This window comes from Acidovorax sp. Root275, assembly GCF_001428965.1.
In the GTDB taxonomy this organism is placed as follows: Bacteria; Pseudomonadota; Gammaproteobacteria; order Burkholderiales; family Burkholderiaceae_C; genus Acidovorax; species Acidovorax radicis.
The window spans coordinates 847238-904908 of record NZ_LMJH01000008.1 but is presented as its reverse complement, the minus strand read 5'-3'; the positions used below and the strand labels follow the sequence as shown (position 1 = coordinate 904908).

Here is a 57671-nt window from a genome sequence, read left to right as displayed (position 1 = left end):
CATGGCCTTGCTGGAGCAGGCCGTGCGGGACGACCCCACCAACACGCGCAACGTGTTCTACCTGGCCCAGAGCTGCCGCGATGCGGGGCAGATCGAGCCCAGCCTGCAGTGGTACCAGCGCCGGGTGGATATGGGAGGCTGGGACGAAGAGCGCTGGTATGCACTGTTCCAGATCGCCGTGCTGCACGAACGTAACCAGGCCCCTGTTGCCACCGTGCGCGAGGCCTATCTGGCCGCCTACGCGGCCCGCCCCCAGCGGGCCGAGCCCCTGTGTGAACTGGCCCGCTACTACCGTGAACGTGCCGAACATGCGCTGGCCACCGTGTTTGCCCTGCAGGCTTCGCAGATACCTCAGCCTCCCGACATTCTTTTTGTAGACACGCAGGTGTACGCCTGGCGTGCACTGGACGAGCTGGCCGTGAGCGCCTTCTATACCCCCCACCGTGACCTGGGTCGCGCCGCTCTGCAACGTCTGCTGGCCGAGCGCCACTACCCGGCAGCCCAGGCCCAGCGCATTGAGGCCAACCAGGCGTTCTACGGCCTTTGACCACCCCTGCGGCACAGGCTAGGCGGGCTGCGACAATGCTGCCCATGCAGAAACAGCTCCCCGCTTCCCCCTGGCTTCACGAGGCCATCGCCCGCATCGAAGCGGACTACCAACGCAGCGCGGACACCCACCTGATCCCGCTGCGCCTGCCCGTTTTTGCCACGCACGGCATTGACCTGTACCTCAAGGACGAATCCACCCACCCCACGGGCAGTCTCAAGCACCGGCTGGCGCGGTCACTTTTTTTGTATGCGCTGTGCAATGGCTGGGTGCACGAGGGCTCGACCATCGTCGAGTCATCCAGCGGCTCCACCGCCGTGAGCGAGGCCTACTTTGCGCGCCTGCTCGGCCTGCCCTTTGTGGCCGTGATGCCGCGCAGCACCTCGCCCGAGAAAGTGGCGCAGATCGAGTTCCACGGCGGGCGCTGCCACTTTGTGGACAGCGCGGGCGCGGTGTACGAAGCCGCCCGCACCATTGCGGCGGAGACAGGCGGCCACTACATGGACCAGTTCACCTATGCCGAGCGCGCCACCGACTGGCGCGGCAACAACAACATCGCCGAGAGCATGTTCACGCAGATGGCGCGCGAGCCGCACCCGGTGCCGCGCTGGATCGTGGTGGGCGCGGGCACGGGGGGTACCAGCGCCACGATTGGCCGCTATGTGCGCTACCAGCGGCACACCACCGAGGTGTGTGTGGCCGACCCGGCAGGCTCGGTGTTCAGCGCCTACCACCGCACGGGGGATGCCGCACTGACGGCGCCCGGCTCGCGCATCGAAGGCATCGGCCGCCCACGTGTGGAACCGAGCTTCATCCGCACGCTGGTGGACCGCATGGTGGATGTGGCCGATGTGGAATCCATCGCCGCAATGCGTGCGCTGTCGCAGCTGCTGGGGCGGCGCGTGGGGCCGTCTACCGGCACCAACTTCGTCGCCATGCTCACGCTGGCCAGCGAGATGAGAGAGCGGGGCGAGCGTGGCTCGATCCTGTCGCTGCTGTGCGATGCAGGGGAGCGGTATCTGCCCACGTATTTCGATACCGAGTGGGTGGACCGCTCTTTCGGAGATTGCTCGGCAGCCCAGCAAAAAATCGACGCCCTCATCGGCTGACGCCCGCAAAGCGCCCCGTGCCACCCGTCCCGCCACCAGTCCCTGCTGCGCCCTCGCCTGCGGGCACCTTTGCCACACGCCGCCAGTGGCTGGCCATGCAGGTACCACTGGGCATGGGAGGCCTGGGCGGCATGGCACTGACGCTGCTGCCCCAGGCCGCCCGTGCCCTGCCCGCACGCGCACTGACCTTTCCGCGCGACCATGGCAGCCACTCGGAGCTGCGCACCGAGTGGTGGTACATCACGGGCCATGTGCAGGCGCAGGGCAGGCCGTGGGGATTTCAGCTCACGTTCTTTCGCTCGCGGGTAGATGCCACGCAAAACCTGCAGTCTGCGTTTGCAGCCAAGCAACTGCTGTTCGCACACGCAGCCATCACCGATGTGCAAGGCCAGCGCCTGCTGCATGACCAGCGCATCGCGCGCGCAGGTTTTGGCGTGGCGCAGGCCAGCGAGGCCGACACCTCCATACGGTTGCAGGACTGGACGCTCGCGCGGAGCAATACGGCGCACAGCAAGCCAGACTTTCCGCTCAGCCGGTACACCGCCCAGATTGCGGGCAGCGAATTCGGCATGGACCTCCAATTCGACAGCACCCAACCGGTGCTGCTGCAGGGCCAGCAAGGCTTGTCGCGCAAGGGGCCCGATGCTGCACAGGCCAGCTATTACTACAGCCAACCGCAACTCACCGTGGCCGGCACCCTGACAGTGGAGGGCAAGCGCATGGGCGTGAGCCCCGGCAGTGGTCGCGCGTGGATGGACCACGAATGGAGCGAGGCCCTGCTGCACCCCGAAGCCCTGGGCTGGGACTGGATCGGCATGAACCTGCGCGATGGCAGTGCGCTCACGGCGTTCCGCTTGCGCCGTGCAGATGGCTCGGCCCTGTGGGCCGGGGGTTCGTTGCGAACACCGGGCCAGCCGGTGCAGGTATTTGACGCGCAGGCCGTGGTGTTCACGCCCCAACGCATCTGGGCCAGCCCGCAGAGCGGGGCACGCTACCCGGTGCAGTGGTGGGTGCAGACGCCCGCAGGCGCCTTTGAGGTGCGCGCCTTGCTGGACAACCAGGAGCTGGACAGCAGTGGATCCACCGGGGCGATCTACTGGGAGGGTCTGTCCGACTTGATGGACAGCGCAGGGCAGCCCGTAGGCCGGGGCTACCTGGAGATGACCGGATATGCAAAACCGCTGCGCCTGTAAAGGCTGCAGCGGTTATTGATTGGGGGGTTGAGGCCGCCCGGTATAAGCGGCCACAACGTCAGTGTTTGGCTGGGCCATCGGCACGGCGCTGTGCCAGCCAGGCGATGATCTCACCCATGATGCCGCGGCGAAAAGCCAGTACGCAGACCACAAAGATCAGGCCCGTGACCATGGTGACTGACTCACCCAGCGTCTTGAACCACTCCACACTCGTCAGCGCGGCTAGCAGGTTGCCGAACTCGCCAATCTTGTTTTCGAGCAGCACCACCACGGCCGAGCCGATGAGCGGCCCCGATAGGGTGCCCAGGCCCCCGACCAACGTCATCAGGATGACCTGGCCCGAGGCGGTCCAGTGCACGTCCGACAGCGTGGCAAAGCCCAGCACCAGGGTCTTGAGCGAACCCGCCAGCCCCGCCAGCGCGGCCGACAGCACGAAGGCGAGCAGCTTGAAGCGGTGGGTGTCATAGCCCAGCGAGATGGCACGGGGTTCGTTTTCCTTGATGCCCTTGAGCACCTGGCCAAACGGTGAATGGATGGTGCGCACGATGACGAGGAATGCCAGCACCACGATGACCAGCGCCACGTAGTACATGACCAGATCGCTTTGCAGATCAATCAGGCCAAAGAGCTTGCCGCGTGGCACGCCTTGGAGGCCATCTTCACCCCCGGTGAAGGGCGCCTGCAGACAGACAAAGAACAGCATCTGCGCCAGCGCGAGCGTGATCATTGAAAAATAGATGCCCTGGCGACGGATGGCCAGCCAGCCGAACAGCAGGCCCAGCAAGGCTCCGCCCAGCGTTCCCAGCAGCAGTCCCACTTCGGGCGTGAGCCCCCAGACCTTGATGACATGCCCGGCCACATAGGCCGCCCCCCCCAGGAAGGCAGCGTGCCCGAAAGACAGCAGGCCGGTGTAGCCCAACAGCAGGTTGAACGCCGAAGCAAACAGTGCAAAGCACATGAGCTTCATCACAAAGATGGGATAGGCGCCAAGGAATGGCGCGGCAATCAGGGCCAGCAGCAGCAGCCCATAACCGATGGAGGCAGTGTTCTTGAGATTCATGCTGGCGGCCCCTTATTTTTCTTTGCCGAACAGGCCGGCGGGGCGGATGAGGAGAACGATGACCATGATGACAAACACCACGGTGGACGATGCTTCGGGATAGAAGACCTTGGTGAAGCCTTCGATGACGCCCAGCCCCAATCCCGTCAGGATGGAGCCCATGATGGAACCCATGCCACCAATCACCACCACGGCAAACACCACGATGATGAGGTTCTGGCCCATCAGCGGCGTGACCTGGTAGACCGGGGCCGCGAGCACACCGGCAAAGGCCGCCAGCGCTGCGCCAAAGGCATAGGTCAGTGTCACCATCACCGGCACGTTGATGCCGAAGGCTTCCACCAGGCGGGGGTTCTCAGTGCCGGCGCGCAGGTAGGCGCCGAGCTTGGTTTTTTCAATCACATACCAGGTGGCAAGACACACCACCACCGAGGCCACCACCACCCAGGCCCGGTAGTTGGGCAGGATCATGAAACCGAGATTGGTAGCACCTTCCAGCAGTTCTGGCGTGTCGTAGCCCAGGCCCGATACACCGTAGATGGAACGGAACACGCCTTCAATCAGCAGCGTGAGGCCCAGTGTGAGCAACAGGCCATAAAGATGATCGAGCTTGTAGATCCAGCGCAGCAACAGGCGCTCGATCAACACCCCGAACAAGCCCACCACCAGCGGAGCCAACACCAGCATCCACCAGTAGTTGATGCCGAAGTAGTTCATGGCCATCCAGGTCATCAGGGCCCCCGTCATGAACAGCGCCCCATGGGCAAAGTTGATGACGTTGAGCAGGCCGAAGATCACGGCAAGTCCGAGGCTGAGAATGGCATAGAACGAGCCATTGACCAGCCCCAGAAGGAGCTGGCTCAGCAGGCCCGGCAATGAGACACCAAAGATTTCCATGGGAGGCAGCGGCAGGTGGTGGTGATCGGGTCAGGTCAGGGGGGAAGAAGGCATCTGGTACACGCCATCAGGCTGCTGCGGCAAGCCCCAGGGGATAGACCCTGGGGCTTGCCGGTACCTTGTCAGCGGGCTATTTCCAGAGCGCGCATTTGCTCTCGGCCTTGGTGGTGAACACCGAGTCGCCGGGCAGCTTCTTGACGAGCTTGTAATAGTCCCAGGGCTTGGTGGACTCGGCGGGCTTCTTCACTTCCATCAGGTACATGTCATGCACATAGCGGCCATCGGCGCGCAACTGGCCCGATGCAAAGAAGTCGTTCATCTTCATGCCACGCCATGTGGTCATGACCTTGTCGGCGTCCACACTCTTGGCTGCTTCCACGGCCTTGAGGTAGTTCATCGTGGCGGAGTAGTCAGCCGCCTGGATTTCGGTGGGCATGCGCTTGGTCTTTTCGAAGAAGCGCGCCGCAAACTTGCGCGTGTCGTCGTTCAGATCCCAATACCAGCTGGTGGTGAACTGCAGGCCTTCGGTATTGCGCAGGCCCAGGCTGTGCACGTCGCTGATGAAGATCAGCAGGCCCGCGAGCTTCATGCTCTTGCCAATGCCGAACTCCTTGGCGGCCTTGATGGCATTGATGGTGTCGCCCCCTGCATTGGCCAGGCCCAGGATCTGTGCCTTGGAATTCTGTGCCTGCAGCAGGAAGGATGAAAAGTCGGACGCATTGAGCGGATGGCGCACGGTGCCCACCACGGTGCCTCCCTTGGCCTTGACCACCGTGCTGGTGTCGGCTTCCAGTGCATGACCAAACGCATAGTCCGCCGTGAGGAAGTACCAGGACTTGCCGCCGGTATCCACAATGGCAGAACCTGTGCCCTTGGCCAACGCCACGGTGTCATACGCATAGTGCACGGTGTAGGGTGTGCACTGGTCATTGGTCAGCGCCGAGCTGGCAGCACCGTTGTTGATGTACACGCGCTTCTTCTCGGCAGCCACCTTGGCCGACGCGAGGGCTGTGCCGGAGTTGGTGCCGCCAAACAGCATGGTCAGGCCCTGGGTGTCGATCCACTCGCGGGCCTTGGAGGCTGCGATGTCGGCCTTGTTCTGGTGGTCAGCCGTCAGCAACTCGATGGGCATGCCCAGCACCTTGCCGCCAAAATCGTCAATCGCCATCTGGATGGCCACCGCACCGTTCTTGCCCTCCACATCGGCGTACAGGCTGGACATGTCGGTAATGAACCCGATCTTGACCTTGTCTTGCGCATGCGCGGCCGAGGTGGCCAGGCCGGCGGCGCCCAGCATCAGTGCCAGCACTTTGAGTTTGTTCTTCATGGATTGTCTCCTGTGGGTGTGGTTGAAGAAAACGGGAAGCAAGACTTCTGGGCGCGTTCAAACGCCCAGAAGTTCGGTGAGCACGGGCATCTTTTCTTCCAGCTCCGACGCACCGAATTTCTCCACGATGCGGCCATGCTCCATGACATAGAAGCGGTCTGCCAGCGGCGCGGCAAAGCGGAAGTTCTGCTCGACCATGACCACGGTGTAGCCCTTCTCGCGCAGCATGGTGATCATGCGGGCCAGGGCCTGCACGATGACGGGCGCCAGGCCTTCGGAAATCTCGTCGAGCAATAGCAGCTTGGCGCCAGTGCGCAGAATGCGGGCCACGGCCAGCATCTGCTGCTCGCCCCCAGAAAGGCGTGTGCCCTGGCTGTTCTTGCGTTCGGCCAGGTTCGGGAACATGGCGTAGATCTCCTGCACCGACATGCCGGGCGTGCCGGTCTTCAGTGCCGGGGGCAGGAGCAGGTTTTCTTCGCAAGAAAGGCTGGAGAAGATGCCGCGCTCTTCCGGGCAGTAGCCCACCCCCAAGTGCGCGATGCGGTGGGTGGGCATGTTCACCGTTTCCACGCCGTGGATCTTGACCGACCCCTTGCGTGCACCGGTCAGACCCATGATGGCGCGCATGGTGGTGGTGCGGCCGGCACCATTGCGACCGAGCAGCGTGACCACCTCGCCGGGCTGCACGACGATGTTCACGCCATGCAGCACGTGCGATTCACCGTACCAGGCTTCGAGGTTCTTGATTTCGAGGGCGGGAGCGGCAGCCATCAATGCGCTCCCTGGAGTTGACCGTCGGTGGTGCCCATGTAGGCTTCCATCACTTGCGGGTTGTTCGAGACTTCTTCGTAGGGCCCTTCGGCCAGCACGGCGCCACGCTGCAGCACGGTAATGCGGTCTGCAATGGTCGAGACAACTTTCATGTTGTGCTCGACCATCAAAATGGTGCGACCGATAGAGACCTTCTTGATCAGTTGCGTGACGCGATCCACGTCTTCATGGCCCATGCCTTGCGTGGGCTCATCGAGCAGCATCAGCTCGGGCTCCATGGACAGCGTGGTGGCGATCTCCAGCGCGCGCTTGCGGCCGTAGGGGAGATTCACGGTCACTTCGTCGGCCAGGTCTGCAAGCCCGACCTCGGTCAGCAACTGCATGGCACGGTCGTCCAGCTGGCGCAGGGTGCGCTCGCTGCGCCAGAAGTGAAATGAGGTGCCAAGCTTGCGCTGCAGGCCCAGGCGCACGTTCTCCATCAGCGTGAGGTGGGGGAACACCGCCGAGATCTGGAACGAGCGGATCACGCCACGGCGGGCGATCTGCGCAGGCTGCTCGCGCGTGATGTCGTGCCCGTTGAAACGAATGGTGCCCGAGGTGGGCGTGAGAAACTTGGTCAGCAGGTTGAAGCACGTGGTCTTGCCTGCGCCGTTGGGACCAATCAGCGCATGGATGGAGCCCCGGCGGACCGCCAGGTTCACATCGCTGACGGCAGTGAAGCCCTTGAACTCTTTGGTCAGGCTGTGGGTTTCAAGAATGACGTCGCTCATTGCGCCTGGGTCGCTCCGTTGGGTGCTGAGGAAAAAAGCCTTGGCCGACAAGGTCTTCGTGCGTGCGTTGGGATCGCAGTGCATCGTATGCCCCCCTACCCTGCAGTAGATACTGGGACTAATGCCTATGTATAAACGCCTACGCTCCCGATACGGCGAGGCATGCCTGCGCGCCCCAGCCAGCCATGCACAGCCACTGCATCGCCCGTCCCCCATGGCTTTGTCCGGCTGCACCTGCGCGACGCAGTCTGCGATTTGCCCGTAGACACACGCCACCGCGACGGGCAAAACACTGACTTTTTTCTGACACCCGCCCTGCCGGTTGCACCATTTGGTGCCCCCTTGCGCAGGACCTGCGAAACCACCGTCGGAAAACACCTGCCGGACGGGGGCCGATTCCCATGCCTTGGGCCTGCACACGGGTGCACCTCTACACTGCCCCCATGGCTTCTCCCCCCACCCAACCCACGCGCGGCGCCCCCCGCTCCCTGACCGGGCTGCTACCTTTTCTGCGACCGTACCGCACGCGCATCGCCTTGTCGGTAGTGTTCCTGGTGCTCGCGGCCCTCGCCACCCTGGCGTTTCCCCTCGCCCTGCGCAACCTGGTGGATGGTGGCCTGGTGAACGCCGACAAGGGCGCGCAGACCATGGCACTGCGCAATCACTTCGAGGCGCTGTTCGCAGTGGCGGTGGCACTCGGGGTGTTCTCCGCCGCGCGTTTTTACATGGTGAGCTGGCTGGGCGAACGGGTGACCGCCGACTTGCGCAATGCTGTGTACGGCCATGTGCTGCAGCAAAGCCCACAGTTCTTTGAAACCACCCAGACCGGCGAAGTGCTGTCACGCCTGACCGCCGACACCACGCTGGTACAGACCGTGGTGGGCTCATCCCTGTCGATGGGACTGCGCAATGCCGTCATGGGCGCGGGTGCGCTGGCAGTGCTGGTGTGGACTAACCCCTACGTGATGTCGATCGTGCTGGTGGCCGTGGTGCTGGTGGTGCTGCCGACCATGTGGATCGGACGGCGCGTACGCCGCCTGTCGCGCGACAGCCAGGACCGGGTTGCCGATTCGAGCGCCATCGCAGCCGAGGTGCTCAACGCCGTGCCGGTGGTGCAAAGCTACACCGCCGAAACCCGCGAGACCAGCCGCTTCATGCATGCCACCGAGAACGCGTTCCTGGTCGCCGTCAAGCGCTCCCGGGCTCGCGCTCTGCTGGTGGCCTTCATCATCATCGCGAACGCTGCACTGCTGCTCTGGGGGCTGTACCGGGGTACGGAGGCGGTGCTTGCGGGCAAGATGACCGCCGGACATCTGGGGCAGACGGTGGTGTACGTGATCCTGCTGGCCGGTGCCGTGGCCGTGCTGGGCGAGGTCTATGGCGACCTGCTGCGCGCAGCAGGCGCCACGGAGCGGCTGATGGAGTTGCTGGCGAGCCGATCGCCCGTGGCGGACCCGGCCCTGCCGCAAGACCTGCCTCTGTCTGACCGGGGCCTGGAGGTGGAATTTGAAAACGTTCTGTTTCACTATCCCTCCCGCCCTGACCAGCCCGCCCTGCAGGACTTTTCACTGCGCCTGGCACCGGGCGAAACCGTGGCGCTGGTGGGCGCCAGCGGTGCCGGCAAGACCACCGTGTTCCAGCTGCTGCAACGCTTCTACGACGTAGACACCGGTGCGGACGGTCGGGACCAGGGTGCCATCCGCCTCAACGGTGTGGACATCCGCCAACTGCGGCTGGAAACCCTGCGCTCGCACACGGGCACCGTGCAGCAGGACGCCGTGATCTTCTCCGCCTCGGCCATGGACAACATCCGATACGGGCGCCCTCAGGCCACGGACGAAGAAGTCATGGCGGCCACACGCGCTGCATTTGCGCACGACTTCCTCATGGCACTGCCCGAGGGCTATGGCACTTTCCTGGGAGAACGGGGTGTGCGGCTGTCCGGTGGCCAGCGCCAGCGCATTGCCATCGCCCGGGCGATGCTCAAAAACCCGCCCCTGCTGCTGCTGGACGAAGCCACGAGTGCGCTGGACGCCGAAAGCGAACGCATGGTGCAGGCGGCGCTGGACACCGCCATGCAACGCCATACGGGACGCCGCACCACGCTGGTCATTGCCCACCGGCTGGCCACTGTGCAGAACGCGGACCGCATTGTGGTGCTGGAACATGGGCGCATCGTGGAGCAAGGCACCCACACGGCCCTGCTGGCGCAAGGCGGCGTCTACGCCCGCTTGGCGGCCCTGCAGTTCACGGTGTAGGTTCCCACAAGCGGCATTGCCATCGCCAGGGGCTTCAAGGGACTTTGGTCCGCACTACATTCGGCGCAAGTCAATTGATATTAAATTGATAGCAACAACTATTTACCAGACAAGCGCCAGGCAGCAAAAAGACTGATATTTTTGGTGGTACCAAAGGCCGGACAGCTACTGGAGGGTTTCCTTGGCGGCGGCGGGCAGCGGCAAGGGCATGACGGCGATGCCCTCCTCCAGCAACTCCATCGCTTCGCCCGGAGTGGCCTGTCCTCGAATCGCGCGCTCCTGAACTTCGCCGTGGTGCATGCGCCGCGCCTCCTGCGCAAAATGCGCGCCCACATCCTCGGTATTTGCCACGATCTTGCGGGCCAGCTCCAGCCAGGCGGCCTGCAGCACAGGGGAAAGGGCCGGAGAGGTTCCGACCTGAAGGGTGCCGCCATCGGATGAAGCTGACGGCCCGGGCTCAACCGATGCGGAAGACGGCGCGCGCGCACCCAGGTTCAAACGGGGGGCGCTCAAGCGCTTTTCAATGTGATCGTCGGCACACAGCGGACATTGCACCAAACCGCGCTGCTTCTGGCTCTGAAAGTCGTCTTCCGACGCGAACCAGCCTTCAAAGACATGGCCCAGCTGGCATTGGAGATCAAGGACCTTCATGGCAATACCAAGATGCGCAGGCCATCAACCGTGGCGGCGCAGCAGGTAACGATAGACAAAACCCGGAAAGGCCAGCGTGAGAAACAGCGTCCCGGTGATCGCATAGAACTCCCAGCCTTGCGGCGCAATCTGCCCGGCCCTACGCTCCAGCAGCAGCGCCAGGCCACCCACCAGAAAGTACAGCAGGATGAGCTCGGCAAGACGGCCCACCAGCGGCTTGCGCGGGGCCGCAGCCACAGGCCCCACCGCTAACCAGCGGTGGTTTACAAATGGCAGGTTGGCAGCGATGAAGGCTGCCACAATGACCAGCCAGACGGACCCGGTAAGCGACACAGGAGCAGCAGAAAGCGGATAAGGCTCAGGTTGCCAACGCACGCACAACAGCGTCAGCGCAGAGGGCCATCAGGCCACCGGGCAAAAGGCCCAGCACCAGAAGGAGCGCGCCATTGAGGGTCAGCACGACACGCACATCCACTGGTGCGGAGACGCTCGAAGCCGTCAGCGGTGCATCGAAGTACATGACCTTGACGACCCGCAGGTAGTAGAACGCGCCAATCAACGACATGATCACTGCGAACACCGCCATCGCGATGTAAAGGCTCTGGCCTGAGGCCACCAACGCCTGCAGCACGGCCAGCTTGGCGTAGAAACCCACCAGCGGAGGAATACCAGCCATGGAGAACAGGCACACGGCCATCACGCCAGCGTAGAGCGGGCTGCGCTGGTTGAGGCCGGCAAAGTCTGAAATCTCTTCGCTCTCGAAGCCTTCACGGGCCAGCAGCAAAATCACGCCGAAGGCCGCCAGGGTGGTGAGCACATAGGTCACCACGTAGAACATCGAGGCGCTGTAGGCATTCTCCACAGCGGTGGCATCCACATTGCCATTCACCACACCCGACATCAGGCCCAGCAGCACAAAGCCCATCTGTGAAATCGTGGAGTACGCCAGCATGCGCTTCAGATTGGTCTGCGCAATGGCCGCAAGGTTGCCCACGAGCAGCGAACCAATGGCCAGCACCGCCAGCATCTGTTGCCAGTCGATCGCGAGGGGCAGCAAGCCGTCCACCAGCAGGCGGATGGTGATGGCAAATGCTGCCAGCTTGGGCGCGCCACCGATCATGAGCGTGACCGCCGTGGGAGCGCCCTGGTACACGTCGGGGATCCACATGTGGAAAGGCACCACACCCAGCTTGAAAGCCAGGCCAGCCACCACGAAGACGAGGCCGAACACCAGCACCTGATGGCGGATCTGGCCCGAATTGACCGCCTTGAACACCTGGCCGATATCGAGCGAGCCTGTGGCGCCATAGATCATGGACAGGCCGTACAGCAGGAAACCGCTAGCCATGGCGCCGAGCACGAAATACTTCATGGCCGCTTCGGTGGCCGTGGCGTTGTCGCGGCGCAGGGCCACGAGCGCGTAGCTTGACAGCGTCAGCAGCTCCAGGCCCAGATAGATCACGAGAAAGTTGTTGCCCGAGATCATGATGAACATGCCCAGCAGCGCGAACATCGAAAGCGTGAACATTTCACCACCGCGCAGCATGCCGCGATCCGCCGCATAGGGGCGCCCGTAAACCAACGTGATCATCATGGCCACGGTGGCAAAACACTTGAGCCAGTTGCCCATGGCGTCGCTGACCACCATGTTGCCAAAACCGTAGAAGGTATTGCCACTGCTGGCATACATCGCCTGCAGACCTGCCACCACGGCCAGCGTCAGCAGGGTCAGTATGTAGGTAGCAGTGCGGCGGGCGCTGTGCACGCCCAGATCGACCAGCGCAATCACGCAGGCCATGGTCAACAGCACGATTTCGGGGTAAATCGCGAGCCAGCTGATGTTGTCAATCATCTTCTTGAATCTCTTAGTTCAGCTTGGACAGCGCAACGTGCTTAAGCAGCTCCGCCACCGAGGTGTCCATCACGTCCGTGAACGGACGGGGATACAGGCCCATGGCCAGCACGGCGATGCCCAGCAGGGCGAGCACCAGGAATTCACGGCTGTCGATGTCCGTCAGGCCCTTGACGTTGTCATTGCCCACAGGCCCCAGGTACACGCGCTTGAACATCCACAGCGTGTAGGCGGCCCCAAAGATCAGCGCGGTGGCGGCAGCCAGTCCGATCCAGAAGTTGGCCTTGACGGCGCCAAGGATCACCATCCACTCGCCCACAAAACCGGCAGTGCCCGGCAGGCCGCAATTGGCCATCGCAAACAGCAGTGCAAACGCCGTGAAGTTGGGCATGGTGTTGACCACGCCACCATAGGCAGCGATCTCGCGGGAGTGCACGCGGTCGTAGAGCACGCCGATGGAAAGGAACATCGCACCCGAGACGAAGCCGTGGGCAATCATCTGCACCAGGCCGCCGGAGACGCCCAGGTCGTTGAAGATGAAGAAACCCAGGGTCACAAAGCCCATGTGCGCCACGGACGAGTACGCCACCAGCTTTTTCATGTCCTTCTGGACCATGGCCACGAGGCCCACGTAGATCACGGCGATCAGCGACAGCGCGATCATCAGCCAAGCCCATTCGCGCGAGGCGTCGGGGGCGATAGGCATCGAGAAGCGCAGGAAGCCGTAGGCGCCGAGCTTCAGCATGATGGCCGCCAGCACGGCGGAGCCGCCAGTGGGCGCCTCCACGTGCACGTCGGGCAGCCAGGTGTGCACCGGCCACATGGGCACCTTCACGGCAAAAGCCGCAAAGAAGGCAAAGAACAACAGAGTCTGCGCCGTGCGGCTCAGAGGCAACTGGTGCCACGTGGCAATGTCAAAGCTGCCGCCCGACTGGTTGTACAAGAAAATCAGCGCGATCAGCATGAGCAGCGAGCCGAGCAGCGTGTACAGGAAGAACTTGAACGCCGCGTAGATCTTGTTGGGACCGCCCCAGATACCGATGATCAGGTACATCGGAATCAGCGTGGCTTCGAAGAACACGTAGAACAGCATGCCGTCCAACGCCGTGAACACGCCAACCATGAGGCCCGACAGGATCAGGAACGCCCCCATGTACTGGTTGACGCGCTCGGTGATGGACTCCCACGAAGCCACAACCACGATGACCGTGATGAACGCCGTCAGCGGCACGAACCAGAACGAGATGCCGTCCACACCCAGGTGGTAATGGACATTGAAACGCTCGATCCAGGCAGCCTTCTCGACAAACTGCATCGCCGCCGTGCCCAACTGGAAGCCGTCGTACAGGGGCAGTGTCACCAGGAAGCCAATCACAGCCCCCACCAACGCCAGCCAGCGCACCGCGCGGGCATGCTCATCCCGCCCAATGGCCAGCAGCAGCACACCGAAGGCAATCGGTGTCCAGATTGCAAGACTCAACAGACCCATTTGTTGTTTTCCTTATTTGATGAGCTGCAAGAGAGCGTCGCCCCAGACAAACCAGGTCATCAGTGCGAAGACACCCAGGATCATCACCAGCGCGTAGTGGAAGATAAAGCCCGACTGCATCCAGCGCACGATGCCGGAAACCCCTCGTACCGCCTTCCATGACCCATTCACGAGAGCGCCGTCGATGATGGCTTGGTCGCCAACCTTCCACAGGCCAACCCCCAGAGCGCGTGCACCACGGGCCAGGATGTTCTCGTTGATCCAGTCGAGGTAGTACTTGTTTTCGAACAGCGTGTAGATCGGCATGCAGGTGCGCTTGATCGCAGCAGGCAAGGCCGGGTTCACCATGTACATGTAGTACGACAGGGCCACGCCAGCCGCTGCCAGCCAGAACGGCGCGGTCTGAAGCCCGTGCAGGGCCATCGCCACCGGGCCGTGGAAGATCTCCGCCAGCTTGGCCATCGCAGGGTGTTTGACCGCATCGACAAAGATCACGCCCTTGAAAAAGTCGCCGAACAGCATGGGCTGGATGAACATGAAACCCACTACCACCGATGGAATGGCCAGCAGCACCAGGGGCACCGTTACCACCCATGGAGACTCGTGCGGCTCATGGTGATCGTCATGGCCGTGGCCATGGTCGTCATGGTGCGCATCATGGTGTGCGTCGGGGTTCTGGTCGAACCGTTCCTTGCCGTGGAAGACCAGGAAGTACATGCGGAACGAGTAGAACGCCGTAATGAACACGCCTGCGAGCACGGCAAAGTGTGCAAAACCGGCTGCGGGCAGGTGGCTGAAATGCACCGCCTCGATGATGCTGTCCTTGGAGTAGAAACCCGCGAACAGGGGCGTGCCGATCAGTGCGAGCGAACCCAGCAGCGACGTGATCCAGGTGATGGGCATGTACTTGCGCACGCCCCCCATCCAGCGGATGTCCTGGTTGTGGTGCATACCCATGATGACCGAACCTGCCCCCAGGAACAGCAGCGCCTTGAAGAACGCGTGGGTCATCAGGTGGAACACGGCCACCGAGTAGGCCGATGCCCCCAAGGCCACGGTCATGTAGCCAAGCTGCGAGAGAGTGGAATAAGCCACCACACGCTTGATGTCGTTCTGGATGATGCCCAGGAAGCCCATGAACAGCGCCGTGATGGAACCGATGATCAGGATGAAATTGAGCGCGGTGTCCGACAGCTCGAACAACGGCGACATGCGCGACACCATGAAGATGCCGGCCGTCACCATGGTGGCCGCGTGAATCAGCGCCGAGATCGGGGTCGGGCCTTCCATCGAGTCAGGCAGCCACACGTGCAGCGGGAACTGCGCGGACTTGCCCATCGCGCCGATGAACAGGCAGATGCAGATGACGGTGATCAGCATCCAGTCGGTGCCCGGGAACGGCAGACCGCCCAGTTCGCCAGCCTTGGCGAAGATCTCGCTGTAGTTGAGCGTGCCGGTGTAGGCCGCGATCAGGCCGATGCCCAGGATGAAGCCGAAGTCGCCCACGCGGTTGACCAGGAACGCCTTCATGTTGGCGAAGATCGCCGTCGGCTTGTTGAACCAGAAGCCGATCAGCAGGTAGGACACCAGGCCCACGGCTTCCCAGCCGAAGAACAGCTGCAGCAGGTTGTTGCTCATGACGAGCATGAGCATGGAGAACGTGAACAGGGAGATGTAGGCAAAGAAACGGTTGTAGCCGTCGTCTTCCTCCATGTAGCCGATGGTGTAGATGTGCACCATCAGCGACACGAAGGTCACGACCACCATCATCATGGCGGTGAGGCTGTCGATCAGGAAACCGACCTCCATCTTGAGGCCGCCCACCACCATCCAGGTGTAGAGCGTCTCGTTGAAGCGGGCACCGTCCAGCGCCACGCTCTTGAGCGTCATCGCAGACAGCACGAACGCGACCAGCACGCCCAGGATGGTGAGGGTGTGGGAAAGTCGTCGACCGATCCAGTTACCACCGAAGGTCGTGCCGAAAATACCGGCCAGCAATGCGCCCGCCAGCGGTGCCAGCGGCACGGCCAGGAGCGTTGAAGCAGAGAGGGTTTGACTCATTCTTGAGAACCTTGGGAATGCTGGCGACCCATCAACCCTTGAGGGTGTTGAGGTCTTCCGCGTTGATGCTGGACTTGTTGCGGAACAGGAGCACCAGAATGGCCAGACCGATGGCCGACTCGGCAGCTGCCACTGTCAGGATGAAGAACACGAACACTTGGCCATGCATGTCGCCCAGGTAGTGCGAGAACGCCACGAAGTTCATGTTGACCGCCAGCAGCATCAACTCGATCGCCATCAGCAGCACAATCAGGTTTTTGCGGTTCAGGAAAATGCCGATCACGGCCAGCGCGAACAGCATCGCGCCCAGCGAGAGGAAATGGCCCAAAGTCAGCGTCATGCTTTTTTCTCCTCGGCAGCGGTCTCAGTAGGTGCTTCGTCCGCCGCCTTCTGGGTCGCGGCAACTTTCACCACTTCCAGACGGTCCGCAGCGCGCACACGGATCTGCAAGGAAGGATTGATGGCCTTGCTATCCTTGCGCTGGCGCAGAGTCAGAGCGATGGCAGCGATCATGGCCACCAGCAGGATCACGGCTGCGATTTCCACCGGATAGAGATATTCGGTGTAGAGCAGCTTGCCCAGTGCCTTGGTGTTTGAGTACTGCACCACGTGACCTGCAGCATCCACTGCCGTAGCGACGGCCTTTGGCTCGTCCATGCCACGGAAACCGCCCATCAGCACAGCGGCCATTTCCAGCGCAATCAAGGCACCCACAGTAGCAGCGAGGGGAAAGTGCTTCCAGAAACCCTTGCGCACCGTATCGATGTGGATGTCCAACATCATCACGACGAACAGGAAGAGCACCATCACTGCGCCCAAGTACACCAATACAAGGGCAATAGCCAGAAACTCGGCTTTGAGCAACAACCAAACTGCGGCCGCCTGTGAGAACGCGAGGATGAGATAGAGCACGGCATGCACAGGATTGCGCGCGGTGATGACCCGGAAGGCTGCAAACAGCAGCACCACCGAGAAGAGATAGAAGAAACCAGTCTTGGCGTCCATGAATCGGGTCTTTATAGAAAGTCTGGCAAAGAGGCTGAACCAGGCACCGCTCAGCGGTACTTGGCATCTGCAGCCTTGGCTGCCGCGATTTCACCTTCGTACCGGTCACCCACGGCCAGGAGCATGTCCTTCGTGAAATACAGATCGCCACGCTTCTCGCCGTGGTACTCAAAGATGTGTGTCTCCACGATGGAATCCACCGGGCAGCTTTCCTCGCAGAAACCGCAAAAGATGCACTTGGTCAGATCAATGTCATAGCGCGTGGTGCGGCGGGAGCCATCGGCACGCACGTCCGATTCAATCGTGATCGCCATGGCGGGGCAAACCGCCTCGCACAGCTTGCAGGCGATGCAGCGCTCTTCACCATTGTCGTAACGGCGCAGGGCATGCAGGCCGCGAAAGCGCGGCGACAAGGGTGTCTTCTCTTCGGGAAACTGCACGGTCACCTTGCGGCGAAAGGCGTAGCGGCCCGTCAGGGCCATGCCCTTGAGCAGCTCCACGAGCATGAAGCTCTTGAAGAAATCCTTGAACGAGAAAGGTGCAGCAGCAGCAACAGCAGTCATGTGTGTCCCCGCTTATTTCCAGATGTTCCACGGCGAGAGCAACCACCCGCCGACGATGAGCAGCCACACCAGGGTGACCGGAATGAAGATCTTCCAGCCCAGACGCATGATCTGGTCATAGCGAAAGCGCGGGAAGGTGGCGCGGATCCAGATGAACATGGACACCACGACGAAAGTCTTGATACCCAGCCAGATCCAGCCTGGCACCCAGTTGAACAGCACGCTGTCAATGGGCGACAGCCAGCCGCCCAGGAACATCAGCGCCGCCAGGATGGACACCAGCCACATGCTGGCGTATTCGGCCAGGAAAAACACGGCGAAACCCATGCCCGAGTACTCGACCATGTGGCCGGCCACGATTTCGGCTTCACCCTCAACCACGTCGAAGGGGTGGCGGTTGGTTTCAGCCACGCCGGAGATCAGGTACACCAGAAAGATGGGCAGCAGCGGCAGCCAGTTCCAGGACAGGAATACCAGGCCCTTGTCTGCGGCCATGCCGCGGGACTGGGACATCACGATTTCGGTCAGGTTCATGCTGCCCGAGACCATGATCACCACCAGGAAGCAGAAGCCCATGGCGATTTCGTAGCTCACCATCTGCGCCGAGGCGCGCAGTGCGCCCAAAAAGGCGTACTTGGAGTTCGATGCCCAGCCGGCGATGATCACGCCATAGACTTCGATGGAGGTAATCGCCATCACCAAGAGCAAACCGGCATTGACGTTGGCCAGCGCGACATCGGGACCGAAGGGGATCGCGACCCATGCGGCAAGCGCCGGCATGATCGCCATGATGGGACCCAATACAAACAGACCCTTGCTGGCCGCCGTAGGCTGGATGATTTCCTTGGTCAGCAGCTTCAGAGCGTCTGCAATCGGTTGCAGCAAGCCGAGTGGACCAACCCGGTTGGGACCATGGCGCACCTGCATGAAGCCGAGCAGCTTGCGCTCCCACAGCGTGAGGTAGGCCACTGCACCCATCAGAGGAGCCAAAATGCAGACGATCTTGATCAAAATCCAGAGCACGGGCCAGACAACGCCGGTCCACCAGCCAAAGGAAAGCAGGTTCAGGCCCGCGTTGTAGATCGCGTCGATCATGCGGCGACTCCTTCACGTGCCGTGCGCGCATCGGCGGTGAGCTGCAGAGACGTGGAACGGCGCACGAGGCCGTCGAGTTGATAGATGGAAGCGACCACAGGCTCGCCCGCGGTTTCCGTGGCTGCTGCGGCCGCAGCAGGCACCGCAGTCACCAGGTTCGACAGCTGTTCAGCAGGCACGTGCGTGACGGTACCGGCCGCGGCGTTGGTGGCGCGTGCCAGCACGTCTTGCGAGGTCTCGAAGTCGAAACCGGACACACCCAGCAGGTTGGCCAGCACGCGCAGGACCTTCCACGCAGGGCGGGTATCGCCCAGAGGGCGCACCACCGCATGGAAGCTCTGCAGGCGGCCTTCGGCGTTGATGAAGCTGCCGGAGGTTTCGGTGAAGGGAGCAATTGGCAACAGAACGTCACTGAACTCCAGGTTGGCCTTGAAGGGGCTCAAGGTCACCACCATCTCTGCACCAGACAGCGCAGCAGCAGCGTTGGCACCTGCCGCCGAGTCATGGACCGGCTCGGTGTTGAGCAGCACAGCCGCCTTCAGTCCACCCGAGAGCATCTGACCCGCATTCAATCCACCGTTCACAGGATGAGCACCCGCAAACTGCGCGCCCACCGTGTTGGCGGCTTCCGTAAGGTAGCCCACCGAGGCACCCGTGTGCTCGCCGATCCAGTTGGCCAACGACAGCAATTGCGTGGCCTGCGCATGGTGCGCTGCGGCGTTGCCCAGCAGCACGGCTTTGCGCTCACCGCCGAGCAGCGCGCGGGCGATGGCCTGGGTGGCGTCGTCGTGGGCTCCAGCGCCCTGAGGAGCGGTCACGCCCTTTTCCTGTGCCACTGCAGAGGCGATGCCGCCGAGTGTCTGCACCCATTCGCTGGCGCTTTGCGCAACGAACGACGACACAGGCATGGCCCAGTCGTGGGCCACAGAGCCCACAGCCGTGACCTGGCAGCCATGGCGGGCAGCCTGTCGGATGCGCTGCGCGAACAGCGGATGGTCCTTGCGCAGGTTGGAGCCTACCACCAGCACGCGTTGCAGCGTGGACAGGGAAGCGATGGACGTACCGAGCCAACGGATGCCTTCGGGTGCAGCGAACTCGGCATTGCGCAGGCGGTAGTCGATGTTGTCGCTGCCAATGCCGCGCACCAGCGCACTGGCCAGGTACAGCTCTTCGACCGTGCTGTGCGGGCTCACCAGAGCGCCGATGCTCTTGGCACCGTGGTCGTTCTTGATGTTCTTGAGGCCATTGGCCACGTACTCGAGCGCAGTCTGCCAGTCGACTTCCTTCCACACCCCGCCCTGCTTGAGCATGGGCTGGGTCAGGCGCTCGTCGCTGTTGAGCGATTCGTAGGAGAAACGGTCACGGTCGGCGATCCAGCATTCGTTGACGGCTTCGTTCTCCAGCGGCACGACACGCATGACCTTGTGGTTCTTGACCTGAACGATCAGGTTGGCGCCGGTGGAGTCGTGCGGGCTGACCGAGCGGCGGCGCGACAGCTCCCAGGTGCGGGCGCTGTAGCGGAACGGCTTGCTGGTCAAGGCACCCACGGGGCAGATGTCGATCATGTTGCCCGAAAGCTCTGAATCTACCGTATCACCAGTCACCGTGGTGATTTCGGAATGCTCGCCGCGATGGATCATGCCCAACTCCATCACCCCAGCCACCTCCTGGCCAAAGCGCACGCAGCGGGTGCAGTGAATGCAGCGACTCATTTCCTGCATGGAAATCAGCGGCCCCACATCCTTGACGGGCACCACGCGCTTTTCTTCCTCATAGCGCGAGGAAGATCCGCCATAGCCGACGGCCAGATCCTGCAGCTGGCACTCGCCACCCTGGTCACAGATGGGGCAGTCCAACGGGTGATTGATCAGCAAAAATTCCATGACCGACTGCTGGGCCTTGATGGCCTTGTCGCTCTTGGTGCGCACGATCATGCCCTGCGTCACCGGCGTGGCGCAGGCGGGCATGGGCTTGGGTGCCTTTTCCACATCCACCAGGCACATGCGGCAGTTGGCGGCAATCGAAAGCTTCTTGTGGTAGCAGAAATGTGGAATGTAGGTGCCCGCCTTCTCGGCTGCATGCATCACCATGCAGCCTTCGGCGACTTCCACTTTCTGACCGTCCAGTTCAATTTCAACCATATGTCTTCTCGCGATCAGGCGGAGGTCGCAGCCTGGGAGGCGTTGTTCCGGATCAGTGCTTCAAACTCGGGACGGAAATGCTTGATCATGGCGCGCACCGGCATCGCGGCAGCGTCGCCCAGCGCGCAGATCGTCCGGCCCTGGATGTTGTCTGCCACCGAATTAAGCAGGTCCAGGTCGCCCGTGCGGCCCTGGTTGTGCTGGATGCGGTCGATCACGCGCCACATCCAGCCGGTGCCTTCGCGGCAGGGCGTGCACTGGCCACAGGATTCGTGCGAATAGAAGTACGACAGGCGCAGCAGGCTCTCGACCATGCTGCGGGAGTCGTCCATCACGATCACGGCGCCCGAACCCAGCATGGAGCCGGCCTTGGCGATGGAGTCGTAGTCCAGCGTGCATTCCATGATGATGGAAGCTGGCAGCACCGGAGAGGACGAGCCACCAGGGATCACCGCCTTGAGCTGGCGCCCCTTGCGCACGCCACCGGCCAGTTCGAGCAACTTGGCGAAGGGCGTGCCCATCGGCACTTCGTAGTTGCCAGGCTTTTCCACGTCGCCCGAGACCGAGAAGATCTTGGTGCCGCCGTTGTTGGGCTTGCCACACTCCAGGTACGCCGCACCGCCATTGCGGATGATCCACGGCACGGCCGCGAAGGTCTCGGTGTTGTTGATTGTGGTGGGCTTGCCGTACAAACCGAAGCTTGCGGGGAACGGTGGCTTGAAGCGCGGCTGGCCCTTCTTGCCTTCCAGCGACTCGAGCAGCGCGGTCTCTTCGCCACAGATGTAGGCGCCGAAACCGTGCGCTGCATGCAGCTGGAAGCTGAAGTTGCTGCCCAGGATCTTGTCGCCCAGATAGCCGGCAGCGCGCGCCTCTTCGAGCGCTTCTTCGAAGCGGTCGTAGGTCTGGAAGATTTCGCCGTGGATGTAGTTGTAGCCCACGGAGATGCCCATCGCGTAGGCCGCAATGATCATGCCTTCGATGACGATGTGCGGGTTGAACTGCAGGATGTCGCGGTCCTTGCAGGTGCCAGGCTCGCCTTCGTCCGAGTTGCACACCAGGTACTTCTGGCCAGGGAACGAGCGGGGCATGAAGCTCCACTTGAGGCCCGTCGGAAAGCCCGCGCCGCCGCGGCCGCGCAGACCCGATTCCTTGACGGTGGCAATGACCTGGTCCTGCGTCAGCGGCTCGCTGCCGTCGGTACCCAGGATCTTGCGCAGCGCGGCGTAGCCGCCGCGCGCTTCGTAGTCCTTGATGCTCCAGTTCGTGCCGTCCAGGCCCGCATAGATCTGCGGGTTGATGTGGCGGTCGTGGAAGCAGGTCTGGACGCCGGTGGCCTGGAACTGCGAGAGGATCTGTGCTGCGGTGGTCATGCTTGCCCTTCCGCAGCCTTGAGGCCATCGACCAGCTGGTCGAGCTTGTCGTTGTCCATGAAGCTGCACATGGTGCGGTCGTTGACCAGCATCACGGGCGCGTCGGCGCAGGCACCCAGGCACTCGCACTGCTGCAGCGTGAACAGGCCGTCCGGCGTGGTCCCGCCCATAGTCACGCCGAGCTTCTTCTCGAGGTGGTGCAACGCCTTCTGGCCGTCGCGCAGCTGGCAAGGCAGGTTCGTACACACGTTGAGCTTGTACTTGCCGGTAGGCTGCTGGTTGTACATGTTGTAGAACGTGGTGACTTCGTGCACCGCGATCTGGGCCATGCCCAGGTATTCGGCGATCACGGCCTCGCTCTCGACGCTGACCCAGCCCTGCTCCTGCTGCACGATGGACAGGCAGGCCATCACGGCAGACTGCGCTTGCTCGGGCGGGTACTTGGCCACTTCGCGCGCAAAGCGCGCCAGCGTGGCTTCGGTGATCTTGGTATTGCTGCTGCTCATCGGTCGATCTCCCCGAACACGATATCCATGGTGCCGATGATGGCCACGGCGTCGGCGATCATGTGGCCGCGCGCCATTTCATCGAGAGTGGCCAGGTGCGCAAAGCCGGGCGCACGGATCTTCAGGCGGTAGGGCTTGTTGGCGCCGTCGCTGACCAGGTAGATGCCGAACTCGCCCTTGGGATGCTCGACGGCAGCGTAGGCCTCGCCTTCTGGCACGTGGAAACCTTCGGTGAAGAGCTTGAAATGGTGGATCAGCTCCTCCATGTTCGACTTCATGGATTCACGATCGGGCGCAGCCACCTTGTGGTTGTCGGTAATGACAGGACCCGGATTGGCGCGCAGCCAGTTCACGCACTGCTTGATGATGCGGTTGGACTCGCGCATCTCCTGCACGCGCACGAGGTAGCGGTCATAGCAATCACCCGTCTTGCCGACTGGCACGTCGAAGTCCATGCGATCGTAGACGTCGTAGGGCTGCGTCTTGCGCAGGTCCCATGCAATGCCGGAGCCCCGCAGCATGGGGCCGGTCATGCCCAGATTCAGTGCACGCTCGGGGGGCACCACGCCGATGCCCACGGTGCGCTGCTTCCAGATACGGTTGTCAGTGAGCAGGGTTTCGTACTCGTCCACACAGGCCGGGAAGCGCTGCGTAAAGTCGTCGATAAAGTCGAGCATGGAACCTTGGCGGTTCTGGTTCATGGCCTCGAGGGCCTTGGCGTTCTTGATCTTGCTGACCTTGTACTGCGGCATGGAATCCGGCAGGTCGCGGTAGACGCCACCCGGACGGAAGTACGCCGCGTGCATGCGCGCGCCGGAGACGGCTTCGTACATGTCGAACAGGTCTTCACGCTCGCGGAAGGTGTAGATCAGGATGGTGGAGCTACCGCAATCGTTGCCGTGCGAACCAAGCCACATCAGGTGGTTCAGCAGGCGCGTGATTTCGGAGAACATCACACGGATGTACTGGGCGCGGATAGGCACTTCCAGGCCCAGCAGCTTTTCGATGGCCAGGCAGTAGGCGTGCTCGTTGCACATCATGGACACGTAGTCCAGACGGTCCATGTAGGGCAGCGACTGGATGTAGGTCTTGTGCTCGGCCAGCTTCTCCGTGGCACGGTGCAGGAGGCCGATGTGCGGGTCAGCGCGTTGGACGACTTCGCCATCGAGCTCGAGCACCAGACGCAACACGCCGTGCGCGGCAGGGTGCTGCGGCCCGAAGTTGAGGGAATAGTTTTTGATTTCAGCCATGGTGGATCACGTGGGACGCAGGGCGCCTTAGTGCAGGCCTCCGTACTTGTCTTCGCGGATGATGCGCGGCGTGATCTCGCGCGGCTCGATCGACACCGGCTCGTAGACCACCCGGCGCTGCTCTGCGTCGTAGCGCATCTCGACATGGCCGGACAGCGGGAAGTCCTTGCGGAAGGGATGGCCGATGAAGCCGTAGTCGGTCAGGATGCGGCGCAGGTCGTTGTGACCGTCGAACACGATGCCAAACAAGTCAAACGCCTCACGCTCATACCAGTTGGCCGAGTTCCACAGATCAGCAACCGAAGCCACCACCGGGAAGTCGTCGTCGGCACAGAACACCTTGACGCGCACACGCTGATTCAGACTCACGGACAACAGGTGCGACACCACGCAATAGCGCGCCCCCTCGTTCACCGCATCGGCATATGCAGAATAGTCCACTCCGCACAAATCAATCAGTTGTTCGAAACGACAACCCTCTGCATCGCGCAGCAAGCGCATGGCCTCCAGGTAGTCGGCCGCAGAAACCACCAAGGTGACCTCATCCAAAGCCACCGTGATCTGGCGCACCTTTGCACCCAGCGCCGCAGCAATGTTGTCTTTGAGTTTTTCGGGGCGAATGGTAACAGCAGTCATCATCAACCCTTCAGACGCGCGCAATGGTATTGGTACGACGAATCTTCTGCTGCAGCTGAATGATCCCGTAGATCAGCGCCTCCGCCGTGGGAGGGCAGCCTGGGACATACACATCCACAGGCACGATACGGTCACAGCCGCGCACCACAGAGTAGCTGTAATGGTAATAACCACCACCATTGGCACACGAGCCCATAGACAGAACCCAACGTGGTTCGGACATCTGGTCGTACACCTTGCGCAGCGCGGGTGCCATCTTGTTGCACAGCGTGCCAGCAACAATCATCAGATCCGACTGACGAGGACTGGCACGAAACACCTCCGCACCAAAGCGCCCGATGTCATAGCGCGCTGCAGCAGCATGCATCATTTCAACGGCACAGCACGCTAGGCCAAATGTCATCGGCCACAGGGAACCGGTCTTGGCCCAATTCACCACGGAGTCATAGCTCGTGGTGATGAAGCCTTCCTTCATCACGCCTTCAATCATTGCATCATCCTTGTTGAGGCTCGCTCACTCCCAATCCAGGGCACCCTTTTTCCACTCGTAGGCAAAACCCACAACCAGGATGGCCAGGAAAATCACGACCGCCACAAAACCAGCGATCCCAACCTCATGCAGCGTCACCGCCCACGGGAAAAGAAACGCGATTTCGAGATCGAACAGAATGAAGAGAATGGCCACGAGGTAGTAGCGCACATCAAACTTCATGCGCGCATCCTCGAAGGCTTCAAAGCCACATTCGTAGGGAGAGTTCTTTGCGGCATCCGGGCGGTTGGGGCCCAGTATGTAGCCGAGCGCAAGGGGGACAACGCCTACGGCGATGCCGACCAAGATGAACAAAAGGACGGGGAGGTACTGATCGAGGTTCATCTTGAGGATGTGCTCACCGCTGTGGCCTTGCCCGTCAGGACCCAAGCCGGGTCATGCAGGCAGGCCTTTGTTTTGGTGCCGTCGGCGAGACTCGAACTCGCACAGCTTTCGCCACTACCCCCTCAAGATAGCGTGTCTACCAATTTCACCACGACGGCTGATTTTTGCATCTGGATGGCATGAGGAACCTTGCGGTTTTGGCTTTCCAGACAATCCAGAATTCTACTCCGGAAAAACCCTGCTTCGGCTTCCGGAACCCAATTTAGTGCAGATTATTTGGTGGGGATCTGAGCAGCACCCGATGCAGGCACCGCAGGTGCTACTGAGGCGTCCGACGCCGATCCGGCGGGTACGGCTGCGGCCGGAGTTTCCAACACACTACCCGAACTGGTAGGACGCGCATTGCCAAAGTAAGCCAAGGCCAGCGTTGCCACAAAAAATACCGCAGCCAGTACCGCCGTGGTGCGCGACAGGAAGTTGGCACTGCCGCTGGCACCAAACAAACTCCCGGAACTGCCACTGCCAAACGCCGCCCCCATGTCAGCACCCTTGCCGTGCTGAATCAGGATCAAGCCAATCATCCCCAAAGCCGTCAGCATCTGTACAGCCAAAACCACATTCACGATCACGTTCATTCTCTGTTCACTCCTGATTGAATAGTTTGAAGGGCCGTCTCAAGAGGCGGCCGCAATAATTTGTAGGAAATCGGACACCTTCAACGATGCGCCCCCGACAAGGCCGCCATCGATGTCCGGCTGGGCAAGCAGTTGGGCCGCATTGGCCGCATTCATGCTGCCGCCGTAAAGCAGGCGGATCCGATCAGCATGCTCGCTGGCCGCTGAAAGTTGAGAGCGCAGCACAGCATGCACTTCCTGCGCCTGCTCGGGCGACGCGGTACGGCCAGTGCCAATGGCCCAGACCGGCTCGTACGCCACCACCACTTCGCTGATGCAGTGCCCATTGAGGTGAATCACCGCTGCCAACTGGCGCTTGACCACAGCCTCGGTCTGACCTGTTTCACGCTCCTGCAGCGTTTCACCCACACAGACGATGGGTGTGATGCCCGCCGCCAATGCGCGCTGCGCCTTCTCGGCGACCACCACATCAGTCTCACCATGGTATTGGCGGCGCTCTGAATGCCCCACCAACACGTAGCGCACACCCAAGTCCTTCAACATGGAGGCCGACACCTCACCGGTGTATGCCCCGACCTCGTGCGGCGATACATCCTGGGCAGCCACAGCCACCACAGATCCAGCCGTGGAAGCCTGCACCTGCGCTATGTAAGGCGCCGGCACAGCAACGGCCACATCACAAACCGCGTCAGCCAACCCCGCCATGATGCCTTTCAGCAAAGCATCGTTGGCAACCAGGCTGCCGTTCATCTTCCAGTTGCCTGCGATGAGTTTTTTCTTGCTTTTCATGATCACCACGTCAAAACAATTTTGCCAATGTGTTGGTTCGACTCCATCAGCGCATGGGCCTTGGCAGCCTCTGCCACCACTAACGTGCTGTGGATGACTGGCCGCACACGCCCCGCCACCAGCAGAGGCCACACATGCTCTCGCAGTGCACGAGCAATGGCCCCCTTGAACGCCACAGAGCGCGGGCGCAAGGTAGACCCAGTGATCGTCAACCGTCTGCGCAGCACCAGCCCCGCGTTGAAATCGCTCTTGACCCCACCCTGCACCGCAATGATGACAAGGCGGCCATCTTCAGCCAGACACTCCACCTCGCGTGCTACATAGTCCCCGGCAACCATATCCAGCACCACATCCACGCCTTTGCCTTGCGTGATGCGCTTGGTTTCTGCCACAAAGTCCTGCGACTTGTAGTGGATGGCATGGTGGGCACCCAACTGCAAACATGCGGCGCATTTCTCGTCGCTGCCAGCCGTCGCAATGACCGTCGCGCCAAAAGCGCGTGCCAGTTGCACAGCAGTCACACCAATACCGCTGGTGCCACCTTGCACAAGCAGGCTTTCTCCCGCCTGCAAGCGCCCCCGGTCGAACACGTTGCTCCATACGGTAAAGAACGTCTCCGGCAGCGAGGCCGCCTCCACGTCGCTGAAGCCCTCAGGCACCGGCAAACACTGCAAGACCGGCGCCACACACCACTCAGCATAGCCACCACCCGCCACCAGAGCACAAACGCGGTCACCTACCCGAATGCCCGCCTCGGCCATGGCCAAAGCGTCACCCGACTCCACCACCCCCGCAACCTCCAGGCCCGGTAGATCCGAGGTGCCCGGCGGTGGGGCATAGTGCCCCATCCGCTGGAGCACATCGGGGCGGTTGATGCCACTGGCAGCAACGCGAATCAGCAACTCACCAATGCCCGGTTGCGGCACGGGCCGCTCACCCAGGCGCAATACTTCAGGCCCACCAAAGGATGTGATCTCGACTGCGCGCATGTTGCGACTCCTCGGAGAATTTGGTATTTGAGTGATTTTGGCCGCTTGCGCTTTATCTAAAAGCGCAAGCAGCTACAAAATCAATAGCAAATAACCCAATCAGCCGACGATCTGCCCGGAACCGTTTTCCGAAGGCTGCGATTGCTGTTGCTGATCCGCTGGCTGACGACCACCGTCACGGCTGTGGTCGCGGCGTGGCTCACGATCACCGCGCTCGGCAGGCGCAGGGCGATCACTACCGCCGGCGGGGCGCTCGGCCAGCACCTTCATCGACAGCTTGACGCGGCCCTTTTCATCGGTCTCCATGACCTTCACCTTCACGATCTGGCCCTCGGTGAGGTAGTCACCCACACGCTCAACGCGCTCGTGGGCGATCTGGCTGATGTGCAGCAGGCCGTCCTTGCCGGGGAGCAGGTTGATCAATGCACCGAAGTCCAGGATTTTCGTCACAGGGCCTTCGTAGATCTTGCCGATCTCGACTTCAGCTGTGATCTGCTCGATGCGCTTCTTGGCTTCGTCGGCCTTGGCCGCATCGGTCGCGGCGATGGTGATCGTGCCGTCTTCCTCGATGTTGATCTGGCAGCCAGTTTCTTCGGTCAGCGCACGGATCACGGCGCCGCCCTTGCCGATCACGTCACGGATCTTCTCGGGGTTGATCTTCATCGTGTAGAGCTTGGGCGCGAAGTTCGACACCTCGGTCTTGGCTTCGCCCATGGCCTCTTGCATCTTGCCCAGAATGTGCATGCGCGCTTCCTTGGCCTGGGCCAGTGCCACTTGCATGATTTCCTTGGTGATGCCCTGGATCTTGATGTCCATCTGCAGGGCCGTGATACCGCCCGTGGTACCCGCCACCTTGAAGTCCATGTCACCCAGGTGATCTTCATCGCCCAGGATGTCGGTCAGCACGGCGAAACGGTTGGCGTCCTTGATCAGCCCCATCGCAATACCGGCCACGTGGGCCTTCATGGGCACGCCGGCATCCATCAGCGACAGGCAGCCGCCGCACACCGAAGCCATGGACGAGGAACCATTGGACTCAGTGATTTCCGACACCACACGCATGGTGTAGGGGAATTCTTCCTTGGTCGGCAGCACAGCAACCAGCGCGCGCTTGGCCAGACGACCGTGGCCGATTTCGCGGCGCTTGGTCGAGCCCATGCGGCCCACTTCGCCGGTGGCGAAGGGAGGCATGTTGTAGTGCATCATGAAGCGGTCTTCGTACTCGCCAGCCAGCGCATCGATGCGCTGTGCATCACGCTCGGTGCCCAGCGTGGTCACGACCAGCGCCTGGGTTTCGCCGCGCGTGAACAACGAAGAACCGTGGGCACGGGGCAGCACGCTGCCGCGGATCTCAATGGGGCGCACGGTGCGTGTATCACGGCCATCGATGCGGGGCTCGCCGGCCAGGATCTGGCTGCGCACGATGCCGGCTTCGATGTCGAACAACATGCCTTCAACCTTGACAGCGTCGAATTCGACACCATCGGCCTTCAGCGCAGCCATCACCGCCGCGTAGGCTTCGCGGCAAGCTTGGGTACGGGCTTGCTTGTTACGGATCTGGTAGGCAGCGCGCAGCTTGTCGTCGGCCAGTGCCACCACCTTGGCGATGAGGGCTTCGTCCTTGGCGGGGGCTTCCCACTGCCACACGGGCTTGCCGGCTTCACGCACCAGTTCGTGGATGGCGTTGATGGCCACATTGCCTTGCTCATGGCCAAACACCACGGCGCCGAGCATGATTTCTTCAGACAGCTGCTGGGCTTCGGATTCGACCATCAGTACAGCAGCTTCGGTACCAGCCACCACCAGATCCATCTGCGAGTTCTTGCGCGCAGTCTGGCCGGGGTTCAGCACGTATTCGCCGTTGATGTAGCCCACGCGTGCGGCACCAATGGGGCCGTTGAACGGGATGCCGGAGATGGCCAGGGCTGCGCTGGTGGCGATCAAAGCAGCGATGTCAGCGTCCACTTCGGGGTTCAGCGACACCGTGTGGATCACCACGTGCACTTCATTGAAGAAACCTTCGGGGAACAGCGGACGGATCGGACGGTCGATCAGGCGGCTGGTCAGGGTTTCGTGCTCGCTGGGCTTGGCTTCGCGCTTGAAGAAGCTGCCGGGGATCTTGCCAGCGGCGTACGTCTTCTCGATGTAGTCCACGGTCAGGGGAAAGAAATCCTGGCCAGGCTTGGCACCCTTGGACGCCACCACGGTGGCCAGCACCACAGTGTCGTCAATGTTCACCAGCACAGCGCCGGAGGCCTGGCGGGCGATTTCGCCCGTTTCCATGATGACGGTCTTATCACCCCATTGGAAGGTCTTGGTGACTTTGTTGAAAATGCTCATGTTCAGCTCCTGTTTTGATAGCTGGTAGCGCACTACCAGATTGTTCTGGAGGGCAATTCAGAACACGATGCCATTCCAGTGGAACTGCCTGCCAGCGCGTGACAACAGCCCCATTGGAATGACACAGCTTCGCTCTGTTTTGCGGCTCCGAAGTAAAAAACGCCTGAGCTAGCGGACTAACCCAGGCGTTTTCGCATGCAATGAAAATTACTTGCGCAGACCCAGCTTGGCGATCAGCGCGGTGTAACGGTCAGCGTCCTTGGCCTTCAGATAGTCCAGCAGCTTGCGACGACGGCTCACCATGCGCAGCAGGCCACGGCGACCATGGTGGTCCTTGGCATGCGTCTTGAAGTGGGGGGTCAGTTCGTTGATGCGGGCGGTCAGCAGGGCCACTTGCACTTCTGGGCTACCAGTGTCATTGGCAGCACGGGCGTTCGCCTTGACGACTTCGGCCTTGATGGAGGATGCGATCATTGTTTTTCCTTGAATGAGGCCCGCAAAGCTAGCTGGGCCGTGATTTTTACTTGCGCCAGCAGCTGGAACGGCCACAGGCGTGCGTCTTGCACCATGCAAAACCCTTCGATTATAGCCCAGCAGCATTTGAACCTTGCCAAGCGCCACCTGATCCTGAAACACTACGGCTTATTCAATCGCCTCAAACCGGAAACCCATGATGCAAACCAAGGCCTCCCCACCCCACACTCCTGTCCACATCCTGCGCCAGGGCATACGCGCCTTGCTGGCCGCAAGCATCGCGCTAGGAATGCTCACGGGCACAAGCTCCACACAGGCCAAGCGCCCAATAAGCAATGACACACCCGCATCAAAAACTTCTCCCAAGAAGAAAAACGTGAACAAGGTCACGTATCAACGCAGCACCTCCGAAGAGACAGCAGCCGAACGTGATCGCCGCATGCTCCGGGAGTGCCGAGGCTTACACAATGCGGGAGCCTGCAGAGGCTACACGAGCAAGTGACAGACAAAAGTCCAGCCTCTCGTCGGTGTGTGGGTGCCACTTGTCACCTCACGCAACTCCCACACATCTTATCTTCGTAGGATCACGCCATGCGAGCATCAAAACTACTCCCCCTACCCCGCTGGCACCTGCGCGCTCGACCAAGCCATGGCTTTACGGCGATCGAATTGATGGTTGTTGTAGCCATCGTGGCCATCTTGGCAGCTTTGGCCGGACCCAGCTTTCGAGATTTGATGGACGGTTTCCGTGTGAGAGGCGCAACCGAAGAGATCACCAATAGCATTTATTTTGCTCGTTCTGAGGCGATCAAGCGAGGAGGTCTCGTTTCTGTCAGAAAAAACTGCGCCACAACACCTGTTGAAGAATGGCAATGTGGGTGGATTGTTTTTACAGATGCTAATGACGATGGGACTCTGAATGGAACCGATGTGATTTTGCAGACATTTCCAGCCCTATCCAATGTCACTGTTAATCATATTGCAGGCGGCGCGTTCTACAAGGTGGATCGCTGGGGCCAAATCGGAGGACTTGGGGCCGCCAGCTTCAACGTAGTGCCAGAACCGCTGGGCGTGGCATCAAGGCATGCGACGGCTTTATGCATCACGTCAGGCGGCCGAATCAAGACAACGAAAGGAACGGTCTCATGTCCGTGAAAAACAATCAACAACGCGGCGTCAGTCTGATTGAATCGCTCGTCGCCATTGTCGTTACAGCACTGGGTATATTGGGAATTTTGGGCGTGCAACTTCGCACACTTGCAGATACACAGACAGGTGTACGACGCGCTCAAGCCATTCGACTGATTGAAGACTTGAGCGAGCACACCAAAGTAAACCCAAATGCACTAGGAAATTTTAACAGTTATTTAATGAACTGGGGTGCTACACCTACGGCGCCCGTTGATTGCAAAAGCCTTCCTTGCAACTCCCAACAATTGGCGCTCTATGACGTCTCCAGATGGCGTCAAGATGTTATCAGTGCACTACCAAATGCAGATGTCAATATCTTCACTGTGCCTGATGAAACTGTTGCCAACAACAATCGACAATTAGGAGTCATGGTCAGTTGGCGCGAAAATGAAAAAGACACAGGAACCGCCACAATTTTTAAAATAACAAATACTGAAACTGGTAGCGTTTCTTGTCCAGCAAATAGCATTTGTCATCTTCAATACATTCAATTAACAGCGCGCTGTGCACCGTACACCATGGGTGGGCCTACCATGATGCAGACTTTTTGCCCTGGAGTTTGAAATATGAAAAACTTTTATCCTCCAAAGTATTTACCTACAAATTCCCAACGGGGTGCCACATTGGTTGAGTTGTTGGTTGGAATCACCATTGGCCTGATGACTATTGCCGTTGCAGCTGGCGCACTGATGATTTCGCGTGGAGTTTCTGGCACTGTCAGTGACGCCAGCCAAATTCAGCAACAAGCATCTTACATTTTTCGAATTATTGGACAACAACTGCGGCAAGCAGGCTCGATGCGCTTAGATTTGGCTGCCAATAAGGGGCCAGCCGATCCCATCGATGCAGCAGATGTGGTGGCATTCACTCCCGATGAAACACTTCACTCGGTAACCGCTTCTACACCACCGATTTCGGGAAAAGATTCACCAACCGGTTCGGAATACAAGCTGTCAGTAGCTTACCAGAATTACGCAGAACCCAGCTTCACTTCCGCCTCCAATGTGTCATTCTTTCGCGATTGCCTGGCCAATGCGCCCACGTTACCAGTAGCGCCACTTGAACAAAATGTTATCCAAAGTCAGTTTGTCGTGCAGAGCAACGAATTTCGATGCGCGGGAACTGGCATCGGATCCCAGGCCCTTGCTCGCAATGTCGCAGACCTCCAAGTCAATTACCTCCGCCAAACAGATAGCAATACAGGTATACCAAAGATACAAACTGTCAATGCGGCCGCAATTGGTGCGGCCTGGAACACTGTCTATGGTGCTGACATATGTGTCGTACTCTATGGTGACGAGCCTATTGATATGCCCGCCGGGAGCTCTTATACCGGTTGCGATGGCGCTGCAGTCAATATGAGCGGTACGGGCAGCCTTCCTACCAATCGAAAAAACCGTCTCCACCTGACTTTCCGCACAACGTACCAGCTGCGAAGTCAAGGGCTCACAGGTTGATTTACGGATAAAATCATCATGCAAAGCATGTCAAAAAAATCTACCCAATATCAACGCGGTATTTCATTGTTCGTTGTAATTGTTATCGTCATGCTGTCAGCTTTGCTGGCGCTATGGGGATCTCGAACGTCTCTTTTCAACGAAATGATTGTTGGTAACGATGCAGACTATCAACGCGCATTTGAGGCCGCTCAAGCACTCATACAAGATGCGGAATTTGATATCCGAGGTGAACGACCTGATGGAACCGCTTGCGCCCCCAATGCGGGGAAACCCGAGATATGCAGAGTTCCAGACTCCGTAGTAAACAAAGTATGGATTCCTACCGAGGACAAGGAAATTGGGGATATTCTGAGCGAATTAGATTCTGCTACAACAAAATGCATCAAAGGTATATGCTTGAAGCGAACAGGCAATCAGGATTTTTGGAATGACGCTGCCACCTTGACGACATTGATGGCAGATGGGATTGGCGCCCGGTATGGGCAATTCACGGGCGCTGAAGCCGGGACAAAAAGCAACCCGATTCTAAAGCTAAACCAACCAGGAGACGACGCTGCAAAAGGTGGTTGGTATTGGATTGAAATCCTCCCGTATGACAATAATGCGGGAAATACAGGCCTTATCACCAACGGATCTAACAGCCTAGCACTAAATCTTTTGCCAAGTGTTGCATACCGAATCACGGCTGTAGCTAGAGGGCTAAAACCAAGTACACAAGTTGTATTGCAGTCAACTTTTGTTCGTCAGAAGATGAAGAACTGATCGGAGAATCCCATGAAAAATTCACCACTATTCAAAAAAACTGCCATCGCCGCATTGATTGCCGCCGTTTGCACCCCCCAAGTTACATTGGCTGCCCCTCTGGATTTTTCAACCCTACCCCCTGGTTTGGTCTCCATACCCCCAACCCCCAATGTCGTCCTGTCTGTGGATGATTCCGGCAGTATGGATGAAGTAGTGGGAGGGGGAGATACAAAAACCAAAATGTTCCGCCTGAAAGAGGCTCTAGCAACTGTGTTCAACGATAAGCTCCTCCTGCCTGACGGGAAAATTCGCTTGTCATGGCAGGCAATGCACAACAATGGCGGTTCGCCAGGGGCCGGTAGCCTTGCGGTAGGTGCCGTGAACTCAATGAAAGTTCTCGATGATGCACATCGAACCAATTTTCTGAGCTTTGCCAGCACGCTGACATCAAACAACGGCACACCGTCCCACAAAATGATGAAGCAAGCTTATACCTACATGAAAGTAGGTAAGAGCATTAGCAGCCCCTGGGCATACACGCCCGGCGTGAAGGAAGAGCCCTATTTGGGCTGCCGCCGCTCATACCATATCTTTATGACTGACGGTGGTTGGAACGGCTACGCTGCAAGTGAATTGCCAGGTGAAGCAGATAATGCAAATTATGCACTTCCTGACGGACAGACCTACGATACGGCATCTGATCAGACCAATGTGTACCGTGGGGCGCAAGGGGATCTTTTGGCAGATTGGGCCATGAGAATGTGGCGTGAGGATCTACAAACAGGAATTGATAACTTAGTTAAACCAAGTACCACCGACGGCGTCCCAGCCACGGAGACCTTTGGTTCAACAACCCTGCAGCGATACTGGAATCCAAAGCACAATCCTGCAACATGGCAGCATCTCGTAAATTATACGATCGGATATGGCACCGGCGCTTATTCATGGCCGAACGCTCCAAAATGGTCGATGGTAGATGACGACAATTACGGGGCAGGTGGCGACTATTCAAAACTAGTTGCCGGTACAGTTTCTTGGGTGCCAACGGTGCTGCAAAATTTGAATGCAAACAACCCTGCCGAACTTTGGCACATTGCAATTAATAGCCGCGGAAAATTCTACCCTACCGGGCCTGGCCGAAAATACGACCTTAAAGAAGCTTTCAAGAAGATTCTCGAAAATATTAATCTTGAAAATACAGCAGATGTTGCCAGTATGGCAGCGAGTTCCAGCACCAATATACGGACGGATTTACAGCGATTTACTGCTGGTTACGATCCAAAGAAGTGGTCTGGATATGTAAAGGCTGATAAAATTGATACTGCAGGCAATACAATACCGGACCCCGGATGGGGCGTAGTCAGTGGCAGTACCCACAAGACCACAGCAAACAAATTGGATGCTCGTGACGTATCGACCCGCGTAATTCTCACCACAAATGATGACACCAACAAAGGGGTGTCTTTCGAATGGGAAATCGGTACTACAAAGTTGAGTGCAACCCAGAAGACCCTGCTTGACGATGGTAGCCTCGGGGAAAAGCGCACCAACTTCATACGGGGCGAGCGAACCTACGAAGAAGGCACTGTGAGCAAGCCATTTCGTGTGCGCGACTCGCGCCAGGGAGATATTGGAAATTCCAGTATCTGGTACGTGGACAAGCCTGCTAGCAACTATTCTTTCAAGGGCTACAAAACTTTTGTCTCCACACATAAAAACCGACTCCCTATGGTCTATGTGGGTGGCAATGATGGTATGTTGCACGGATTTTCTGGGGTAGACGGAGAAGAACAAATTGCATATATTCCCAAAGCTGTTATTCCAGAACTTACCAAGCTGAGTGATCCCGGCTATACACATCGCTATTATGTGGATGGCTCTCCATTTACCGGGGATGTGAATCTTGCAGACAATGCCTCACCTCCTGATTGGCGAACTCTGCTGATTGGCTCCTTGGGCGCAGGAGGCAAGGGCTACTTCGTGCTCGATGTAACCCAGCCCGGCGGGAAGTCAGGCACACCAGCAACGACGTTTGCTACCATAAATGCCAAAGACTTGGTAGTCATGGATAAAACACTGCACCCCAGTGCGCCATTGACAGCTGGCAGCGATGATGAAGATATTGGACACATTTTCCACCCGCCCGTTATGGATGATAACAATCCATTCAAGGCAAGCCAAGTCGTTATGATGAACGACAATCGGTGGGCTGTCATTATGGGCAATGGCTATAACAGCAAAAATGAGCGCCCGGTATTGTTGATTCAATATTTGGATGGACTCAAAGAGTTGGTAAAAATTGTGGCAACTGGAAATCAAGCAGTCAGCGTCCCAGTCAATATTACAACTGATACGAATGTGCTAGCCAATGGTTTGTCGGCACCCAAAACGGTGGACATTAATAGCGATGGCAAAGTAGATATTGTATATGCGGGTGATCTGAAGGGAAACCTCTGGAAATTCGACCTTACAAGCCCAAATGCCAATGTATGGTCGGTGGCGTCATGGGGAAGTACGGACGCGACACCCTGCGCCTGGAAAACATCTATTTGCAAACCCCTGTTTACGGCAACATATTCTGGAAAACGGCAACCAATTACTGCACCACCCACCGTCAAAGCCAATGACCGTGGTGCTGGTGGCATGATGGTCGCCTTTGGCACCGGGGCAAACCTTACTGACAATGATCGCAGTAGCACGGACGTACAATCCGTTTATTCGATATTAGACAACACACACTACAAAATTGTTTCCGGCAAGCTTGTTGTAAATACTGATACTGCAGACGATGGTGTGATTCCTACTGCTATTGTGGGTACAAGCGACCTGGTCAAGCAAGATATGGTGAATACAACAGGAATCGCAGGGCAGGGCACGAGTTCTGCTCGCAGATTCTGGCAAATGACCCAGAATGATGTCAACTATGATCCAACCAAAGGACCCGTTAAAAAAGGCTGGTACTTCAATTTTCAGGTGACGAGCGAACGGGTGCTTCGCCCGATGAGCTTCTTCGATGGCAGCAATAACCTGATGGTATTTTCAGTCACTCCAGCGTATGGAGGCAATGGTTCTACTGACGAAACTTGTGAGCCAGCAGGGACACCTGAAAAAGCTTACCTTACATTGCTCAATATCATGGATGGAAAAAAGCCAGGTGTTCAAGTGATGGATCGTAATGGTGATGGCTTCTATAACACCACTGACGATGGCGTTTCTCGCATGACACTGCCTCCCGGAGCAATTAGCAATGTTGCCGGCAAGAAAACTATTACGCTCTCCGGTGGAGACAACAAGCCTGACCCGCTTGCGCGCATGCCCGAACAACCTGCACGTCCCAGCTGGCGCCAGCTGCAATAATCAGCCCTCCAACCAAGGAGCAAAAATCAAATGCACCCAAAGCAACAGGGCTTCACGCTGATCGAAGTGATGATTGTGGTGGCAATCGTCGGCATCCTCACCGCAATTGCCATACCTTCTTACAGCGAGTACATCCGACGCGGGCACCGTGCAGACGCCCGTGCTGGACTACTGCAGGCTCAGCAGTGGTTGGAGAGGGCTTCCACGGCAACAGGAAACTACCCCACGGCGCTTCCAGCTACTCTGACTTGGGCGGCGGACAGCACAAAGCGGTATGCCATTGCAATAGGAGGCCCAGCAACCACAACGTCCTTCACGCTGACAGCAACACCTAAGGCTGGTACGCCCCAAGTCGGGGACAAATGTGGCACCTACACGCTCACACACACCGGTGTTCGAGGAGCAAATGGTCTGATCCAAACCGATGCCGGTTTTGACGCCACCTGCTGGAACAAATAGCCGCTGAGCTACCATCGTGGGCGCCATGATTCACAAAGCGCCCTCACACATCCACCAAGCGCTTGGGCTCGCCACCCAGGCGCTTTTTATTTCCAACCCCAACCCTCACGTTGGCTGCGTACTCGTGGCGCCGGATGGCTACGTGATAGGCCAGGGCTTCACGCAACGCGCAGGCGGCCCTCACGCAGAAGTCATGGCCCTGCGCGACGTTGCCGACAAGGGACTTGATGCTAGAGGGGCGACGGCCTATGTGACATTGGAGCCCTGCTCCCACCACGGGCGAACCGGCCCCTGTTGCGATGCACTGATTCAGGCGGGGATCGCCAAAGTGGTTGCCTCCATTGCCGACCCCAATCCGCTGGTGGGGGGGCATGGTTTTGATCGGCTGCGTGCAGCAGGCGTGGAGGTCGTGGTCGGCCCGGGGGCTGAAGAATCCCGAGAACTCAACATTGGTTTTTTCAGCCGCATGATCCGGGGTACGCCCTGGGTTCGGCTGAAAGTTGCAAGCTCTCTGGACGGCACCACCGCCCTCAACAATGGCGCCAGCCAGTGGATTACGTCTCGTGCGGCGCGGGCGGATGGACATGCGTGGAGGGCCAGGGCGTGCGCTATCTTGACGGGCATCGGCACCGTGTTGGATGACAACCCTCGGCTTGACGTCCGCGAAGTGCCTACGCCACGCCAACCCCATGTTGTGGTGGTGGACAGCCAGCTGCAGCTGCCCACGGATGCCAATCTGTTGATGGATGGGCGTGACTGCTTGGTCTACACGGCCTCCGAAAACGAAGCCAAGAAGGCGGCCTTGCAAGCCCGTGGGGCAACCTTGATCCATTTGCCCAATGCGAACGGCAAAGTCGATCTTTCGGCAATGCTCCGGGACCTTGGCACAAGGGGCATCAACGAGCTGCATGTAGAGGCCGGGCACAAGCTCAATGGCTCTCTGGTCCGAGAAGGTCTGGTTGATGAGCTGTTGCTGTACCTGGCACCACGGCTTTTGGGTACGGGGCGTGGCATTGCAGACTTTGGCCCACTGACAGCCTTGGCCGATGGCCTGGCGCTGGAATTCAAATCCGTAGACACCCTGGGGGCGGATCTGCGCATTGTGGCCCGCGTGCAGGGGCGCGATAGCTTCTAGAGTTCCGATAGAGCCCTACCTACCAATCACCGCCTGTGGATGGACTGGTGAGTCGGGGTTGGCGCTAGTCAAAAGATGGCAATGGTCTGGCGTCACAGCCTCACTGGGCGCGTTCAAAAAGAACCTACGCCCCCTCTTGCACTATCTCCTTTCATCGGTTCAGCATGCGCGGCCATGCAGCGCCCGGGCAACGCCACACCACGCAGTTTGGGTTGGTTTCGCGCTGGGGGAAAGAGATAGAAAGTGAAAAACCCACTCAATCGCTATTATTTTTTATAGCAACAAATGCTTACCCAATAAGCGCTAGAGCCCTGCTTGTTTCAGAACTGGAGTTTGCAGCAAGGCCCCCTGCGTCCTTCGTCCCACCACACGCGAAGTGCACGCTCCCACACCAGGCACTTGGCGAGTCCATACCCAGTTCGCGCCAATGCGCCCACATTTCGCTTCACCACACCAAAACGGTGCAAAACAACGCACCATCGTCTGGCGCGGTTTTTGCTTCAATTTGGTGCAAATCTGGTGAATAGGTTTAAAACGCACCAGAACAGATCAACCAATCGCGCGAGGATGTTATGGAAGCACTCAAACAGGGCACAGATGCCCTGTTCATTCTTCTGGGGGCCATCATGGTGCTGGCCATGCATGCAGGGTTTGCCTTTCTGGAACTGGGCACGGTTCGCAAAAAAAACCAGGTGAATGCGCTGGTCAAGATCCTAGTGGATTTCTCGGTGTCCACCGTGGTGTATTTCGTGGTCGGCTACAGCGTGGCGTACGGAACGCACTTCTTCGTGGGTGCGGAATCGTTGACGCAGCAAAACGGTTATGCGCTGGTCAAATTTTTCTTCTTGCTCACCTTTGCGGCAGCCATTCCGGCGATTGTGTCGGGCGGGATCGCGGAGCGGGCCAAGTTCTGGCCCCAGTTGATAGCCACGGCGGTCATTGTGGGGTTTGTGTATCCGTTCTTTGAAGGCATTGCCTGGAACCAGCACTTTGGAGTGCAGGCCTGGATCAAGGGACTGACGGGCGAAGAGTTCCACGACTTTGCGGGCTCCATCGTCGTGCATGCCATGGGCGGATGGATCGCCCTGCCCGCCGTGATTCTGCTGGGCTCGCGCGCCAACCGCTACCGCAAGGACGGTGCGATCTCTGCGCACCCACCCTCCAACATCCCCTTCCTCGCCCTGGGCGCCTGGGTGCTGGTGGTGGGATGGTTTGGGTTCAATGTGATGAGCGCACAGACCGTGGACAAGCTCTCCGGCCTGGTGGCCGTCAATTCGTTGATGGCCATGGTGGGCGGCACGCTGGCTGCCTTGGTGTTGGGCAAGAACGATCCTGGCTTTGTGCACAACGGCCCGTTGGCCGGGCTGGTGGCCGTGTGCGCAGGCTCTGACCTGATGCACCCGCTGGGCGCGCTGGTGGTAGGCGCCGTGGCGGGGGCCATCTTTGTGGTGATGTTCACGCTCACGCAGAACCGCTGGAAGATCGATGATGTGCTCGGCGTATGGCCGCTGCATGGCCTTTGTGGCACGTGGGGCGGACTGGCTGCGGGCATTTTCGGCAACAAGGCGTTGGGCGGGCTGGGTGGTGTGAGCCTCTCGGCCCAGCTGATCGGCACCACCCTGGGCGTGGCCTGGGCGCTGGTGGGGGGCTTTGTGGTGTACGGCATCCTCAAGAGCACCGTGGGCCTGCGGCTCACGCAGGAAGAGGAATTTGACGGGGCCGACCTGTCGATCCACAAGATCAGCGCCACGCCAGACCGCGAAGTGAGCTGGTAAACGCAGCGCCGGGAAGCCGGAGCGCCGAAAGCGCACACCCGGCCTGGCCCGGCCACGATGGCGATGGTGTTGGCGCCGCGTCTGACAAGCGCGGCCACCGCCGCACGGTCACAATCGCGCCATGCTTGCATTGCCCTCTGCCCTCGCCGCTCCTGCATTTCCGGGCACCACCGCGCGCCGCGGCTGGCTGGCAATCCTGGCCCTCTGCCTTGGGGTGACCATCAGCGGCTGCGCAGGCCTGCCCAAGGACGTGGACCGGCCAGTGTCGAATGCATTGGAATCCCCCGCAGGCACGGCCCTGGGCCAACTGGTAGAAGAGCGCCGGGCATCGGTGGGCGGGCGCCACCCCTCGGGGTTCCTGCTGCTCAGCGGACCGCAGGCGGCCTACAGCAGCCGCCTGGCGCTGGTGGATGCCGCGCAGAAAACGCTGGACCTGCAGTACTACGCCATCCACGCCGATGCGAGCAGCGAGCGGCTTTTGCTGAGCGTGGTCGCTGCGGCCCGGCGCGGCGTGCGGGTGCGGGTGTTGCTGGACGATTTTCACAGCGTGGGCCGTGATGCACAGGTAATGCGCCTGGCCTTTGTGCCCAACATCGAGATGCGCATGTTCAACCCGCTCACAGGGGCGCGTGGCTCGCCGCTGGGGCGCATGTTCAGCGCGCTGGGCGACTTTTCGCGCGTGCAGCAGCGCATGCACAACAAACTCTTCGTCGCCGACAACGCCATGGGCGTCACCGGGGGACGCAACCTGGGGGATGCCTACTTCGGCAATGCCGATTCTGGCAACTTTGTGGATCTGGACGTGCTGGCCGCAGGGCCTGTGGTGCAGGATCTTTCCCGCAGTTTCGACAGCTACTGGAACAACGAGCGCGCCTACCCTGTGCAATCGCTGGTCACGCGGGAGGAGCTGGACATCCTGCGCGAGCGCATGCGCAGCGCCGACGCCACACAGCGGGACCGCATCGCGGGCCAGGGGGGAGCCCTGGCCCCCGACCGCCAGCCCGTGGAAGACGGCCGGCGCACCACCGCCGCACAGCGCGCACGCATCTGGGACTACCAGCCCATGGACCTGGCGCAAGCGCAGTTCACCTGGGCACCAGCGGCGGTGCTGGTGGACAAGCCTGCCAAGATCCCGCCCGATGGCACTTCCTCGGCCACGCTGCCTGAAAAGCCCCCGTCCCGTGCCACTCCCCTGGCCGTCGTGTCGCGCGGCGCGGCACACGCGCCTGCGACGGCGCCAACAAACCCAGCTCCGCCCGCTTCCGTGGGGCCCGTGTCTCCCCAGCCCCCGGCGCCCGCCTCGGCAAACGGCGCCGCACCTGGTGCCACGGCCGCGCCGCCACCCGACAGCAACACCCTCGACGCCCAGACCGATACCGTGGTGGATGGCCTGCTGCACCTCATGGGCCAGGCGCGGCGCGATCTGCTCATCATTTCGCCCTACTTCGTGCCGGGTCCCGACATGAAGCAAGCCTTTGCGGCCGCGCGCGCGCGGGGCGTCCGGGTGCGGGTGCTCACCAACTCACTGGCCTCCAACGATGCGCCCATTGCCCACGCAGGCTATGCGCGCCACCGACCCGATCTGCTGGCCATGGGCGTCGAGCTGTACGAGATGCGCAGCGAGCTCACGGGTGTTCTGCGCGGGGCACTCGGCTCCACGGGCAGCACGGGGGGGCGTGACAACAACGGTGCTGCTGGCTCCGTGGGCAGCTCGCGCGCCATGCTGCATTCCAAGCTCCTGATCATGGATGGCCGCCTGCTGGTGGTGGGTTCGATGAACCTGGACATCCGCTCGCAGCGCCAGAACACAGAGATCGCGCTGCTGATCCGCAGCAGCGACCTGTCGCGCCGCGCCACCACGCAGATCGAAACCGCGCTGCGCGAAGCCGCCTGGCAGGTGCAGTTGCGCAATGGTGGCCAGCTGGTGTGGCACGCCCCCGAGGGCAGTGGCCTGCCGGATGCCACCACCGAACCCGATGCCAGCGCCCCGCTGCGGCTGATGCTGCAACTGCTGGGCCCGCTGGCGCCCGACCACCTGCTCTAGTCTGCGTTGACAGCAGCGCAGCGCAGCGCCGCCACCCATGCGGTGATCGCCCGCTGGTCTGTCATCGTGCGCACATGCTGAAAGGCCACCTCGGCCTCCGGGAAGCGCCTGCGCAGCAGGTTGAGCCATTGTTTGAGCCGCCCCGCGCGCTGGCACGGCTCCAGGTCGTCACACACCAGTTGCCAGAAGGCCGCCAGGTGCGGCAGCAGGTCGGCCCAGGCCACGGTGTCCGCGCCGGGCTGACCGGCGTCCAAAGCGCGGATGGCACGGGCCAGGCCGGGGTCGGCCACCATGCCGCGCCCAAGCATCAGCGCATCGCAGCCAGAGACCTCGCGGCAGCGCAGCGCGTCGGCCACGGTCCAGATCTCGCCATTGGCCACCACAGGAATGCGGACCGCCGCGCGGATGGCGGGGATGTGCTCCCAATACGCGGGGGGCCGGTAGCCGTCGGCCTTGGTGCGGGCATGCACCACCAGCTCGGCAGCGCCGCCCGCTTGCATCGCCTGCGCGCATTCGCGCATCAGCCCAGTGTCGTTGAAGCCCAGGCGCATCTTGGCGGACACGGGCAGGTGCAGGGGCACCGCGCGGCGCACGGCGGCCACCACGGAGGCGATGCGTTCTGGCTCCTGCAGCAGCGCCGCGCCACCACCGTGGCGGTTGACCACCTTGGCCGGGCAGCCAAAGTTCAGGTCGATCCCCTCGGGCCCGAGGGCTGCCAGGCACGCCGCGTTCTCAGCCATGCAGACGGGATCGGAGCCCAGCAGCTGCGCACGCACCGGCACGCCGGCCAGCGTGCGGCTGCCGTTGTGCAACTCAGGCACATAGCGCAGAAACACCTTGTCGGGCAACAGCGTGCCGGTGATGCGGATGAACTCCGAGACGCAGCGGTCCACCCCGCCCACGCGGGTCAGCACATCACGCAGCACAAAATCCAGGAGTCCCTCCATCGGGGCAAGCAGCAAGGTCATCGCGAGATAGGCCGCCGCACCTGCACCCCAGCACGGGGCACGGCCAGCACACAGCCAAAAAATGAATCAAACAGGGTCCTAGCGCTTGATAGATAAGCGCCAATAGCTACAAAATAAGTAGCAAGCACACTTTCCGCAGCAATCTGCGAGCGGGGGCAGCCCGCCATTGTGCGGTAGCGGGGTCATCACAGCGTCATGGCGGCTTGCTGCAATCGCCGCCATTCACCCGTGAATGGAGACCCCCATGCTGCTACAAAAAACCGAAAAAGCCCGCCTGGAACTCTTGCCCGGCGTCCGCACCCTGAGCCTGCGCGAGCGTTCGCTGTTGCTCCTGGTGGATGGCAAATCGCTGTCCGACTTGCAGGCCATGTACAACGGCATCGGCGCACAGATTGTCGACAACCTCATGCGCCAGGGCTACCTGGCCGGCCCGGCCGAACTGCCGCCGCCCTCCGCTGCGCCCCGCATGCCCCAAGACGTGCCGTCGATCCAGCGCCCCGAGCCTGGCGACGCCCTGCGCTCGCTGGCCGGCGCCCGCATGTACCTGTTCGACACCTGCGAACGGCTGTTTGTGCGCCGCGATCCCGTGCTGGCGCAGCAGTTTCGCGAGGCGCTGCGCGCCGCCAAGGACCGCGCGAGCATGCTGGACGTGGGCGAAGCCATGTTTGACGAAGTGGCGCTGGCCGCAGGGGCCGAACGCGCTGCCAGCCTGCGCGAAAGGTTCGAGCAGCTCCTGCCCCCAGAACGGTACGAATCCACGCAGCCTTCAGCCCTGGCTTGAGGGGCAGAGGGGGTTAGGCAGCTACGCCGCCAAGCCAGCCATCAGGCCGCAGCCAGCCGCCACAGCGACGTGACCTCTGCCGCGCGGGCTGCGTGCAAGGCATCACCCGCATCGGCCGCCTTGCCGTGGTGCGGTTTCACATCGTGCCGGCCACGCACCACCAGCCCCGCACCGGCGATCCACTCGAGCAACTGCGCGCGTGGGCGCAAGCCCAGGTGTTCGGCCAGGTCCGACAGGATCAGCCAGCCCTCGCCTCCAGGCTCCAGATGGTCCGCCAAACCCGCCAGAAAGCCCTTGAGCATGCGGCTGCCTTCGTCGTACACCGCGTGTTCGATGGGCGAGCTGGCGCGTGCAGGCAGCCAGGGCGGGTTGCACACCACCAGGGGCGCGCGGCCCGGCGGAAACAGGTCGGCCTGCAGCAGCTCGACCTGGGGCATGACCCCCAGTTGTTGCAGGTTCTCGCGGGCGCAGGCCAGGGCGCGCGGGTCCTGGTCGGTGGCCACCACGCGCTGCACACCACGGCGTGCCAGCACGGCAGACAGCACCCCGGTGCCCACGCCAATGTCAAAGGCCAATGTCTTGGTGGGCAGCGCGGTGTCGGCCACCAAGCCCACATATTCGCCGCGCACGGGCGAGAACACGCCGTAGTGCGGGTGGATGCGGTTGAGCGGGGGCGCGCCCAAGGCGGGCACTTCCACACCCTTTTTGCGCCACTCGTGCGCGCCCACCAGGCCCAGCAACTCGCGCAGCGTGGCCACCGAACGCTCACCCGTGGCCGGGCCCCAGGCCTCGGTACAGGCCTGGCGCCAGTCGGGTGCACGGCGCAGGTCAATGGTGTAGTCGCCTTCGAGCGGGATGAGCACCGACGCCAGCACCCGCGCGCGCTGCGCCTGCGCCTGGCGGTGCAAGTGAAAGGCTTCAGCAGGTGTGGCGGCAGCAGCTTTCTCGGCTGCCTTGGCGGCAGACTTGCGCGGCTTGGCCGACTTGCCCCCCTTGCCGGACTTGGCATCGGCCCGGCGCATCAGCGCCTGCAGCAACATGCGGGCGTTCTGAAAGTCGCCCTGCCACAGCAGGCCGGTGCCTTCACAGGCCATGCGGTAGGCCGTGTCGGCGGCCAAGGTATCGTCGGCGGTGACGACCCGGCGCGGGGCCGGGGCTCCGCTCTCGGAGCGCCACTGGGCTTGTTGAATCTGGCCCTGGCGGCTCCATTCGATCATTGAGTGCCTTGTGCGTTCTTATGCATTAATCGGGCGCTTCAGGCGCACTTCTTCAATCTTGACGCCCCCCACCACGGCCGTCTTGGCCGTGGAGAGCTCCTGCTTGAAGCCCGCCAGCTCGTGGAACCGGATGGCGCGCTCGTTGCGCAGGGGCACCCACGCCGTAACGTTGGTGCAACCTTCTTCTTGCAGCCCATCGCGGGCGGCATCCCACAGGGCCAGGCCTACGCCCTGGTTCCAGTGGGTGGGCGCGGCGTAGATGGCCCAGATTTCACCGGTGGTGGGGCGGGATTTTTCATCGCGCGAGCGGTCGTAGCCGACAAAACCGACGATCTTCTCGCCGTCCACGGCCACCTGGACCTGGGGCTCGCAATATTCAATGGCCTCGCGCCAGTAGGCCTGGCGCTTTTCGACCGACATGGATTTCAACTGCTCGTCTGGCACCAGCCCTTTGTAGACCTCTTGGGCTGAGACGGTATGGATCTGGGCAATGGCTTTGGCATCGCGAAGCGTGGCGGGACGAACCTGGATACTGGACATGAAAAAACCGAACGAAAACGGGGAATGAAAAAACGAAAGGACCGGCATTGTCGCCGCAAACGGTTTTTCCCCCTGTCCGGCCCCCTCTCAAGCCCCCGGTGGAGCCCCCTCAAATGCCTGTGTACATAGCATTTCAGCGCCGGGTATCAGTGGCTGGCGTTGCGGGTTGCGCCGCACTGCAAAACCTGGCTGCGGGCGCCGCGCATGGCCTCAGGCCAGCGCCATGGAGCCCGAGAGCGAAGCCCCCGCCGCACCGGCTGCTGCCGCCGCACGCTGCACCAGCGCGCGTTTGTTGCGGGGGCGCGGGACATGCACGATCGGCGGCGCACCGTTGATGGCCGAGAGCCCCAGCACCAGCGTGACGGTGCGCGAACACCCCTCCTCGCGCTCGTCGCTGGCATAGGCACGGTAACTACCATTGCCCTGCCCATGGCGGCGCTCCACGGTATGGAAGGCCACCCGCGCGCCGTTCACGCGGTGGCCCCCAAAAGGCAGAACCCGCAGCCGCGCATCACTGTCCAGCGCCAGCCCCAGATTGCCAGCGCGGTTGATGAGGTCGGTGCGAATGGCACGCCAGGTTTTCCCCTCGTCCGCAGAGAACTGCCAGGTGCCCGCCTGCGCGTCCAGGTGCTCGATCACCACCCCGGCCGATGCCAGCATGCCCGGGCAGTTTTCTTCCACGATCTGGGCCAGCGTGTTGCCCCCCAGCCCCGCGCTGCCCTGCGGCGAAGCGATGCCCCCCGGTCGCCGTTCGCTGTGGTGGCGGGACACATCGGAAGCGGCGGAACCTAGGTGAAGTGCATTGGCAGTCATGAGAAACCCTTTGAAAAACGAAGGTTGCGCATTGATGGATGGTGGGTGTGCACCCCCTCAGGTGCTTTTCAATGCTTGACGGAAAGTCTAGAAAGTGCACAACGGAGCGTCCATCGCACAAATGGACTAGTCCGCAACAGCGCGTTGTGCGCAATACTTGCTATATGACTGCCCGCCTTTTGCTTGTGGATGACCACAACCTGTTTCGCACCGGGCTGCGCCTGATCGTGCAGGACCACCCCCGCGTGGGCACGATTGCCGAGGCAGGCTCCATTGCCGAAGCCTGCGCGCTGCAGCTGGCCGATGCCGATCTGGTGCTGCTGGACATCCAATTGCCCGGCATGAGCGGCCTGGACGGCCTGCGCCTGCTGCGCCAGGCCTGCCCCAAGGCGCGCATCGTGCTGGTCTCGGCCAGCGTGGCGCCCGATGCGATCCATGAAGCGCGAGCCCGTGGCGCCGATGGTTTTCTGCCCAAATCCGCCAGCGCCGAAGACATCTTGGAGGCCATCTCCTGCGCCCTGTCGGGGCAGCCCTGTTTTCCGATCAACAGCGGCAACAGCGCCACCACGCGCGGCCCCGACACGCCGTCGCTGACCGCGCGCCAGCTCGACGTGTTGTCGCTGCTGTGTACTGGCAAGCCCAACAAGGTCATCGCACGCGACCTCGGCCTGAGCGAAAACACCGTGCGCGTGCATGTGGCAGCGATCTTTGCGCAGTTGGGCGTCAACAGCCGCAGCGCTGCCTTGCTGGCAGCCCAGCGCCTGGGCCTGTCCACTCCCCAGCTGCATGACTCCCTCTGAGGCCCTGCCGGCGCCGTCGGACGCCATCCAGCCCCCCACGCGCTGGGGATGGCCGGTCTGGGAACGCGATGAGGTGCTGCGCGAGCAGGTAGCACTGCTGCGGCACAACTTCCCGATGACGCTGCTCGCATCGCTGGCCACCGCGCTCGGCACGCTGTGGGTCATGGCGCGTGTGGCCGACACACAGACCATCACGGTGTGGCTGGTGTCGCACACGCTGGTGGTGGCCGGGGTGTATCTCACCCTGCACAGCATTGCTCCTTTCACCGATCCGGCACCACAGGCGGCGCGCAAGCTGATCGCCTGCATGGCGGCCATGGGGCTGAGCTGGGGCAGCCTGGGGTATGTGGTGCTCTATTGGGGCACGGCGGAAAGTGTCATCTACGCCATCGGCATCATCAGCACGGTGTCGTCCGGCGCGCTCGGGCTGGGCGCCCCGCTGTACCGCGCCTATGTCACCTACCTCACCTGCGCCATCGGCGGGGTGATGATGGCGGTGGCGCTGGCCGGTGGGCCGGTGATGTGGCCCGCGCTGTTTCTCACCGGTGTCTATTACGCACTCACGGGCATGCAGGCGCGCACCGCCGACCGGGCCACCCGGCGCAGCATTGCGCTCAAGCTGGAGAACGACCGGCTCGTGACCCAGCTGCGCGCCGAATCGCAACGCGCACTGGCGGCCCAGGAGGCCGCCGAGAAGGCCGACCGCGACAAATCCCGTTTCCTGGCTGCCGCCAGCCACGACCTGCGCCAGCCCTTGCATGCCATGGGCCTGTTCCTGGAGTCCCTGCAGCGCAGCCCGCTCAACGACCATCAGCTCACCGTGCTGGGGCACGCCCACGCGGCTTCGGGCGCAGCGGCCGAGATGCTGACCACCCTGCTCGACTACTCGCGGCTGGAAGCCGGTGTGGTGAAAGTGCGGCCCGATGCCTTTGCCGTGCAGCCACTGCTGACGGCGCTGGAGCAGGAGTTCGGCGTGCAGGCCGACACGGCGGGCCTCGTGTACCGCACGCGGGAGACGTCGGCTGCCGCCTTTGCCGACCGCTCGCTGGTCGGGCTGGTCATGCACAACTTCATCTCCAACGCGTTGCGCTACACCGCCCGGGGCGGCGTGCTGATTGCCTGCCGCACGCGCGGCAAGCGCCTGGCGCTGGAGGTCTGGGACACGGGGCCAGGCATCCCACGCAGCCAGTGGGAGAACATCTTCAAGGAGTTCCACCAGCTTGGAAATCCCGAACGCGACCGCCGCAAGGGCCTGGGGCTGGGCCTGGCCATCGTGCAGCGGCTGGCGCGGGAGATGGGCACCTCGGTGGAGGTGCTGTCACAGCCGGGTCTGGGTTCGGTGTTCCGGCTGTGGCTTGACCGCTGGCAGGGCGCCCTGGAAGACGACACCGCACCCGCGCCCGACACCGGCAACCTCGTGGGCCTGAAGGTGCTCGCCATCGATGACGACGAAGCCGTCCGCATCGGCATGCAATCGCTGCTGCACAGCTGGGGCTGTCAGTGCATCACCGCAGAGTCGAGCGCCGATGCGCTCGAATGCCTGGAAGACATCACACCCGACCTCATCATCACGGACTTCCGCCTGCGCCACGAGGAGACCGGCAAGCAGGTGCTGCAGGCCCTGCGCGCCTACCTGGGCACGCCGGTTCCAGCGATCATCATGACGGGCGACACATCACCCCAGCGCCTGCGCGATGCGCAATCCACCTCTGCGCTGCTGCTGCACAAGCCCGTGTCCACCGGGCAACTGCGCGACGCCATGGTGCAGCTCATCACACAGCCGCAGCCAGCGCCAGCAAGCGGCCCCCCCCAGGAAGACGACGAACGGACAGCTACAGCCAGCGCCGCAGCAACCCCATGACCTGGTCGAACTTCGCGCCGTACGGCGGGTAGAACAGCGAGCCCATGGCCCAGCGCGACTGCACCAGCACCGACTTCTGGTGGCAAAAGCGCAGAAAGCCCTGTTCACCGTGATAAGCGCCCCAGCCACTGTCACCCACGCCGCCAAACGGCAGGTTGTCATGCGCGATGTGCATCAGCGTGTCGTTCACCGTCACACCGCCGCTCACTGTGCGCCGGAGCACATCGGCCTGCACCGCCTCGCTCTGGCCAAACCAGTACAGCGCCAGCGGGCGTGGCCCGGTGTTGATGTGGGCAATGGCATCGTCGAGCCGTTCGTACGAGATCACCGGCAGGATGGGGCCAAAGATCTCCTCCTGCATGAGCTGCATCTGCGACGTGGCGCCAAACACCAGCGTGGGCGCCATCTGGCGGCTGGCGCCGTCGCCCAGCGTGCCTACGGTGTGGACCACCGGCTTGCCAGCGGTGGGGTCGATGGTCTGCACCTCCGCACCCTGCGTTTGTGCCTGCTGCAGCATGGTGCGCAGGCGCGCATGGTGGCGCGGGGTGATGATGGAGGCGTAGTCGGCATTGCCCTCGATGGTGGGGAACAGGCGCGCCACCGCAGCCCGGTAGGCCTGTGCAAACTCGCCCTCGCGGCCGCGCGGCAGCAGCACATAGTCGGGGGCAATACAGGTTTGCCCCGCGTTGAGTAGCTTGCCGTGCGCAATCTTGAGCGCCGCATCCGCCATGTCGCAGTGGCCATCGATGATGCAAGGGGACTTTCCGCCGAGCTCCAGCGTGGTGGGTGTCAGGTTCTGCGCCGCTGCCTGCGCCACCTTGCGGCCCACGGCGGTGGAGCCGGTAAACACCAGATGGTCGAACGGCAACGAGGCAAACAGGGCCGACAGGTTGGCGTCGCCCTGCACCACGCAGAACTCGTCGGGGGCAAAGAACTGCGCCACCAGCAACGCCAGTTGGGCCGAAGTGTGGGGCGTCAGCTCGCTGGGCTTGAGCATCACGCGGTTGCCCGCTGCCAATGCCGTGATGGCGGGCGCCAGGGCCAGTTGCACCGGGTAGTTCCACGGGGCAATCACCCCCACCACGCCCAGCGGCTGGCGTTGGATGAAGGCATGGGCCGGCTGCAGGTAGATCGGCGTATGGACCTTGCGGGGCTTCATCCACTTCGCCAGATGGCGCAGCGTGTGCGACAGCAGGGTGCGCAGCACAAAGAAGTCGGCCACCTCGGTCAGGCGTGGCGAACGCATGCCAAAGTCGGTCTGCACGGCCGCTGCCAGCACGGGGCCATTCTCGTCGAGCATCTTGCGAAGGCGCAGCAGCCGCTCACGGCGCACGAGCAGCGGCACATCCACATGCGCGCGGCTGGCCTGGCGTTGAAGATCGAAATGGGCGTGGATATCGGCTGGTGTCATGGTCGGATCATAGAAGACACCCCGACAGGCGCGTCACGGAAAAAGCAGGCGAGACCGGTACAAGGGCTCACTGCGCAAGCAGCTCCACGCGGGACCGCCAAAGGCGCGGTGCATCGGCCGGCCAGTGCCCCCTCAGCGCACTTCGCGCGCCTCAACGTCCGTGACCTCGGCGGCGCCAGGCAGGATGCCACCCCGGCGCGACGCTGCGGCCTCGTCGCTGGTGTCATCTGCGGCTGGCGCAGGACCACGGCGACCGGACGACCAGCGCTCCGTGGAGCGAAACACGGTGCTGAAGCCCGTGCGGGGATCCATGCGCATGGCCCAGGGAGTCACCGGCTGGCCTGTGAGGCGTGCCCAGCCTGCGCGCAGCGTCCACACCAGCGCCAGCACCATCATGGCGATCAGCAGGCTGGCGAACAGCACCAGGCCCATGGCGATGACCACCACCCGCAGCAACAGGCGCACAACGCCCGCAACAAATTCATTCAAACGACACCTCTCCTTCACATCTTGGGGAAGGGATGGCAGCCCTGACTAGGGCCGCTATCCCTTCCCGGGCCCGCATCACTCCTGCGGGGCCACGCCGAACTGGAACACACCCGGCTCCAGCACCGGGTTCACGGTGACCGGGATCACGCTCTTGGGCGGGAAACGCCCTTCCAGCAACAGCTTGGACAGCGGGTTCTCGATGCGCTGCTGGATCGCCCGCTTGAGCGGCCGCGCACCAAACACCGGGTCGAATCCCACCTTGGCCAATTCTGCCAAGGCCGCGTCCGACACCTGCAATTCCAAATCCATCTTCGCCAGCCGGGTTTGCAACAGTTGCAGCTGGATCTTGGCGATCGAGGCGATGTGCTGCGCATCCAGCGCGTGGAACACCACTGTCTCGTCGATCCGGTTGAGGAACTCGGGACGGAAGTGGTTCTTGAGCTCACCCCACACCGCTTCCTTGATGTCCTCCGAGTCCTGCCCCACCATGGCCTGGATCAGGTGCGAGCCGATGTTGCTCGTCATCACGATCACCGTGTTCTTGAAGTCCACGGTACGGCCCTGGCCGTCCGTCAGGCGGCCATCGTCCAGCACCTGCAGCAGCACGTTGAACACGTCGGGGTGGGCCTTTTCCACCTCGTCGAGCAGCAGCACGCTGTAGGGCTTGCGGCGCACGGCTTCGGTCAGGTAGCCACCCTCCTCGTAGCCCACGTAGCCGGGCGGCGCGCCGATCAGGCGGGCCACCGAGTGCTTCTCCATGAACTCGCTCATGTCAATACGGATCAGGTGGTCTTCGCTGTCGAACAAAAAGCCCGCCAGCGCCTTGCACAGCTCGGTCTTGCCCACGCCCGTGGGGCCGAGGAACAGGAACGAGCCCGTGGGCCGGTTCGGGTCACTCAGTCCCGAGCGCGAGCGGCGGATGGCGTTGGCCACCGCAGCAATGGCTTCCTGCTGACCCACCACGCGCTCGTGCAGCTTGGTCTCCATCTGCAAGAGCTTGTCCTTCTCGCCCTGCATCATCTTGGCCACGGGGATGCCCGTGGCGCGGCTCACCACCTCCGCGATTTCTTCGGCACCCACCTGCGTGCGCAACAGGCGGCGCGTGGCGGGGGCGCCGTCCTTGCCATCCTCCTGCGCCTGCGCTTCTTTTAGCTGGCGCTCCAGGTCCGGCAGCTTGCCGTACTGCAGCTCGGCCACCTTGTTGAAGTCGCCCTTGCGGGTGAACTCCTCGATCTGGAACTTGAGCTTGTCGATGGCTTCACGCACATGGGCACTGCCCTGCGCCTGGGCTTTTTCGGACTGCCAGATCTCGTCGTAGTCGGCGATTTCCTTTTGCAGCTTGGTGATCTCTTCCTCGATGAGCGCAAAACGCTTTTGCGAAGACTCGTCCTTCTCGCGGCGCACGGCTTCACGCTCGATCTGCAGCTGGATCAAGCGGCGGTCGAGCTTGTCCATCACCTCGGGCTTGGAGTCCATCTCGATCTTGATCTTGGACGCCGCTTCGTCGATGAGGTCGATCGCCTTGTCAGGTAGAAAGCGGTCGGTGATGTAGCGGTGGCTCAGCTCGGCCGCGGCCACGATGGCGGGGTCGGTGATGTCCACGCCATGGTGCACTTCGTACTTCTCCTGCAGGCCGCGCAGGATGGCGATGGTCGCCTCCACAGTAGGCTCGCCCACCAGGATCTTCTGGAAGCGCCGTTCCAGCGCGGCATCCTTTTCGATGTATTTGCGGTATTCGTCGAGCGTAGTCGCGCCCACGCAGTGCAGCTCGCCACGCGCGAGGGCCGGCTTGAGCATGTTGCCCGCGTCCATCGCGCCCTCGCCCTTGCCCGCGCCCACCATGGTGTGCAGCTCGTCGATAAAGACGATGGTCTGGCCTTCGTCCTTGGCCAGTTCGCTCAGCACGCTTTTCAGACGCTCTTCAAACTCGCCCCGGTATTTGGCACCGGCCAGCAGCGCCGCCATGTCCAGGCTCAGCACGCGCTTGTTCTTGAGCGACTCGGGCACCTCGCCCGCCACGATGCGCTGGGCCAGGCCTTCGACGATGGCGGTCTTGCCCACACCGGGCTCGCCAATCAGCACGGGGTTGTTCTTGGTGCGGCGCTGCAGCACCTGGATGGCACGGCGGATTTCATCGTCGCGGCCGATCACGGGGTCGAGTTTGCCCAGGCGGGCGCGCTCGGTCAGGTCCATGCAGTATTTGGCCAGGGCGCCGCGCTGGCCCTCGGCCTCTGCGCTGTCCATCTTCTGGCCGCCGCGCACGGCTTCGATCGCGGTCTCCAGGCTCTTGCGCGTGAGGCCATTGTCCTTGGCGATCTTGGCGGCTTCGCCCTTGCTGTCGATCACCGCCAGCAGGAACAGCTCGCTGGCGATGAACTGGTCGCCGCGCTTGATGGCCTCTTTCTCGGTGGCCTGCAGCACACGGCCCAGCTCGGGGCCGCCTTGCACCTGGTCGTTGCCTTGCACCTGGGGCAGGCGCTTGACGGCAGCCTCGGCGGCCGCCAGCAGGCCGGGCACATTGGCGCCCGCACGCTGCAGCAGCGCCTTGGGGCCGTCGTCCTGCTTGAGCATGGCCACGAGCATGTGCACGGGCTCGATGTAGGCGTGGTCATTGCCCAGCGCAATGCTCTGGGCATCGCTCAGGGCTTCCTGAAACTTGGTGGTGAATTTGTCGAGACGCATGTGGATGTCCTCCGAATTGCGCTGCACTTGGGGCAAATCTTCCGGAATTTCAAGACGACGCCCCCGCGCAGGCCTTGCGCCAGATCAATCACCGCCAAGGCGCCCTGATGCCCTGGACCGGTTCATTTCATCACCGCCGATTCAGACCGCCCGCGCAGAGCGTGGCAAGGGCTGCGCATCCGTGGGCCTGCAAAGCAAAAAGCGCAGGCGGAATACCGCCTGCGCTTTTTAGGGTCCACCAGGAGTTACTTGGCGGGAACGACGATCACGGTATCACCCTTTTTGCCATCGGCTCCCGTATCGCCCGTGGCACCGGTAGCGCCGGTGGAACCCTTGGCACCGTCATAGCCGGGGGCACCCGAGGAACCGGTGGCACCAGTGGCACCCGTTTCGCCCGCAGGGCCGGGAACGGCCACCGTGGCACCGGTCGAGCCGGTTGCGCCCGTAGCGCCAGCAGGGCCTGCCGGGCCCGGGACCACGACCACGGGGGCCGTGGCGGGAGGGGTAACAACCGTTTTCTCGCAAGCGGCAAGACCAAAGGTGGCGATAAGTGCGGCAAGCAGCAGGGATTTTTTCATGGGAAGCCTTGTAGGAGATGAAGCGCACGTGACGATGAAACTGTGCGGAGAGTTTCTTGCTGGCAGTGACTTTTTGCCTTCAACAGTCACTGCCAGCGGTAGCGCTAATTTATCCATGCATCCCCTGCCGCCTTGTAGGACGGCCCGACGACTGCTTGTGGTTCCCGGCGATGCCTCATCCCGCAACCCAATGAGCCGCCGGAGCCCTGGTGCCGCCGAGACCTTCCATCCGGCATTTTCACAAACACTACAAAATTCATAGCTGCCAGCGCTTTATCAATAAGCGCTAGCGGCCAATTTTGCTCAAAATCTTGTTTGAACCACCGCTCCAACAAACCGTGCAGACGTGCGTCGGCCGCCCCGCAACGCCAGCAGCCCCAGCAGTGCGGCCAGCCCACCCAGGCCCCAGGCCGACAGCGTGGGGATGGCCGCCGGGCCAGGCGCCAGCAGCACGGGGACGACAGGGTCGTTGATGGTGCCATCCTGCGCGCCAAAGCTGTTGTCCCCCCAGCCGCCGTCCGTCACATCGTAGGTCACGGTGTTGCCGCTGATCTGCAGGTTCACGGGATCGTAGTAACGGCTGGAGGAAGGGCTGTCGGGTGTGGGCCCGTACTTCTTCACGGTGAAACCCGTGAGGTCTGGAAAGGTCACCGCCACACGCACCGTCTCACCCGGCTGGCAATTGATGAGCCGCAGGCGGAACGCCCCGTGCGGCAAGGTGGCGCCAGGGTACGGCGCCGGGGCCACCACCGGGCCGGTGCCCGCCAGGTCCAGCTGGCAGCCCGTGCTGCCATCCACCACGCCCACGTTGACGGGCCCCGACCCGGTGTTCGTGGGTGTGGGCAGGGTTTCAAAACGCGCCTGTACGGTGCAGGCAGCCGTCACCGCTGCCGTGGTGTAGGTGCTGCCCGCCAGCGCGCCGCCGCAGCCCGTGACGGCCGCAATGCGGTAGCCCGCAGCGGGCGTGACGGTGAAGGCGCCCGTTTGGCCGTCGGCCACGTTGACCACGCCCGCCGGGCTGATGCTGCCGCCGCCCCCTGCCGTGGCGGTGACAGCGTGCTGGGGAGCTTGCCCGCGTTCGACGGTAACGGTGTAGGTGCGCCGGGCCACGCCATTCTGAGCCAGCACTTCCACCTGGATGACATTGGACCCGACCGCCAGCGGCAGCGGAGCAGTCGCCGCCCCGCTGGCCACCACCACTCCATTGATCGTGATGGACGCTCCAGCGTGGGCCGCGACGGGGGTAAGTGACAGTTGGGCCACACCATGCGGCACCGTGACTGTATAAGCCGTCACGCCGCCCGCAAAGGCCGGGCTGAGCGCTCCCTGAGACAACGCCAGCGACGCGAGCGCGGCATTGGAGGATGGAGAAGCATTCATCAGCACGGAGACGCCCCCGTAGCCGTTGGCCATGGCGATGTCGGCCAGGCCGTCCCCGTTGAAGTCGGCCATCACCATCTGCTCGGGCGTGCCGCCCCCATACCGCAAGAAGGCGCTCCCCAGCCCGCCGGGCGCTCCCTGGCCACGCATGATGGCAAGCTCGCCCGAGGTTGCGTCAGCGGCCACCACATCAGGCGCCCCATCGCCGTCAAAGTCGAAAGAAGCGAGAACGCTGGCCGCGATCCCGGGGCTATAGATCCCGGCAACGCTCAACGGCTGCCACTGCGTCGAGGTCAGCGATGCGATCTGCGTACCTCCAGAGGTGAACACACCCGATTGGCCCGCCTGGCTCCACCCAGCGACGGCCCTGAGGGCCCCAATGCCCACGGGCAGGTAACTGGGATCCTGTGGAACCGGACTGGTTGAGGACCCCGATACAGCAGTCAAACCGGTTCCTACCGTACCCGCTGATGTGGATGCCACCAGGTCGGCAAGGCCATCCTGGTTGACATCCAGGGAAATGAACCCTGTCACGTTGTCCCACGTCGACATATTCAGTTGCTCGACAGTGCGCTGCGGGCTCACGCCCACCCATCGAATGGCTTCGTAAACGCCTGCCGTCTCCGGCGCCCATACGGCTGCGTACGCAGGCTTGCCGGGGCCCTGAAAGGAACCCATCGTCACCGACATCGGTGTCAGGGCAGTGAAGGACTGCCGCCCCGCCGGAGTAAAGCCGCCGACCCCATTTCCGAAGAAAACCATGACCGTCGCATCGCCCTCGTTCACCACGGCCAAGTCCGCATGCCCATCGCCATCAAGGTCGCCCGCGGCCAGGGAGCTTGGGCCCCTCCCGGGCCAGGTATCAAGCCGGGTGCGGTAGTCAAATGCGCCCGTGCCGTCGCCGCGCAGAATCCAGACTGAATCTTCATCGCGGTGGATCACGGCGAGGTCGGCGCGACCGTCCTCATTGAAATCGGCGGTTGCGACCGCCCGGATATAGCGCTCGGGGTCTCCGTAACTGCGCGCTGCGGCGAATTGGCCCGCGCCGTCCCCACGCAGGTAGACCAGATGGCCGCCCTGTCCGTTGTGGTCGTTCGACACGACGATGTCCGGATGCCCATCACCATTGAAATCTGCTGCTACCGGCCTACCCACATCCTGTCCAACGGCGTATTCCTGGGTCTTGAAGCTGAGCCCGCCACCAGCAAGGCCCGGCACTACCAGCACCGTGCCGCTGTAGCGGGACAACACCAAGTCGGGCAAGCCATCGCCCGTGGCATCCACGATCTGCCCGCCGCTGAAGCGCCCATAGGCTCTAGACACGTTTTTGCGCG

At 61.7% G+C, this 57671-nt stretch carries 51 protein-coding genes and 1 tRNA gene (2 of these 52 running past the window's edge); 16 read left to right on the top strand and 36 right to left on the bottom strand.

The annotated features are described in order from the left end of the window. From ASE52_RS14210 to ASE52_RS14200, 3 genes are all read left to right on the top strand, one after another. Positions 1 to 547, top strand: partial view of a glycosyltransferase gene (locus tag ASE52_RS14210; RefSeq protein WP_057226917.1) — the 3' portion only. The gene continues 524 nt to the left of window position 1, outside the view; only the last 547 of its 1071 coding nucleotides appear in the window; its start codon lies beyond the left edge, outside the window; the stop codon is at positions 545 to 547. Positions 548 to 591: 44 nt separating this feature from the next. Continuing rightward, positions 592 to 1656, top strand: coding sequence for a PLP-dependent cysteine synthase family protein (locus ASE52_RS14205; protein WP_035198280.1), 1065 nt, complete (start codon positions 592 to 594; stop codon positions 1654 to 1656). Between the two features lie 113 nt (positions 1657 to 1769). Further along, a complete protein-coding gene (locus tag ASE52_RS14200) occupies positions 1770 to 2849 on the top strand; it encodes a carotenoid 1,2-hydratase (protein ID WP_057227266.1) in 1080 nt (359 codons plus the stop codon). Positions 2850 to 2907: 58 nt separating this feature from the next. Here the strand turns inward: ASE52_RS14200 and ASE52_RS14195 are convergent, their stop codons facing one another. The 5 genes from ASE52_RS14195 to ASE52_RS14175 form a co-directional block, all read right to left on the bottom strand. Beyond that, positions 2908 to 3909, bottom strand: a complete 1002-nt coding sequence (locus tag ASE52_RS14195; RefSeq protein WP_057226915.1) for a branched-chain amino acid ABC transporter permease — start codon at positions 3907 to 3909, stop codon at positions 2908 to 2910. Positions 3910 to 3921: 12 nt separating this feature from the next. Further along, the gene (locus ASE52_RS14190; RefSeq protein WP_010463953.1) at positions 3922 to 4806 is read right to left on the bottom strand and encodes a branched-chain amino acid ABC transporter permease; all 885 of its coding nucleotides are present in this window, start codon (positions 4804 to 4806) and stop codon (positions 3922 to 3924) included. A gap of 130 nt (positions 4807 to 4936) precedes the next feature. Then, on the bottom strand, positions 4937 to 6133 hold the full coding sequence (locus ASE52_RS14185; protein WP_057226913.1) for an ABC transporter substrate-binding protein: 1197 nt from the start codon (positions 6131 to 6133) through the stop codon (positions 4937 to 4939). Positions 6134 to 6190: 57 nt separating this feature from the next. After that, on the bottom strand, positions 6191 to 6904 hold the full coding sequence (locus ASE52_RS14180) for an ABC transporter ATP-binding protein (protein ID WP_010463951.1): 714 nt from the start codon (positions 6902 to 6904) through the stop codon (positions 6191 to 6193). Then, positions 6904 to 7674 carry an ABC transporter ATP-binding protein gene (locus tag ASE52_RS14175; protein WP_010463950.1) on the bottom strand — a complete coding sequence of 257 codons (771 nt, stop codon included), beginning with the start codon at positions 7672 to 7674 and terminating at the stop codon, positions 6904 to 6906. Before ASE52_RS14175 ends, ASE52_RS14180 begins: the two co-directional genes overlap by 1 nt. Before the next feature lie 443 nt (positions 7675 to 8117). Here ASE52_RS14175 and ASE52_RS14170 point away from each other — a divergent pair, with 443 nt between their 5' ends. Beyond that, a complete protein-coding gene (locus ASE52_RS14170) occupies positions 8118 to 9932 on the top strand; it encodes an ABC transporter transmembrane domain-containing protein (RefSeq protein WP_057227264.1) in 1815 nt (604 codons plus the stop codon). Positions 9933 to 10097: 165 nt separating this feature from the next. Here the strand turns inward: ASE52_RS14170 and ASE52_RS14165 are convergent, their stop codons facing one another. The 22 genes from ASE52_RS14165 to rpsO all read right to left on the bottom strand — a co-directional run bounded on the left by ASE52_RS14165 (position 10098) and on the right by rpsO (position 30652). After that, a complete protein-coding gene (locus tag ASE52_RS14165; RefSeq protein WP_057226911.1) occupies positions 10098 to 10583 on the bottom strand; it encodes a DUF1178 family protein in 486 nt (161 codons plus the stop codon). A 24-nt stretch (positions 10584 to 10607) separates the two neighbouring features. Continuing rightward, on the bottom strand, positions 10608 to 10916 hold the full coding sequence (locus ASE52_RS14160) for a DUF2818 family protein (RefSeq protein ID WP_029414081.1): 309 nt from the start codon (positions 10914 to 10916) through the stop codon (positions 10608 to 10610). A 25-nt stretch (positions 10917 to 10941) separates the two neighbouring features. After that, positions 10942 to 12435 carry an NADH-quinone oxidoreductase subunit NuoN gene (nuoN, locus tag ASE52_RS14155; RefSeq protein ID WP_057226909.1) on the bottom strand — a complete coding sequence of 498 codons (1494 nt, stop codon included), beginning with the start codon at positions 12433 to 12435 and terminating at the stop codon, positions 10942 to 10944. A 13-nt stretch (positions 12436 to 12448) separates the two neighbouring features. Continuing rightward, positions 12449 to 13924: an NADH-quinone oxidoreductase subunit M gene (locus ASE52_RS14150; protein ID WP_010463945.1), complete on the bottom strand. Its 1476-nt coding sequence runs from the start codon at positions 13922 to 13924 to the stop codon at positions 12449 to 12451. A gap of 12 nt (positions 13925 to 13936) precedes the next feature. Then, positions 13937 to 15985 (bottom strand): NADH-quinone oxidoreductase subunit L, encoded by a 2049-nt coding sequence (nuoL, locus tag ASE52_RS14145; protein ID WP_029414080.1) that lies wholly within the window; start codon positions 15983 to 15985, stop codon positions 13937 to 13939. A gap of 31 nt (positions 15986 to 16016) precedes the next feature. Further along, positions 16017 to 16325, bottom strand: a complete 309-nt coding sequence (nuoK, locus tag ASE52_RS14140) for an NADH-quinone oxidoreductase subunit NuoK (RefSeq protein ID WP_005793248.1) — start codon at positions 16323 to 16325, stop codon at positions 16017 to 16019. Further along, positions 16322 to 16990 carry an NADH-quinone oxidoreductase subunit J gene (locus ASE52_RS14135; RefSeq protein ID WP_010463943.1) on the bottom strand — a complete coding sequence of 223 codons (669 nt, stop codon included), beginning with the start codon at positions 16988 to 16990 and terminating at the stop codon, positions 16322 to 16324. Before ASE52_RS14135 ends, nuoK begins: the two co-directional genes overlap by 4 nt. A 50-nt stretch (positions 16991 to 17040) precedes the next feature. Further along, entirely contained in the window at positions 17041 to 17553 is a 513-nt protein-coding gene (gene nuoI, locus ASE52_RS14130; RefSeq protein ID WP_010463942.1) for an NADH-quinone oxidoreductase subunit NuoI, read from the bottom strand. Between the two features lie 12 nt (positions 17554 to 17565). Further along, positions 17566 to 18648: an NADH-quinone oxidoreductase subunit NuoH gene (nuoH, locus tag ASE52_RS14125; RefSeq protein ID WP_010463941.1), complete on the bottom strand. Its 1083-nt coding sequence runs from the start codon at positions 18646 to 18648 to the stop codon at positions 17566 to 17568. Beyond that, positions 18645 to 20789 carry an NADH-quinone oxidoreductase subunit NuoG gene (nuoG, locus tag ASE52_RS14120; protein WP_057226907.1) on the bottom strand — a complete coding sequence of 715 codons (2145 nt, stop codon included), beginning with the start codon at positions 20787 to 20789 and terminating at the stop codon, positions 18645 to 18647. Before nuoG ends, nuoH begins: the two co-directional genes overlap by 4 nt. A 14-nt stretch (positions 20790 to 20803) precedes the next feature. Next, a complete protein-coding gene (nuoF, locus tag ASE52_RS14115; RefSeq protein WP_010463939.1) occupies positions 20804 to 22159 on the bottom strand; it encodes an NADH-quinone oxidoreductase subunit NuoF in 1356 nt (451 codons plus the stop codon). Then, complete coding sequence (nuoE, locus tag ASE52_RS14110; RefSeq protein ID WP_010463938.1) at positions 22156 to 22665, bottom strand: NADH-quinone oxidoreductase subunit NuoE; 510 nt, start codon at positions 22663 to 22665, stop codon at positions 22156 to 22158. The genes nuoF and nuoE overlap by 4 nt, the downstream gene beginning before the upstream one ends. Further along, positions 22662 to 23915: an NADH-quinone oxidoreductase subunit D gene (locus tag ASE52_RS14105; protein WP_010463937.1), complete on the bottom strand. Its 1254-nt coding sequence runs from the start codon at positions 23913 to 23915 to the stop codon at positions 22662 to 22664. The genes nuoE and ASE52_RS14105 overlap by 4 nt, the downstream gene beginning before the upstream one ends. A gap of 27 nt (positions 23916 to 23942) precedes the next feature. Continuing rightward, entirely contained in the window at positions 23943 to 24551 is a 609-nt protein-coding gene (locus tag ASE52_RS14100; RefSeq protein ID WP_057227262.1) for an NADH-quinone oxidoreductase subunit C, read from the bottom strand. Between the two features lie 10 nt (positions 24552 to 24561). Beyond that, on the bottom strand, positions 24562 to 25041 hold the full coding sequence (locus tag ASE52_RS14095) for an NADH-quinone oxidoreductase subunit B (RefSeq protein WP_007849129.1): 480 nt from the start codon (positions 25039 to 25041) through the stop codon (positions 24562 to 24564). A gap of 24 nt (positions 25042 to 25065) precedes the next feature. After that, complete coding sequence (locus tag ASE52_RS14090; RefSeq protein WP_010463935.1) at positions 25066 to 25425, bottom strand: NADH-quinone oxidoreductase subunit A; 360 nt, start codon at positions 25423 to 25425, stop codon at positions 25066 to 25068. A gap of 73 nt (positions 25426 to 25498) precedes the next feature. After that, positions 25499 to 25583 (bottom strand) — tRNA-Leu (locus ASE52_RS14085). A gap of 114 nt (positions 25584 to 25697) precedes the next feature. After that, positions 25698 to 26060, bottom strand: coding sequence for a preprotein translocase subunit SecG (secG, locus tag ASE52_RS14080; protein WP_010463934.1), 363 nt, complete (start codon positions 26058 to 26060; stop codon positions 25698 to 25700). 39 nt (positions 26061 to 26099) lie between these two features. Further along, entirely contained in the window at positions 26100 to 26849 is a 750-nt protein-coding gene (tpiA, locus tag ASE52_RS14075) for a triose-phosphate isomerase (RefSeq protein ID WP_057226905.1), read from the bottom strand. 2 nt (positions 26850 to 26851) lie between these two features. Then, positions 26852 to 27838, bottom strand: coding sequence for an NAD(P)H-quinone oxidoreductase (locus tag ASE52_RS14070; RefSeq protein WP_057226903.1), 987 nt, complete (start codon positions 27836 to 27838; stop codon positions 26852 to 26854). Between the two features lie 99 nt (positions 27839 to 27937). Next, on the bottom strand, positions 27938 to 30178 hold the full coding sequence (pnp, locus tag ASE52_RS14065; protein WP_057227261.1) for a polyribonucleotide nucleotidyltransferase: 2241 nt from the start codon (positions 30176 to 30178) through the stop codon (positions 27938 to 27940). A 207-nt stretch (positions 30179 to 30385) separates the two neighbouring features. Beyond that, the gene (gene rpsO, locus ASE52_RS14060) at positions 30386 to 30652 is read right to left on the bottom strand and encodes a 30S ribosomal protein S15 (RefSeq protein WP_005793232.1); all 267 of its coding nucleotides are present in this window, start codon (positions 30650 to 30652) and stop codon (positions 30386 to 30388) included. Between the two features lie 591 nt (positions 30653 to 31243). Here rpsO and ASE52_RS25145 point away from each other — a divergent pair. The 9 genes from ASE52_RS25145 (at position 31244) to ASE52_RS14025 (ending at position 42817) form a co-directional block, all read left to right on the top strand. After that, complete coding sequence (locus tag ASE52_RS25145) at positions 31244 to 31807, top strand: GspH/FimT family pseudopilin (RefSeq protein WP_082606874.1); 564 nt, start codon at positions 31244 to 31246, stop codon at positions 31805 to 31807. Further along, positions 31798 to 32406 (top strand): type IV pilus modification protein PilV, encoded by a 609-nt coding sequence (pilV, locus tag ASE52_RS25140; RefSeq protein ID WP_082606873.1) that lies wholly within the window; start codon positions 31798 to 31800, stop codon positions 32404 to 32406. Before ASE52_RS25145 ends, pilV begins: the two co-directional genes overlap by 10 nt. 3 nt (positions 32407 to 32409) lie before the next feature. Further along, positions 32410 to 33300 carry a prepilin-type N-terminal cleavage/methylation domain-containing protein gene (locus ASE52_RS14050; RefSeq protein ID WP_057226898.1) on the top strand — a complete coding sequence of 297 codons (891 nt, stop codon included), beginning with the start codon at positions 32410 to 32412 and terminating at the stop codon, positions 33298 to 33300. 18 nt (positions 33301 to 33318) lie between these two features. After that, entirely contained in the window at positions 33319 to 34065 is a 747-nt protein-coding gene (locus ASE52_RS14045) for a PilX N-terminal domain-containing pilus assembly protein (RefSeq protein WP_057226897.1), read from the top strand. Between the two features lie 12 nt (positions 34066 to 34077). Then, on the top strand, positions 34078 to 37404 hold the full coding sequence (locus ASE52_RS25135; protein WP_082606872.1) for a PilC/PilY family type IV pilus protein: 3327 nt from the start codon (positions 34078 to 34080) through the stop codon (positions 37402 to 37404). Between the two features lie 30 nt (positions 37405 to 37434). Then, a complete protein-coding gene (locus ASE52_RS14040; protein ID WP_057226895.1) occupies positions 37435 to 37863 on the top strand; it encodes a type IV pilin protein in 429 nt (142 codons plus the stop codon). 25 nt (positions 37864 to 37888) lie between these two features. Continuing rightward, positions 37889 to 38998, top strand: a complete 1110-nt coding sequence (ribD, locus tag ASE52_RS14035) for a bifunctional diaminohydroxyphosphoribosylaminopyrimidine deaminase/5-amino-6-(5-phosphoribosylamino)uracil reductase RibD (RefSeq protein WP_057226893.1) — start codon at positions 37889 to 37891, stop codon at positions 38996 to 38998. A 572-nt stretch (positions 38999 to 39570) separates the two neighbouring features. Beyond that, entirely contained in the window at positions 39571 to 40773 is a 1203-nt protein-coding gene (locus tag ASE52_RS14030) for an ammonium transporter (protein WP_057226892.1), read from the top strand. A 121-nt stretch (positions 40774 to 40894) separates the two neighbouring features. Then, positions 40895 to 42817: a phospholipase D family protein gene (locus ASE52_RS14025; RefSeq protein ID WP_082606871.1), complete on the top strand. Its 1923-nt coding sequence runs from the start codon at positions 40895 to 40897 to the stop codon at positions 42815 to 42817. Here ASE52_RS14025 and ASE52_RS14020 read toward each other — a convergent pair. After that, positions 42814 to 43785 carry a tRNA-dihydrouridine synthase gene (locus ASE52_RS14020; RefSeq protein ID WP_140426233.1) on the bottom strand — a complete coding sequence of 324 codons (972 nt, stop codon included), beginning with the start codon at positions 43783 to 43785 and terminating at the stop codon, positions 42814 to 42816. The two genes, ASE52_RS14025 and ASE52_RS14020, sit on opposite strands and share 4 nt — an antisense overlap. A 244-nt stretch (positions 43786 to 44029) precedes the next feature. On the opposite strand from ASE52_RS14020, the gene ASE52_RS14015 reads away from it, so the two are divergent. After that, the gene (locus ASE52_RS14015; RefSeq protein ID WP_057227257.1) at positions 44030 to 44566 is read left to right on the top strand and encodes a hypothetical protein; all 537 of its coding nucleotides are present in this window, start codon (positions 44030 to 44032) and stop codon (positions 44564 to 44566) included. A gap of 41 nt (positions 44567 to 44607) precedes the next feature. Here the strand turns inward: ASE52_RS14015 and ASE52_RS14010 are convergent, their stop codons facing one another. From ASE52_RS14010 to ASE52_RS14000, 3 genes are all read right to left on the bottom strand, one after another. After that, positions 44608 to 45783: a class I SAM-dependent methyltransferase gene (locus ASE52_RS14010; RefSeq protein ID WP_057226890.1), complete on the bottom strand. Its 1176-nt coding sequence runs from the start codon at positions 45781 to 45783 to the stop codon at positions 44608 to 44610. A gap of 18 nt (positions 45784 to 45801) precedes the next feature. Beyond that, positions 45802 to 46323, bottom strand: coding sequence for a GNAT family N-acetyltransferase (locus ASE52_RS14005; protein WP_029414078.1), 522 nt, complete (start codon positions 46321 to 46323; stop codon positions 45802 to 45804). 210 nt (positions 46324 to 46533) lie between these two features. Then, positions 46534 to 47136 carry a hypothetical protein gene (locus tag ASE52_RS14000; RefSeq protein WP_057226888.1) on the bottom strand — a complete coding sequence of 201 codons (603 nt, stop codon included), beginning with the start codon at positions 47134 to 47136 and terminating at the stop codon, positions 46534 to 46536. 164 nt (positions 47137 to 47300) lie between these two features. On the opposite strand from ASE52_RS14000, the gene ASE52_RS13995 reads away from it, so the two are divergent. Next, positions 47301 to 47936: a response regulator transcription factor gene (locus ASE52_RS13995; RefSeq protein ID WP_010463891.1), complete on the top strand. Its 636-nt coding sequence runs from the start codon at positions 47301 to 47303 to the stop codon at positions 47934 to 47936. Beyond that, positions 47923 to 49797, top strand: coding sequence for a hybrid sensor histidine kinase/response regulator (locus tag ASE52_RS13990; protein ID WP_057226886.1), 1875 nt, complete (start codon positions 47923 to 47925; stop codon positions 49795 to 49797). Before ASE52_RS13995 ends, ASE52_RS13990 begins: the two co-directional genes overlap by 14 nt. On the opposite strand, the gene ASE52_RS13985 is transcribed toward ASE52_RS13990, so the two are convergent. The 5 genes from ASE52_RS13985 to ASE52_RS13965 all read right to left on the bottom strand — a co-directional run. Continuing rightward, positions 49769 to 51208 carry a coniferyl aldehyde dehydrogenase gene (locus ASE52_RS13985; RefSeq protein ID WP_057226884.1) on the bottom strand — a complete coding sequence of 480 codons (1440 nt, stop codon included), beginning with the start codon at positions 51206 to 51208 and terminating at the stop codon, positions 49769 to 49771. The genes ASE52_RS13990 and ASE52_RS13985 overlap by 29 nt on opposite strands. 132 nt (positions 51209 to 51340) lie before the next feature. Further along, positions 51341 to 51697 carry a hypothetical protein gene (locus ASE52_RS13980; RefSeq protein ID WP_057226882.1) on the bottom strand — a complete coding sequence of 119 codons (357 nt, stop codon included), beginning with the start codon at positions 51695 to 51697 and terminating at the stop codon, positions 51341 to 51343. Between the two features lie 75 nt (positions 51698 to 51772). After that, a complete protein-coding gene (gene clpB / locus ASE52_RS13975; protein WP_057227256.1) occupies positions 51773 to 54379 on the bottom strand; it encodes an ATP-dependent chaperone ClpB in 2607 nt (868 codons plus the stop codon). 245 nt (positions 54380 to 54624) lie between these two features. Continuing rightward, complete coding sequence (locus ASE52_RS13970) at positions 54625 to 54957, bottom strand: collagen-like protein (protein ID WP_057226880.1); 333 nt, start codon at positions 54955 to 54957, stop codon at positions 54625 to 54627. 303 nt (positions 54958 to 55260) lie between these two features. Further along, on the bottom strand, positions 55261 to 57671 hold the 3' portion of the coding sequence (locus ASE52_RS13965; protein WP_158004162.1) for an IPTL-CTERM sorting domain-containing protein. 856 nt of this gene lie beyond the right edge of the window; 2411 of the gene's 3267 nt are visible here — the last part of the coding sequence; its start codon lies beyond the right edge, outside the window — the gene reads right to left on this strand; it ends in the stop codon at positions 55261 to 55263.

Coding starts and splice junctions, on each gene's coding strand:
- nuoG (WP_057226907.1), bottom strand. CDS start 20,789: ATGGTTGAAATTGAACTGGACGGTCAGAAAGTGGAAGTCGCCGAAGGC.
- pilV (WP_082606873.1), top strand. CDS start 31,798: ATGTCCGTGAAAAACAATCAACAACGCGGCGTCAGTCTGATTGAATCG.
- ASE52_RS13985 (WP_057226884.1), bottom strand. CDS start 51,208: ATGACACCAGCCGATATCCACGCCCATTTCGATCTTCAACGCCAGGCC.
- ASE52_RS14045 (WP_057226897.1), top strand. CDS start 33,319: ATGCAAAGCATGTCAAAAAAATCTACCCAATATCAACGCGGTATTTCA.
- ASE52_RS14050 (WP_057226898.1), top strand. CDS start 32,410: ATGAAAAACTTTTATCCTCCAAAGTATTTACCTACAAATTCCCAACGG.
- ASE52_RS14040 (WP_057226895.1), top strand. CDS start 37,435: ATGCACCCAAAGCAACAGGGCTTCACGCTGATCGAAGTGATGATTGTG.
- ASE52_RS14180 (WP_010463951.1), bottom strand. CDS start 6,904: ATGGCTGCCGCTCCCGCCCTCGAAATCAAGAACCTCGAAGCCTGGTAC.
- nuoF (WP_010463939.1), bottom strand. CDS start 22,159: ATGACCACCGCAGCACAGATCCTCTCGCAGTTCCAGGCCACCGGCGTC.
- ASE52_RS14020 (WP_140426233.1), bottom strand. CDS start 43,785: ATGACCTTGCTGCTTGCCCCGATGGAGGGACTCCTGGATTTTGTGCTG.
- ASE52_RS14135 (WP_010463943.1), bottom strand. CDS start 16,990: ATGGACGCCAAGACTGGTTTCTTCTATCTCTTCTCGGTGGTGCTGCTG.
- ASE52_RS14165 (WP_057226911.1), bottom strand. CDS start 10,583: ATGAAGGTCCTTGATCTCCAATGCCAGCTGGGCCATGTCTTTGAAGGC.
- ASE52_RS14105 (WP_010463937.1), bottom strand. CDS start 23,915: ATGGCTGAAATCAAAAACTATTCCCTCAACTTCGGGCCGCAGCACCCT.
- ASE52_RS14095 (WP_007849129.1), bottom strand. CDS start 25,041: ATGATTGAAGGCGTGATGAAGGAAGGCTTCATCACCACGAGCTATGAC.
- ASE52_RS14100 (WP_057227262.1), bottom strand. CDS start 24,551: ATGACTGCTGTTACCATTCGCCCCGAAAAACTCAAAGACAACATTGCT.
- pnp (WP_057227261.1), bottom strand. CDS start 30,178: ATGAGCATTTTCAACAAAGTCACCAAGACCTTCCAATGGGGTGATAAG.
- nuoI (WP_010463942.1), bottom strand. CDS start 17,553: ATGACTGCTGTTGCTGCTGCTGCACCTTTCTCGTTCAAGGATTTCTTC.
- ASE52_RS14000 (WP_057226888.1), bottom strand. CDS start 47,136: ATGACTGCCAATGCACTTCACCTAGGTTCCGCCGCTTCCGATGTGTCC.
- nuoK (WP_005793248.1), bottom strand. CDS start 16,325: ATGACGCTGACTTTGGGCCATTTCCTCTCGCTGGGCGCGATGCTGTTC.
- nuoE (WP_010463938.1), bottom strand. CDS start 22,665: ATGAGCAGCAGCAATACCAAGATCACCGAAGCCACGCTGGCGCGCTTT.
- ASE52_RS14190 (WP_010463953.1), bottom strand. CDS start 4,806: ATGGAAATCTTTGGTGTCTCATTGCCGGGCCTGCTGAGCCAGCTCCTT.
- ASE52_RS14205 (WP_035198280.1), top strand. CDS start 592: ATGCAGAAACAGCTCCCCGCTTCCCCCTGGCTTCACGAGGCCATCGCC.
- ASE52_RS14030 (WP_057226892.1), top strand. CDS start 39,571: ATGGAAGCACTCAAACAGGGCACAGATGCCCTGTTCATTCTTCTGGGG.
- nuoH (WP_010463941.1), bottom strand. CDS start 18,648: ATGATCGACGCGATCTACAACGCGGGCCTGAACCTGCTTTCCTTTGGC.
- ASE52_RS14070 (WP_057226903.1), bottom strand. CDS start 27,838: ATGCGCGCAGTCGAGATCACATCCTTTGGTGGGCCTGAAGTATTGCGC.
- ASE52_RS14175 (WP_010463950.1), bottom strand. CDS start 7,674: ATGAGCGACGTCATTCTTGAAACCCACAGCCTGACCAAAGAGTTCAAG.
- tpiA (WP_057226905.1), bottom strand. CDS start 26,849: ATGAAAAGCAAGAAAAAACTCATCGCAGGCAACTGGAAGATGAACGGC.
- ASE52_RS14150 (WP_010463945.1), bottom strand. CDS start 13,924: ATGGGTCTGTTGAGTCTTGCAATCTGGACACCGATTGCCTTCGGTGTG.
- secG (WP_010463934.1), bottom strand. CDS start 26,060: ATGAACGTGATCGTGAATGTGGTTTTGGCTGTACAGATGCTGACGGCT.
- ASE52_RS14195 (WP_057226915.1), bottom strand. CDS start 3,909: ATGAATCTCAAGAACACTGCCTCCATCGGTTATGGGCTGCTGCTGCTG.
- ASE52_RS13995 (WP_010463891.1), top strand. CDS start 47,301: ATGACTGCCCGCCTTTTGCTTGTGGATGACCACAACCTGTTTCGCACC.
- ASE52_RS14025 (WP_082606871.1), top strand. CDS start 40,895: ATGCTTGCATTGCCCTCTGCCCTCGCCGCTCCTGCATTTCCGGGCACC.
- rpsO (WP_005793232.1), bottom strand. CDS start 30,652: ATGATCGCATCCTCCATCAAGGCCGAAGTCGTCAAGGCGAACGCCCGT.
- ASE52_RS14170 (WP_057227264.1), top strand. CDS start 8,118: ATGGCTTCTCCCCCCACCCAACCCACGCGCGGCGCCCCCCGCTCCCTG.
- nuoL (WP_029414080.1), bottom strand. CDS start 15,985: ATGAGTCAAACCCTCTCTGCTTCAACGCTCCTGGCCGTGCCGCTGGCA.
- ASE52_RS14005 (WP_029414078.1), bottom strand. CDS start 46,323: ATGTCCAGTATCCAGGTTCGTCCCGCCACGCTTCGCGATGCCAAAGCC.
- ASE52_RS14200 (WP_057227266.1), top strand. CDS start 1,770: ATGGGAGGCCTGGGCGGCATGGCACTGACGCTGCTGCCCCAGGCCGCC.
- nuoN (WP_057226909.1), bottom strand. CDS start 12,435: ATGATTGACAACATCAGCTGGCTCGCGATTTACCCCGAAATCGTGCTG.
- ASE52_RS14015 (WP_057227257.1), top strand. CDS start 44,030: ATGCTGCTACAAAAAACCGAAAAAGCCCGCCTGGAACTCTTGCCCGGC.
- clpB (WP_057227256.1), bottom strand. CDS start 54,379: ATGCGTCTCGACAAATTCACCACCAAGTTTCAGGAAGCCCTGAGCGAT.
- ribD (WP_057226893.1), top strand. CDS start 37,889: ATGATTCACAAAGCGCCCTCACACATCCACCAAGCGCTTGGGCTCGCC.
- ASE52_RS13990 (WP_057226886.1), top strand. CDS start 47,923: ATGACTCCCTCTGAGGCCCTGCCGGCGCCGTCGGACGCCATCCAGCCC.
- ASE52_RS13970 (WP_057226880.1), bottom strand. CDS start 54,957: ATGAAAAAATCCCTGCTGCTTGCCGCACTTATCGCCACCTTTGGTCTT.
- ASE52_RS25145 (WP_082606874.1), top strand. CDS start 31,244: ATGCGAGCATCAAAACTACTCCCCCTACCCCGCTGGCACCTGCGCGCT.
- ASE52_RS14090 (WP_010463935.1), bottom strand. CDS start 25,425: ATGAACCTCGATCAGTACCTCCCCGTCCTTTTGTTCATCTTGGTCGGC.
- ASE52_RS14185 (WP_057226913.1), bottom strand. CDS start 6,133: ATGAAGAACAAACTCAAAGTGCTGGCACTGATGCTGGGCGCCGCCGGC.
- ASE52_RS14010 (WP_057226890.1), bottom strand. CDS start 45,783: ATGATCGAATGGAGCCGCCAGGGCCAGATTCAACAAGCCCAGTGGCGC.
- ASE52_RS25135 (WP_082606872.1), top strand. CDS start 34,078: ATGAAAAATTCACCACTATTCAAAAAAACTGCCATCGCCGCATTGATT.